Origin of the sequence: Anabaena sp. UHCC 0253 (assembly GCF_009712085.1) — a bacterium.
GTDB lineage: Bacteria > Cyanobacteriota > Cyanobacteriia > Cyanobacteriales > Nostocaceae > Dolichospermum.
Genome location: NZ_VILD01000004.1, coordinates 147,165 through 204,835 on the forward strand (window position 1 = coordinate 147,165; position 57,671 = coordinate 204,835).

Genomic DNA, 57,671 nt, shown 5'->3' on the forward strand with positions numbered 1-57,671 from the left:
GCCGAAAGATTTACCGCAACCACAAGTTTGGGCAGCGTTGGGGTTAGTAAATTGGAAACCACCACCAATCATGGCATCACTATAATCCAGCATTAAACCGTAAAGGTAAAGTAGACTTTTGCGATCGCTAATAATTTTGAAGCCATCATAATCAAAAACCTCATCATCAGGGGTGATTTTGCTGATATCCTCAAAATCCATCATGTAAGACATTCCCGAACAACCACCTTGTCTGACTCCTACTCGCAAACATAAATCTTGTCCTTGTTTATCTTGAAGAGACTTAACTTGACGCAATGCACTGTGTGATAACTGAATGCCGCGTTGTTGAGTTTGCATAGCTTGTGTCATGAATTTTTAACTCCTGAACTGATTTTATCAATACCCCATTAGGCATTTGATTACCTCTGGGCTGCTATGAATGTTTTTGTCTTCATTTTAGCGACATTAGGACGGCAAAAATGAATGAGTTGATGGGAAGATGGAAAATAAAGGAGCAGAATAGGAATTTTTCTCTAACATCTGCAAGCAGAGCATCGCATAAGCCATACTCCTATTTCTTGCCACCTATGAATTCTTTGTCAGCAAGCAAGGATTTTTATTCTAGAATTGAGAGACTCGGTGTGTTTAAAGATTAGCCATATTGGGAATTTCAGCCCATGAGTAGTCTAAATCAACAACCACTCTTGATCTGAAACCAGGAAAACCTACTTCTCGTTAGCCTTTCTCAAACGTCTAATTCTCAATTTTGTTTTGATTCACTTACTCTATGACAAGTTTTAATCGCTCTACCAGTCGTCGGTTGCAGAAATTAACCCGGATTCCTTCTGTATGGGAGGGCGATCGCCGTCCATTGTCATCACCACACGCCCAATTCACAGATTCGGAAACCAAGGGAGAATGTATTCTCTGGGTGGATGCCTCCGAAGGTATTGTTAGAGCTATGGATATGGTAGATCCCAGCACCGGACCTGAAGCAATTGTTCGCACCTTAATGCAAGCAATAGAACATCCACAAACTCCCGCCAAACCCGGTAAACCCCAAAGAATTGTCGTCAGAGACCGAGAAATTCAGTTTTATCTGCGCGGTGTATTACAAGACTTAGATATCGCCATTGACTACTTCCCCGAATTACCCCTAATTGACGAACTGTTTCGCTCTTTTGCAGAAGTCATAGACAACCAAATTCCCGACTTACCACCAAAGTACGCCAAACTTCTCCATGATAAAGCCTTTGAAGTCTGGCAAGCTGCTCCTTGGGAATTTTTGGAAGAACAGCAAATTTTGTCAATAGAGATCAATAAATGGGATGTAGAAAAACTCTATGCCTCAGTCATGGGAATGTTAGGAATTGAATATGGAATTTTATTTTATCGTTCCGAAGATTCTCTTAAACGCTTTCGTGCTGCTGTTCTCTCCGATGAAGAGAATCTAAATCAAGACTTGGAAGAAGCTTTCCTCAAACAAGATTGTTTATTTCTCACTTTTGATTCCTCGAACGATAGTGAAGATGATGATCTGGGAAATTTGGCAGATATGCCACTTTCAGAAATTCAACCTACTTTCGGTAATATTCACCCTCTAGAAGGGTTACGTTCTGTTTTATACGAAGAAGAAGCACTTCTCACTTTTGCAGCATTAGAAAGTTTACTGCGGTTTCTCCGTGACCATCATCGGCAATTATATGATGAAGATTTCCCCCCCCTGAGCCGACGCTATCGGATTTCTTTACCAGAACTCGATCAAAATCGTCAATCTGTATCTGTCACTGTTTCTACCATGACAGAATTGACAGCAGAATTAGAAGAACTGGCTGGTTTGGATGATGATGATGATGATGATGATGATTCCATATTCCAAGCCATCAGAGACGACTTAATCCCAGAGGACGCGTTTATGAGTTTGGGTGTGTTGTCTTGGGAAACATTAAATTACCTCCGTCAAGGCGATAATTATCAAGCCGCAGGTGAATTTGCACAAATAGGTGACGGGTTACCAATAATTATCATTCAAACCTCTCGCCCTAAAGCTAAGGCTATTATTGAAAATATTCAAGAGAACGGAGGATTAAACGCAATTTGTTTTCATAATATAGCTGATCCCTTCGATGACGATGATTATGACTTGGGTTTATTACAAACACACAATCATGAATTATTTTTGTTTGGGCAATTTTTAGATGATGACCCAGTGCATATAGAAGCAAGGAAAAAGTGGCATCAGCGATGTCAAAATACCAATGGCTATTGCGGTTTAATTATTGCTAAAGGACTGACAGGGGCTTCTCGTGGCAATCCCCAATTAAAAGATATGATGGCTTTATTGGAAGCCCATTCACTGTCACCAGAAGAATTGAGCTTAAAATAGTTGACTAAATAAATAGGTATGCCTAAAATTTATAAATTAAATTAGTAGGATATCTATAATCTACACATTGATAGGTCGAATCAATGCCCCTGAGCTTCAAAACACAATTAATCCCCAAGAAAAAGGAATTTACAGCATCTAAGCAAAGTTTTTAAGATTGTCAATGATTGACAAATTGAAGATTTTTAATAAAATTAGTGTTTTTGTTACTTTCTTTAAAGTTTCATTCTCGCCTTGTGTCATCAAAATTTCTGAATAAAGTTAATATACAGCTAAGTGCATGATAATGACAAATAAAAAATGGGCCGTTAAACGGATAACAGTTAATCTAGCAACACAAGAAGCGGAAAAACTAGAAAAATATTGCCAGCAAACAGGTAGACCGGCAACAGATGTAATTCGGGAACTAATTAGAAGTTTACCCCAAGGGGAAGAGGTGACAGGCAATTGATAATTGACAATTGACAATTGACAATTAAGAGCAAATTCCCGCATCAATTCAGTTACAATTTGTAAAGAAACTGAAGAAGGAACGAGGGAATGCGCGTTGCAATTGTGGGTGCGGGACTAGCTGGTTTAGCAACTGCTGTAGATTTAGTAGATGCGGGCTGTGAGGTAGAAATTTTCGAGTCTCGTCCGTTTGTGGGTGGTAAAGTCGGCAGTTGGGTAGATGGTGATGGCAATCATATTGAAATGGGGCTGCACGTCTTTTTTGGCTGCTACTACAATCTCTTTGAATTAATGGAGAAAGTGGGAGCGGGAGAAAATTTACGTTTGAAGGAACATAGCCATACTTTTATTAATAAAGGTGGGCGCACTGGGGCGTTAGATTTTCGCTTTTTCACAGGTGCGCCCTTTAATGGTTTAAAGGCGTTTTTCACCACTTCCCAACTTTCTTTACAAGATAAATTCCAAAATGCGATCGCTCTCGGTACTAGCCCCATAGTTCAAGGTTTAATAGACTTTGACGGGGCTATGAAAACTATCCGCAAATTAGATAAAATCAGCTTTTCCGACTGGTTTTATAGTCACGGAGGCAGCAAAGGTAGTATTAAACGTCTATGGAATCCTATAGCTTACGCCCTGGGATTTATAGATTGCGATCATATTTCTGCCCGTTGTATGTTGACAATTTTCCAGTTTTTTGCAGTTAGAACTGAAGCTTCAATTCTGCGAATGCTGGAAGGTTCACCCCATGAATATTTACACAAACCGATTGTCAAATACTTAGAAGAAAGAGGCACTAAAATATATACCCGTCGTCAAGTCCGGGAAATACAGTTTACTGAATCTGGTGAAGAAACCCAAGTTACAGGTATATTAGTTTCCCAAGGTGATACAGAAGAAGTGATCACTGCTGATGCTTATCTTTGTGCTTGTGATGTTCCCGGAATTCAGCGTGTTTTACCCCCAGATTGGCGCAAATGGCCTGAATTTGATAATATTTATAAACTTGATGCTGTCCCAGTCGCTACAGTACAGCTACGATTTGATGGTTGGGTGACAGAATTGGAAGATGACCAAAAACGTAAACAGTTAAATCATGCAGTGGGAATAGATAATTTGTTATATACCGCTGATGCTGATTTTTCCTGTTTCGCTGATTTGGCTTTGACTAGTCCAGCAGATTATTATCGTCCGGGAGAGGGTTCATTATTACAATTGGTATTGACACCGGGAGATCCTTTTATTAAACAGAGTAATGAAGCGATCGCCCAGCACGTCCTTAAACAAGTCCATGAACTATTTCCTTCATCCAGAGATTTAAACATGACTTGGTACAATGTCGTCAAACTGGCTCAGTCCTTGTACAGAGAAGCCCCAGGAATGGATGCGTACCGTCCTGACCAAAAAACACCTATACCTAACTTTTTCCTAGCCGGAAGTTATACTCAACAAGATTATATTGACAGTATGGAAGGTGCAACAATCTCTGGACGACGTGCAGCTAAAGTGATTCTGGAAAATGTCAAGAAATAGGTGACAGTTAATAGGTGACAGGGAACAGGTGACAGGTGACAGTTAAGAGTTAATAGGGAATAGGTGATAGGGAATAATGATTTAATTACATTTAATTACCAATCATCTATTACCAATCTAAAATCTAAAATCTAAAATCTAATGAGTGATTGGTTAGAACATAGTGTACAAGTTGAAGTTGAAGTTCCCATAGATTTAGTCTGGGGACTTTGGTCAGATTTAGAGCAAATGCCTAAGTGGATGAAATGGATTGATTCGGTAAAAATCTTGCCAGATGATCCTGAGATATCTCTATGGAAATTAAGTACAGGTGGTTGGGATTTTAGTTGGAAATCGCGCATTCTCAAAATTGTTCCTAACCAAATTATCCAATGGGAATCAGTTGATGGTTTACCAAATCAAGGTGCAATTCGCTTTTATGATCGTAATACTAGCAGCGTTGTTAAAATGACCGTTTCCTATGCTATTCCCGGCTTTATTGGTAAACTCATGGATAATTTGTTTCTAGGAAAGGTAGTAGAGTCCACAATTCAAGCAGACTTGGAACGGTTTAAGGAATACGCTTTGAATGTGAAACCTGATTGATATATGATACAGCAGATTTCAGGTAAATGAGGTACAACTTTGAGGAACAAAGCCTTATGCTAAGAGACTTTTAAGCCTGTACCCTGCTGTAAAACAAGCAGTAAGAAGTTTGAATCTAAAACTTTGGCTGATTACTGCTTTTCAAAATTTATTATTCTGACTCAGTCATTATTTCCATAAATAAAATTGTATGCTCCAATTAAATTTATTTAACTCACCTACAAGTTTAATAGAAACACAAAAATTACCTGCTAATAAAAAATTATCTACTAATATATTTACTAATAATTACCCAATTCATAGATGGTACAATTTCATAGCTGGATTTTCTCCTGAATTTGTGAAGTTTTGCATACAAGAGGCTAAACTGAATAGTGATGATGATATTGTAATTGATCCTTTTTCTGGACTAGGTACTACACTGGTTGAGGCGAATTTTCAGAATTTTCAGTCAATAGGATTTGAAGCCCATCCTTTTTTTTATGATATATCACAAGCAAAACTATTTCCTCTATCAGATATACAACAGGTAAAATATTTAGAAAATCTATTATTATCAATTCAATCTTATACTGGCAGTTTTGCAGAAATATGGAGTAAAGACGCTTTAAAGTTTTTAACTAAACTGGTATCAGAAGAGAATTTGGGTTTGTTAGCAAGTTGTCTAGAAATAGAAAACGTAATTCCTCAGGAACATAAATCATTATTTCGTTTAATATTATCTAAAGTGCTGGAAAAGACTTCCTTAGCTCAAACTGATGGTATTTATAAAGCTCCCACAACTTTAAAAAAATCTATATCTTTTAATGACTCCGTTTCTATTGTCTGCCAACAAATATGTGAAGATATTGAAGATTTACAAGATAATTTTACTCCCAAAGCAAAATTAAATTTTGGCAGTTCAGAAAATATGAAATCTGTAGAAAATGAAAGTTGTTCAATTTGTATAACTTCTCCACCTTATTTAAACAACTTTGATTTTGCAGAAATGACACGGATGGAATTATACTTCTGGCGTTATGCTGGTTCATGGAGGGAAATCACAGAAAAAGTTCGTCGGCGTTTAATTGTTAATACTACAACAGCACCTACAGACTTAAAACGAAATCAAGAACTATTCTCTTCGGAATTATCAACAAATTTAAAGTTAAAATATTTAGATTGTATAATAGAAAATTTAATCAATGAGAGAAAAATTAGACCTGGCAAAAAAGATTATTATTTATTAATATATCCCTACTTTGCCCAAATGCAAAACGTTATTAGAGAATTATATAGAATACTTCGATCTGGTAGTAATCTTCATTTAATTGTTTCCGATGCAGCATTATATGGAGTTTACATTCCTACTCATGAAATATTGAGTCAATTAATGATAGAAAACGGATTTAATATTATCAATATAGAGAATATGAGAACACGGGGTGAAAGGTGGATTCTGAAAAAAAGAACAGGTTCAAATAAATTAGGGGAGTATCATATTCATGCAAAACGAATTTAACTCAGATTTAGAGATTGATAATACTAACGATATTGATGAAAGTAGCGGTACGCTATACGCTATTGCTATGGATTTCATGAAAGGTTATATAGATGTTTATTTAAGTTTAGTAAATGAAACAAAGGGATTCGCTTTAGTTGAAGCTAAAGATGCTCAAGATTATGAACAAAAACTAATAATCTTAACCGGAATTAATAGCAATCTTGATCCGAAAAATGCAACCGCAATTGATGTAGTGCAAGAATGGCAAAGACGACAAGCAATAATCTTTGATGTGGAAGCATCAATAACTAAAGGTGTTTATATCAAAATGCGAGAAGTAGGACAAAGTCTTATTAATGAACTTCGTATAGCCTCAAATAATTTTCAAGTATTTGAGGCTGATTATATACATAATAATCCGAGAATGCTACCAATTTTTCAGAGACTAATTAATGTTAGAAGTAAATCTGAATTAAAGAAAAGAATTGGTAGTGTTTCCGATAATGCTATATCAAAGCCAGCAGCAAAAAGATTATCAGATATTCTTAGCAGTAAAACAACTAATCAAAATATAGAAGATCAGGAAATTTTGCAAGGTTTAGAAACAACATTAGAAGGTATTGTGCGTGATTTAGTAGGTAGAGTATTACTCGAAAGTATTGTAGCTACAGCATTGGATGAAGCTAATGTTCCTTACAAACGAGAGAAAGAATACAAGTATTTAGAAGGAGTTATCTATAATTTTAGATCAGATTTTGTTGTACCTGATGAAAATGAACCTAAAGCATTTATAGAAGTGAGAAAGTCATCATCTAGACACGCATCTTTATATGCTAAAGATAAAATGTTCTCAGCTATTAATTGGAAAGGTAAAAATAAAGAGATTTTGGCTATATTGATTGTAGATGGAGAATGGACGGCTGAAACATTGCGAATTATGGCAAATGTTTTTGATTATGTTGTCCCTATCAAAGCCGTTGCTTCGGTGGCTAATTCTATAGCTGAGTATTTGCAAGGAGATCAATCAAAATTGAAATGGGTGATTGATTTTTCCATTAAACCAGCACAGGAAAAAGTTAAGGTTGAGGAAGAATAAATGCTTTTGCTTCCAGCTTTGCTATCACTTCATTTAAATTATCGGCGTTGCTGATTAAGAGTATGATTTTGTTATGCCTACGGCACGCTGCGCGAACACGCAGAGGCGCAGAGTCTACAGAGAGTAAGAGTTTGAAATCATTGATTTTTGAATTTCATACCCTAATTCAGCAACGCCAAATTATCTTCAGTTAGTCTGCGGAGGTAAGTAGGTGAACAGAAAAATTTAAAGGTATGTGAAGAAAAGTAAAATCGTCCAAAACTCTCTTCCTGTTCCCTCTCCCAAATATACAATTTATTTTGTACGACTACTTAAATATGATTTCACCTGAATAAATCAAGTCAAAATTGCACCACCCATTAACCGCTCATACCGATACTTTAACTCATCCTGCATTAATGGCCAACGCGCCAAACTTGCATCCATATCAATCACTTTTTCCGCTGCTTGTCGCGCTAACAGCAAAATATCCTCATCTTCCACCAAACTAGCTAAAGTAAAATCCGCTACACCAGATTGGCGAGTTCCCAACACTTCACCAGGACCGCGAAACCGCATATCCATTTCTGAGATAAAAAACCCATCTTGGGACTGTTCCAATACCTTCAACCGTTGTTGAGCATCAGGACTTCTTGTACTACTCATTAATAAACAATAAGATTGCGCTGCACCCCGCCCCACACGTCCCCGTAATTGGTGCAGTTGTGATAAACCAAATCTTTCCGCGTGTTCAATTAACATTACCGTGGCATTAGGCACGTCTACCCCCACCTCAATCACAGTCGTAGAAACGATAATTTGGGTTTCATTATCACGGAATTTATTAATTGCTTCCTCTTTTTCTGCTGAAGTCATGCGTCCATGCAATAACCCAACTTGAAAATCTGGAAACACACTTTCTTGTAACTTTTGATGTTCATCTACAGCCGAACGCAAATCTAATTTTTCCGACTCTTCTACCAAAGGCAAAACAACATAAACTTGCCTACCTTGAGCAACTTCTCGACGGATTAAATCATAAGCTTTAGGTCGTTCTTGTCCGCTTAACATTGTGGTTTGAATTTGTTGCCTTCCTGGTGGTAATTCATCAATTTGACTAACATCTAAATCCCCATGTACAGTTAATGCTAAAGTCCGAGGAATAGGTGTAGCTGTCATAGTTAAAACATGAGGTTGTTCGCCTTTTTGCTGTAGCTTTGCTCTTTGTTCTACCCCAAAACGATGCTGTTCATCTATGACAACTAAACCCAAACGTTGAAAGTTGACTTTATCTTGAATTAAAGCATGAGTTCCCACTAATAAAGGTAATTCACCTGTTTCTAATTGAGAATGAATTTCTCTCCTTTTGGCTATTTTTGTTGAACCTGTTAATAATTCAACAGGCAAATGGAGTAAATTAAACCAACTAACTAATTTACGATAATGCTGTTCTGCTAATACTTCAGTAGGTGCCATTAATGCCGCTTGATAACCTGATTGAATTGCCGCCAAAATAGCAACAACAGCAACAACAGTTTTCCCCGAACCAACATCACCCTGAACTAAGCGATTCATAGCTACTGGTTTTTGTAAATCGGTAAGAATTTCATTAATAACTCGTTGCTGTGCGCCAGTGAGTTTGAAAGGAAGAATTTCATGGAAATTTTCTAATAGCTGTCCTTGAGGTGCAAGTATGGCGCTAGTTTGGATTTCTCTGGCTTTTTTCTGGCGTTGCAATAAACCAAGTTGCAGGTAAAAAAATTCATCAAATACTAAACGACGACGGGCAATTTTTAAAGAGTCACTATCTTTGGGAAAATGAATATTCGGAATGGCATCTTTCAATTCCATCAAAGCATATTTTTCCCGCAAACCTTTAGGTAAAGGATCTTTTAAATTCACCGCTGCTGTTAAAGCCGTTATCATTGCCTGTCTGACTGTATTGGCCATTACACCCTCAGTCAGCGGATAAATAGGAACAACTCGCCCAATAGTTAAAGAATCAATGGTATCTCCTGGATCTGCCAAAACTTCTAATTCTGGGTTATCCAAAGTTAAACCATATTTACTTCCTTTTACCAACCCACAAGCCGCTAACATACTACCCACAGGATAGCGGCGTTTTAAACTTTCCTGCCAACCACGACTACTAAACCGCGCACCTGCGTAAAAACGGCTAACTTTAATTTGTCCTGTATTATCTTTAAGGATTAATTCTAATATTGATAACTTCTTATTTTTAGGACTGGTGAAAAAATTAAATCTTTTGACTGCTGCTATGATTGTTACTGTTTCCCCTCCTTCCAACTCACTAATATTCACCTGACGGGCATAATCAATATGATCACGGGGATAGTAAAATAGTAAATCACGCACGGTATATAAAGCCAACCGTGCTAAATTCTCCGCTTTTCTAATGCCAATTTCTGGTAAATCACTAAGTTTTTGATCAATTTTAGGAGCTAATCTTTTACTAATTTCGGCAACAATGGGAGTTGTGGGATGTTGATTTTTAGATTCATAATTTATTTTGGGTGTTTCTTCCTCTAATTCTTGTTGAAGTTGATTTAGATATCTTCTAACTTCTGCTACTAAATGTTGCCTTTCTTCTAATATTAAATTTGGATAACTAGCAAATTGCATTGCTATTTCTTGCCAACGATAACGTTCTTTTGGCGGTAAAGCAGTGGGAAATTTACCAAAAATCAAACACAGAAATTCACTAAAGCGATATTGCTTTCCTACTAAATCTACAAAGCCATGTTCAGACTCAAATGCTAAGGCTTTATGTAATCTTATCCAATCAGGTGTTTCATTAGTCATTATCATCTATCTCCAATACAAGTAAATTTACGTAAAAACTTAAAATAAGTATTTTAAAGCACAAAAATAGTTAACATAGTTGCTAGAAAAAGGATAAACAAATATTATCCTGTCATGCGGCTTGACAACAAATAGAAAGTATAGTAATTTCATGATAATTGTCGGTTTTAATGGGGAGCAGCCATTAAACGTAAGGGGGAAAGTCCAGTGTAAATCTGGCGCTGTCCCGCAACTGTAATGAGATGAATGTCTCTAAGTCAGAATGCCCGCCGCAGGTAAAAAGAAAACTCTCATCCATCTGCGTGGTACAGATGAATAACATCATGAATATCTCCATCAAAATTAATCAGTTTGGCTTTAAAGCAATTCTACATATTGTCTATTGTAAAACTTTACTGATTTTATAGGTATATATAGACAAAAATAGTCGAAACTCCACAAGAGAGTCTCTAAAAACTTTTGACTCTTGATAAAACGAAATGAAGAATGCGGTTAATAATTCTTTATTGACACAAATCTAGCTATTAGACATTTGGCGTTGCTGATAGCCATATTGAAGTATGAAATTGGAAAATCAAAAATTGCAAATTCTTACTCTCTGAGACTGGAGCGCCTCTGCGTGAGGTAAAATCATATTATTTAGGACTTACGCAATAACTCTCTGAAACTCTTATTTTTCCGTGTCCTCTGCGTCCTCTGCGGTTTGTTTCTTCATGATTTTGCATAAGTCCTGTTCTTAATCAGCAACGCCAGACATTAGTAACCATACCGCAGAAAAGTATCATATCTGCGTTTCTGACTAATTCCTAAACATTTATAAATCAATGCTGAATCAAAAACATACTCTATTTGTCTGCACAACTTGTGGTGGAAAATGGCAAGACGGTAAGCAAGTTGGTGAAAGTAGTGGACAAAAACTGCTACAACAGCTTCAAGAACTGGCACAAGATAGCGAACTCCACAATAAATTCTGCATTCAGGGGGTTGAATGTATGAGTGCTTGTAGTCATTCTTGCGTCATTGCTTTGACAGCGGAAGGAAAATCAACCTATCTCTTTGGTGATTTACCAGTAGATGGAAGTACATCTGCAATAATAGAATGTGCAAATAAATACTATGCTAAAACGGATGGTTTGTTACCCTGGTCAGAACGACCAGAACCTTTAAAAAAAGGCATTTTAGCAAAAATTCCGGCACTAAATTAGTGGGCGCAATTGAACATCACTTGTAGTTAATTTCTTGGTTAATATCGGTCTAAAAAGAATATTCAGTTTTGTATAATCTTTGTCACCAGATGTCTGTTGCTATTTTTGATTTTCTGTGTGAGAATGATTATTATTCTTTAAATATGCCGCGGCTTCTTTCTTGATAGATTGTCGCAGTTTTTTTCTGATGTGTAATTTAGTTAATTACCATTTTGTTTATGAAAAAGACTGCAACTTTGTCTTGTTTAAATTTTTAGTTATACAGGGGTTTAGATCAAAAATGTCTACCAATTTAGTTGCGAAACTAGGAATTCAAATTATTGCGTCTAGTGTGACTATAATTTTGGGTATGTTATGTGAAAATCACAAAGTTATAGCAATAGAAATTCCCCAACACGAAGGTTCTGCAAAAGATTTACAACCAGTCGCAGCAGAAATTACTCAAAATACACCAACAATGACGGAAGAAGAAGCTGATATTGAAATAAATGTTATTGAGAAGCTATTAAATGAACCTGTTTTTTCACCCTTTCGTCAGGAAGGAACAGTGAAAGATTCTACCCGGCCAATTTATGTAATTACGGGTGAAGAAATGGAAGCACAAGGTGCGAGAACCGTCAGAGAAGCACTTAAATTTCTGCCTGGTATATTAGGTGATGGTACTGTAGGAACAGAAGTTAATGCTTTAAGTGGTCAATTTATTCGTGGTTCTAATACTGGTCAAGTATTAATATTACTTGATGGTAGACCAATTAATAATGCAGGAAGTGGTGGTTTTGATCTTTCTGAATTTACAACTAATAATATTCAAAGAGTTGAAGTATTACCAGGAGGAGGTTCAACTCTTTATGGTTCTGATGCAATTGGGGGAGTAATTAATATTATTACCCGTCGTCCTACAGAGAAAATTACCACAGAGGCAAAAGTCAATATTGGTGCTTATGGACTCAATCAACAGAGTATTCAAAATAGCGGTAAAAAGGGTGATATTTCTTGGGTTGTAGGTTATAACCGTACCCAAGCTGAAAATAATTATCCTTTTTCTATTCCTGAAGCTAATTTTTCAGGAACTCGAAAAAATAATGATGCGCTTTATAACAATTTTAATGTCAAATTAGAAGCAGATTTAGGAAAACGAAATACTCTCAGTTTCTCGACTTTATACTTAAATAAAGAACAAGGAACACCAGGAGGATTTCCAATTCCTTTTCCAGTCAATGGACAAGGTTTTTTTAATTCGCTGACAGATAAAAATCGCAAATACACAGATCAAGTTTTAACTGATTTAACCTGGAATTCAAAATTAGGAGGTGGGGATGATTCTTTATTAACAGCTAGAGTTTATGGTGATTTTTTGAACACTCGTTTTGATCCTAGTGGTTCAAGTCGCTTTGAGACTAACCAAACTGCCTACGGAATTCAAACTACACATAGTTGGAACTTTGCTAAAAATCAAAGTGTAGTTTATGGCTTTGATTATCGGACTGTTAATGTCCGGAATACTTCTTTTAGTTATGCTACTAACATAGAAAGATTGAACTATGATAATGATATTAATCAAGGAGCATTGTTTGGCAAATATGAAGTAGCATTAATCCCTAATTTGACTGTTAATTTAGGTTTACGCCAAGACTTTAGTAGCTTGGTAAATGGTTCAGTTACGTCTCCTTCTGTGGGGACAAAATATGCTGTTTCTGATTCAACTACTTTAAGGGCAAATTATATCAAAAATTTCCGAGTTCCTACTATTGCTAATTTATTTAATGTCAACCCTAGCAATATAGGCAACCCTGAACTTAAACCAGAAAGAGGTGATAGTTTTGATATTGGTATTGACCAAAAACTTGGTAATATTGGTTTAGTAAGATTAACCTTTTTCAAAAATAGTGTATCAGATACAATTGCCTTTAAGAGACTGACACCACCAGTAAATGGTAATACAGGAACTTGGGAAAATATCGGACTGGTGGAAACTACGGGAATTGAGGCTACTTTGAATTTGCAACTTGCCAAAAACATTTATACTTTCGTTAATTACACGGCAAATGATCCACGTATTTTGAAAAGTTCTAATGCGGCGGAAATTGACAAAGAATTGCGCTTTGCTGGTGCAGATAAATTAAATTTGGGAGTTTCTTATGAAAATCCTCAAGGTTTGTATTTGGGTTTATTAATGAATTCCTTAAATGGATATCCTACTAATAATACAAATACAGAATTTTTATCTGGTTATACGACTTTTGATTTTAAACTGCGTGTACCTTTAAGTGATAAACTGGTAGTTACAGGTAGTTTAGAAAATCTCTTTAATCAGCGTTATCAGTTGTTTCCTGGTTTTCCTGACGGAGGTAGAGGTTTTCAAGTTGGTTTGAGTTCTACGTTTTAGTATTTTTAGAACTTATTAACCATAAGTAATGAATAAATGAACCACGAAGACACAAAGAACACGAAGAAAAGATAGTTTTGAAGGAGGGTTTTTTATGGCTGATTTTAATTGTTGGGTAACACCAGTAAATGAAAAAACAATTGAAGCTACGGGGAATAATTGGCAAATTGAATATGAGTTTTTTGATTGTCAAGGTGATGTTCTGGCTTGTTTAGTTTATACTTTATTTCAGGAAAATTGGCATCAAGTTGGTTTGGGACATTTGGAACAAGGTAGTGTTTTAGAGTTGGAGTTTCATGAAGCACCTAAAAAATGTGTTCTCTATGATGGATATTTAACTGTTATTACTAGAGATTGGCATTTTCATTTATGTATTGAGGAAACTTTAGGTGGTCCTAATGCTGAAACTTCTATTGAAGTAAGACAGCAACGGTTGATTAGTAAGGGTGCATTTTATAGAAGAATAAATCCCGAAGGTGAACCGAGAAGTTGGGGTATTCAATTTTGGAATGGTGCTGGTGAAAAAGCCATGACGATATTTTTACCTAATCCTTATGTGGAAGATGAAAATTTGCTTCCTGAAGGGAAGGGAGATTTTAGAAAGTTGGATTTTTATCAGGAACTTAGAGATATTTATGTATTAGGTAAAAAGCCAATTCCTTTTACTAAAAATCCTCTCAAATGTGCCTATATTGCAGTTTGTACTTCTGGACGTTGTTATCCTTCTCGAAAATGGCAACCTACTTTTGAGGCTTTAAAGGCTGCTGTTGAAAAAGCGGAATTAGATTTGGAAGTGAGAACAAGTGGTTGTTTACAAGTTTGTAAGTTAGGACCTGTTGTTTATCATTCTACTGATAGAACTTGGTATAGTCGTGTTAAACCGGAAGTTGCAGAAAGAATTGTACAGGAACATTTGGTTGAGGGGAATAAGGTTGTTGAATATATATATCCTTAGTTTGTATTTGGGTAGGGTTATTTTTTCACGCAGAGGCGCAGAGGCGCAAAGAGAAATATGGAAGATGGTTTTTGGGAAGTATAAGGTTATTATTTTTTTATGTCAGTTGGTTTTAGTTGCTGTTTTGGTTGTTTCTTGTCAGGGTTCTCAGAATAGTCTGGTTGTTAGTTCTCCTAATAATGGTTGTGTTCAAAGTTATGATTCTAATGTTGATTATTTTCCCAATAAGGTTAAGGTTACTCATGCTATCGGCTTTGTAGTTGAATATTATCAAAACTATAAGGTTGTGACGATTAAAAATCCTTGGAAAGATGCTAAAACAGGTTTTAAATATGTTTTGGTTCAATGCGGTACACCGATACCACCAGGGTTTGAGAAGTCCCAAGTATTTACTACACCTGTAAGTTCTGTGATTTCTCTTTCTACAACTCATTTACCACATTTTTCTAGGTTAAATGTTGTTGATAAGTTAATCGGTGTTAGTGATATTAAGCAAGTAACTACACCAGAATTTATTGACAGAATCAAGGCTGGTAAGGTTGTATCTGTGGGGAATAATTCTACTGTGAATGTGGAGAAAGTTTTAGAACTTAATCCTGATTTAGTTACCACTTTTGGTACTGGAAATCAACAAACTGATAGTTTTCCTAAGTTGTTGGAAGCTGGGTTAAAGGTGGCGATAAATGCTGAATATATGGAAGATACTCCACTGGGGAGAAGTGAATGGTTAAAATTTACTGCTTTATTTTTTAATAAGGAGGAAGAGGCGGAAAAGATATTTGCTGAAATTGCTAAGAAATACGAAGATATTGCTAGTAAAGTGAAAGCTGTTAAAAATCGGCCAACTGTGTTTGTAGGATTCAATTTTAAAGGGACTTGGTATACACCAGGTGGTAATAGTTATGTGGCTAAATATCTAGCCGACGCAGGCGCAAATTATCTCTGGGGTGAGGATAAATCTTCTGGTAGTTTACCTATATCTTTTGAGGCTGTTTTTGAAAGGGCTGCTAATGCTGATTATTGGTTGAATCTTAGACAATCTTGGCTGAGTTTAAAAGATGTTGTGACTGAAGATAATCGTTATGGTGATTTTCATGCTTTCAAAAAAGGAAATCTCTATAATAATAATGCTCGCCTTAGTCCCAATGGTGGTAATGACTACTGGCAAAGTGGCATTAGTAACCCTGATGTGGTTTTATCTGATTTAATTAAAATATTTCATCCAGAAATATTACCTAATTATACCCTATTTTACTATCAAAAAGTGAATAAATAATGTTAATTAAAAAGCATGAGGTTATTAATAGATTTTTACTTAGGAAATTTATTAGTAAGAAATATTTGATTTTTTCAATTTTACTAATATGTTTAATTTTGGCATTCTTGCTAGATTTAGGTTTTGGGGCTGTGAATATTCCCATTCATGAAGTTATGAATATCTTGCTGGGACAAGAAGCAGAAAAAACAACATGGACAAATATTATTCTCAAATTTCGTTTACCTAAAGCCTTAACTGCAACGTTAGCTGGTGCAGCTTTAGGGGTAAGTGGCTTGCAAATGCAAACTCTATTTAAAAATCCTTTAGCAGGTCCTTTTGTATTAGGAATTAGTTCTGGTGCAAGTTTAGGAGTAGCGTTGGTTTTACTGACAGCAAGTGTGACTGTACCGACGTTATTAACTGATTTAGGAATAATTGGTGATTTTAGTTTAGTTATAGCGGCAAGTTTTGGTGGAGCATCAGTATTAGGGTTGATGTTAGTTGTTTCTCGTCGTGTGCAAGACACAATGACGCTGTTAATTTTAGGTTTATTATTTGGATATGCGACAAGCGCAATAGTCAGTATTTTGTTGCAATTTAGTTCAAAAGAACGGATTCAAAGTTATATAATGTGGACTTTTGGCAGTTTCTCTGGGGTAACTTGGCAACAATTAGCTATTTTAGCTCCAGTTATTTGTGTAGGTTTATTAATTGCTGTGCTGCAATCAAAATCTTTAAATGCACTTTTATTAGGTGAATCTTATGCACGCAGTTTAGGGCTAACAGTACAAAAAACCAGATTTTCTGTGATTAGCAGTGCGTCAATATTAGCAGGCGCGATTACTGCTTTTTGTGGTCCGATAGCATTTTTAGGTGTGGCAATTCCTCATCTTTGCCGTAGTTTTTTTAATACTTCAGATCATCGGATATTAATCCCTAGTGTCATAATTATGGGGGCAATTTTAGCTTTATTTGCTGATTTGTTTTCCCAAATTCTGATAAATCAAATGGTTTTACCTTTAAATGCTATTACGGCTTTAATTGGAACTCCTGTTGTTACTTGGGTAATTCTCAAACGTAATTCAAAAAAATCTTTCCCTTCATGAGTAATTCAATTCTGACAACTCATAATTTGACTATTGGTTATCAGACTTCCCAGAAAACTATTCGGAATGTTGCATCTCATATTTCTACAACTTTGCAAACAGGAGAATTAGTTTGTCTACTTGGTCCTAATGGTGCTGGTAAGTCTACTTTATTGCGAACTCTGGCGGGAATGCAGCCACCAATTGCTGGAGAAGTTAAACTTTTAGAAGATGATATTTATAAGTTACCACCACAGGAACTAGCAAGACGTTTAAGTTTGGTATTGACTGAAAAAATTGATGTGGGAATGTTATCAGCTTATGCTTTGGTAACTATGGGCAGATATCCTTATACTGACTGGTGGGGAAAGTTATCATCTGAAGATGAAAATATTATTAATTGGGCGATAAAATCTGTGGGGGCGGTAAATTTAGCCCAAAGGAATGTGAGTGAATTAAGTGATGGTGAACGACAAAAAATCATGATTGCTCGGGCTTTGGCGCAGTCACCTATCGTGATGTTATTGGATGAACCAACAGCTTTTTTAGATTTACCACGACGGGTGGAAATTATGCAATTGTTACGTCAATTAGCAAGGGATACAAATCAAGCGATTCTGCTTTCTACCCATGATTTAGATTTAGCTTTGCGCCTTGCTGATAAAATTTGGCTGTTAGGGATTAATGGTATTCTCCATGTTGGCGCACCAGAAGATTTGATATTAAGTGGTGCATTTGCTGATACTTTCCGCAGTGAGGGGGTGGAATTTAATATTTTTTCTGGGGAATTTAATCTGCATATACCATACAAAGGGGAAGTTAATTTAATAGGTGAAGGTGTTACTGCTATTTGGACAATTCGTGCTTTAGAAAGAGTAGGATTTACAGTTTTACAAGGTGGTAAATCTGCACAAATTACAGTAGAAGTTATTTCTAGTCCTCAAGAGGTTTTTTGGAAAGTCAGGAAATACAAAACTGTGTCTACACATTATTCTTTATATGAACTCATGAAATTTCTGAATTTTTGATTTGGTATTTTTAATTTCCTAAAGGTTACTAATCCTCGAACCAACTGGCACGCCAAGCAGCTTCAGCTTCCGCAATTTTAAGTTCTCGCTGCTTTTTTTGATAGTCTCGTCCTAGTTTATTAAGTTGCATTAAGAGATGACGAATTCCTTTTCGCTCTGACAATAGTTTTGCGTCAGCAAATTCTATTTCTCCTAGTCGTAAGTGAATAGCCATAATTTGAGTGAGGCTAGAATCTTCGGAGTCTTCTTCATCACTAATTTCTATAACTAAGTTTAATAGATTCGGAGGGCTAGGTATCATATTACTAGAAGATTCTGCGGATTCTATGGCGGCGGCAGCAGCGGCTATGATCGGTTCTGGTAGTTTTTTGGGTAAAACTCCTGTTTTTTGGATTAGAATATTAGCCATCTGGGAGACTTTTTTGAGAGTTTCTTGAATCTCTGCTTCTAAATCTTGTTGCCATTCTGCTACTTCTATGGGGTTAGAAGGATTTATTGTTTGAGGCTGTTCTTCGTTTTCTTCTTCTTCCTCTTCTGCAATTTCTATAACTGTTTCTATTTGGGTAACTTCTAAGGGTTGAATATAACTAATCAATTGTTTAGCGGCTTGTTGACTGATTTTCCGAAGGCCTTGTTGTAATTTTTGCCGCTGATTTAGTGATAAGTTGAGAAATTCATCAGGATATCCTTGGGTACACAGGTAATAACTGGCTAAAATTAATTGTTTTTGTAAGCATGATCCTAAGATATTTATATATTTAGCATAAGCTAAGTGGAGTTCTTGAGCGATCGCTCTAATCCCCTCTTCTAATGCAGTAATATCTTGTTCTATTCTTTCAATTGCTCTGGCCATAACTTTCAGCTTGTCTGTTGTCTTAATACAAATATAGGGAATTTTGCCAAAATAATCATCATTTCAATAAAATACAGGCCAGCGTGTTACGCATGACCTGTAATAAAAATAGTTATGAGTCAAAAATCCATACTCTGTAGCCAACTATCAAATATATATTCTTAACAACTGACTACCGACTACTGACAATTAACTAATAACAAAATTACTTAGCACCAATTTGTGCCGCCACTTCATCAGCAAAGCTCATTTCTTTCTTTTCAATGCCTTCACCGAGTATATAGCGTACAAAGCGACTAATTTGGATCTCTTCACCCACTTTGGATTTTACTTGTTTTACCAAGTCTTCCACAGAAATACTTTGGTCGCGGATGTAAGGTTGATCAAGTAAAGTCATTTCTTTAAGACGCTTGTCAATTCTGCCTTGAACAATCTTTTCTTTGATGTTTTCAGGTTTATTTCCCAAGTCTTCCTTGCCCATTTCAATGTCTTTTTCTTTTTGGACAGTTTCGGCAGGAATTTGCGATATACTGACATACCCGACATTAGGACAAGCGGCTACTTGCATTGCTGCATTTTTAGCCAAGCTTTGGAATTCTTCATTAGTAGCGGCTGAAGCACTTTGAGCAGTCAATTCTACTAATACGCCCACTCTGCCACCAGTGTGAATGTAGCTGTCTACTACTCCTGATGTGTTAGCAAGAGAGAAATTGACAAAGCGCCGCACTTGAATATTTTCACCAAGGGTAGCAATGGTTTCTTTGATGAATTGATCAACGGTGACGCTGGACTTTTCAATATAGGGTTGAGTCAATAAAGACTCTACACTATCAGCAGTTGCTGCTTGTTGTGCCAGATTTTTAACTAAGGCTTTAAAAGCTTCATTGCGGGCAACAAAGTCTGTTTGGCAGTTGACTTCTATAAGTACACCTACCTGACCATCAGGCTGAACGTAGGTGTCTACTAGACCTTCTGCGGCGATGCGATCGCTCCCCTTATCTGCCTTGGCAATCCCTTTTTGCCGTAGCCAGGTCATGGATGCTTCGATATCGCCATCATTTTCTTTCAGCGCCTTTTTGCAGTCCATCATGCCAGCACCGGTTTTTTGGCGTAGCTCTTGGACGAGTTTTGCAGATATTTCCGCCATGTTGCCTCAATTCCTAACTTGACAGATACAACTATATATTCAAGAGTTTTAGATTAACAAGAATACAGAAGTATGGCTAACGCCATACTCATGTTTAAATCCTGATCATCTTCTCATCTTTCTATCCTTCCTGAGCGCAGATGCTTATTCTTCGCCTTGTGCGTCAGTGCTATCACTTTCATCGTATTCGTAATCTTCGTCAGCGTAATCTTCGTAATCTTCTTCCGCTTCTAGCTGACCATGACGACCTTCGTAAATCGCATCTGCTAATTTGCCGACAATCAATTTAATGGATCTGATTGCGTCGTCGTTAGCGGGGATGGGGATATCTACAACATCTGGGTCACAGTTTGTATCTAACATAGACACAATGGGAATACCCAATTTCTCGCATTCTTGAACTGCGTTATATTCCCGCTTCTGGTCAACAATAACCACAATGTCGGGGACTTTCCTCATGTTTTTAATACCGCCCAAGTATTTTTGCAGCTTCGCCATTTCCCGACGCAGCATGGAGGCTTCTTTTTTTGGTAATAAATCCAGTGCGCCGGTTTCTTCTCTCCGTTCTAAATCTTTGAGACGATCTGCTCTGGTTTTAATTGTTGCCCAGTTGGTGAGCATTCCACCCAACCAACGTTGGTTAATGTAGTGAGAACCACAACGAAGGGCTTCTTGAGCGATAATTCCGGCTGCTTGGCGCTTAGTCCCCACAAACAAGAATTTTTTACCTTGCTCGGATTGAGTTCGCATATAATTATATGCGTTATCCATCAATTGGGCTGTTTGCACCAAGTCAATAATATGTACACCATTTCGTGAGGTGTAGATATATGGAGACATTTTTGGGTTCCAGCGTCGGGTCTGATGACCGAAGTGAACTCCTGACTCCATCATTTGAGCCAATGAAACTACTGGCATATTTTGTTACTCCTATTCGGGTTAAACCTCCACCCAGGTGCATTTCTGAAATTCAAGAAACACCCGAATTCCTGGATGTGCGGAATTTTTGACAACTATACTAGGGTAACACAAATATATTCACTTTCCCGGTGAAAATTGATAATTAATCCTCGGTATAGTTCGCTCATATTGGCCAATCAGCGATCGCAGCATCTGTAAGTTCTTGAAGTTCTTCATCTTGTGTATATAATTCGGCGTATAGTTGTGCGGATTGTTCTAATTGTTGCCGTTCTATTTCTTGGTGCAACTTATCTAGAGCTAAACGTACAATCGAGCTTTTATCTTTGAAGCCCATTGCCTTGAACTGTTCTAAAAAATCAATATGGGACTGTTCTAAGGTAAATTTTGCTGAAATCATAACGATTGAGATTAAGACCCTATATTAAGAACTATTTTACGCCCCTGATATCAGAACTTGCAATTTAGATGTTGATAGCTATTGACGCATCATGATCACAATTCTCCCTCCACCCGGTTCTCTGTTCCCCTTCTTTGGTAATAATGGAAATTGCGAATCTGTGGAGATAGAGAAGAAAATGACTAAGTTAAGGGTGGGTTTGCTGTTTGGTGGGCGTTCTGGAGAACATGAGGTTTCTATAATTTCTGCACGGGCGATCGCTCAAGCCCTAAGTTTAAAAGAAAATGCTGATAAATACGAAATTTTGCCCTTCTACATCCAAAAAGATGGTGTTTGGCAATCAGGACTTGTAGCACAGCAGGTTTTAGAATCTGGTGTTCCCCAACAACAGTCAACTGTAACTCCCAATTTATGGCAATTTCCACCGCAAGCTGCACAAGTTGAGCTTTGGTTTCCCATTCTTCATGGACCAAATGGAGAAGACGGAACAATTCAAGGCTTATTAACTTTAATGCAAGTTCCTTTTGTTGGTTCTGGGGTATTAGGTTCAGCAACAGGAATGGATAAAATTGCCATGAAAACGGCCTTTGCCCAAGTAGGACTACCTCAAGTAAAATATAAAGCTGTCACCAGGGCGCAAGTTTGGTCAAACGCTTGTGTATTTCCGAAACTTTGTGATGAAATCGAAGCAACATTAGACTATCCCTGTTTTGTCAAACCTGCTAATCTAGGTTCATCAGTGGGAATTGCTAAAGTGCGATCGCGTCAAGAATTAGAAACAGCTTTAGATAATGCAGCTACCTATGACAGAAGGATTATTGTGGAAGCCGGAGTTGTCGCTAGAGAAGTTGAATGCGCCGTTTTAGGTAACGACAACCCTCAAGCCTCTGTCATTGGTGAAATTACCTTTGATAGTGATTTTTACGATTACGAAACTAAATACACCCAAGGAAAAGCCGATTTATTCATTCCGGCAAATTTACCAGCAGTCGTAGCACAGCAAATTCAAGACATGGCTTTACAAGCTTTTGCTGCTGTTGATGCTGCTGGTTTAGCCAGAGTAGACTTTTTCTATGTCGAAGCTACCGGAGAAATTTTCATCAATGAAATTAACACCTTACCAGGCTTTACTTCCACAAGTATGTATCCCCAACTTTGGGCTAATACTGGTATAGCTTTTGCCCAACTAGTAGATCAATTGATTCAACTAGCCATTGAAAGACATTCTCCTATAGATTAACGAATTTGGGATTAGAAAAATGGGGAGAATTTTTGTTTCTCCTCTTATCAAAATGATGATTTGTGATTGGTGTGATTGATGTAATGGATAATGAACAAGAGTTACAAAAAAAGATCGATGCTAGAAAAACTTCAGGAAATATTTTCAAAAGATATCCTGGAATTTGGTTTTTGAGTTTATTCCTAATTCCGATAGGAGTTACTATCTTCGCCTACTATCAACTGATTTATATTGGCTACGTACCACAGAAACAACAGGAAGAAACCCCATTTATACCTGTTCAATCAACCATATCCACATTTTCCGATAGTAGTAATCCCATACCTATATGGTTGGTAATTTCAGTCATTTTCTGCTGTGCTACAGGTTCTTTTGTCATTTTCTACCTGCTACAAAATTCTAGAAATGTCCAAAAATCTCATCAACGCATTCGCCACAGTCAAAAATTGAACTTCCAAAACCGCAATAAACCCCCTAATTGCCCCTCTCCACCCACTGACAAAGAAAACTTGCTCATAATTTTGCCACCGGAAAAAATCTATCCTCTCAATACCAACACAGCATCTTTCCGAAACTTACTGAACATATACACCGGTTTCTAGTCTGCTATTGCCTATTCCCTCAAAAATTCTGTACTTCATCAGCATAAGAACTGCCATATAGCAAATCACTACATTGATTGTTGCTATATCAACATAGTTCTACACCACAAGATTCACAATTTTTCTAAAAACTGGGAAAATAAAACTTTCAATAAAATGCCAATATGGCAACCAAGTTTTAATTACCTAAGTTACATTAGTCCAAGATAAACGACTTCAAGGGTGTGGTGATCAGGGACTACTACATATTAATTTTCTTTGGAGATATCTGGATTTATGCTCACACTTATTAAGCATAAGAAAAACAATTTAGCAATAATTAATTGACTCAATTAAGAGTCAATAAAAATAACAAAAATCAGGTTTAACATTTGCTGCAATTGGAATATGATCTGTGTATAGATACTGTCGTTAATTCTACGTCAACCCCCCTAAATAAATGGCAGTATTCAGATATATTCCTAACCGCTACAGCAGCAAATGTAGAGTGGGAGATTTAAGGCGCTTGGTATGCCTCCTCCCACTCTCTTTATTATTTTATAACTCTAATATGTAGATACCCTGTTCTTTGACGAATACTTTAATAAACAAAATGTATTATATTTCGCTTTAATGAAATTAAACAAAAATATTAATTTTTGCTGAGAATTGTTTAAACTAGATATATTTATGCAACTTTGGTCAATTATTGGGGAATAATAAATAACAAAGTTTATTAGATTTACGGATTATAAAATCACCATGAAACTGCAATCATTGACAAAGACGTTAACAACTGGTGTGATGTCTGGAGTGAGTTTCGCTATAGCATTAGGTACTAATGCTTCTTTGCATCAACCCAGCTATGCCCAAACACGGGGCTTTTATTGCGATCGCTCAACTGGTGTACCTGTGACAGTGTACCAAAATTCTCAAGGCACTACTGAGCCTTGGATTAGGTGGATTTCCAATCATTTTCGATACTCTGGTTACGATCCTCTAACTCGCTGTCAAGAAGTCAGTGGCAGATTAGAAACCTATCGTCGTAATAAACAACTCAAGTTTATCACCGTCGGGAGAATGAACAGACAAAATGTGGTTTGCACCGCTAGTCAAGTTAACGGACGTTGTGAAGGATTAATATTTACCCTCAAACGCGGTCAGGATGCAGTAAAAACACTTACTAATCTCCTGGCATGGCGTGAAGGGCAAGCGGGTACGCCATCCCTCAGTGAAAGTGGTGCAGCACCTTATATAGATGTGAGTGGAAGGTTAGGAGAAGAAGCAGACAGCACTATACAACCTACCACACCCACCAATGTTCAGCCGACACCATCCCAACCCAGTTCAGGACGTAGTGGAGAATTTAATTAAATGACCCCCTGTGGGTGGAAAAAAGTCACTAATTGGCTACAAGTGGGACTGATAAGTAGTTTAGCCATTGATCCATTCTATGTTTTTGATGGGTACAATGCTATTGCCCAAACAGTCCCTACCTACTCAATAGCTCAAACCCAAAAAGGAAATATTCAAAGATTGGCACAACAAACCACTGTGCGAATCCTCACTCCTAATGCTTCTGGTTCTGGTGTAATTATTCAGCGTCAAGGACAAATTTATACAGTTCTGACTAACTGGCACGTTGTCGCTTTCAGTGATCAGCATACAATTATGACACCAGATGGTCAGCCTTATATTCCCGTATCGCGCCAACTTAAACAACTGGGTAATACTGATTTAGCTATTACTAAATTTCGCAGTAATTCCTCATATCAAGTGGCAAGTATCATTAATCAACCTGTATTAATGGGAGAACCTGTATTTGCGGCTGGTTTTCCCATGTATCAGGAACAGAGTTTAGCCACGACTTTTGACCAAGGCATTAGGGGATTTAGATTTACCAGTGGTCAGGTCTCAGTGCTACCACCGAAATCTCTCGCTCAAGGTTATCGCTTAGGCTACACCAATAATATTGCTGTAGGCATGAGTGGCGGTCCGATTTTTAATGCCAGTGGTTTGCTAATTGGCATTAATGGACGGGTGAAAAATCGTGATCCAGATTTTGGTGTTTATGCCTTTGAAGATGGTACAGAACCATCACCGGAATTGTTAGGACAAATAGTTAATTCTAGTTGGGGAATTCCCATTAGTAGCTATTTGGAATTTCAGACCTTCCCCCGATCACAGCAACCTGTTTTATTACCGGAAACAACAGAAAATAATGTGCAGTTAAATCCTCCCATTCCTCTGTTGCGGAAACAGGAAAGTACAGTTTATCCAGTTATATTACCGGAAAAATCATTAGGGGAAGTTAGATCTACTTTATCGGAATAGGGCGAAGCATTCGTACAAAAAATCAATGATTTTAGTCACAGGTTATCGCTTTATCGGAATAGGGCGAAGCATTCGTACAGAAAATCAATGGTTTTAGTGACAGTTTATCGCTTTATCGGAATAGGGCGAAGCATTCGTACAGAAAATCAATGGTTTTAGTGACAGTTTATCGCTTTATCGGAATAGGGCGAAGCATTCGTACAGAAAATCAATGGTTTTAGTGACAGTTTATCGCTTTATCGGAATAGGGCGAAGCATTCGTACAGAAAATCAATGGTTTTAGTGACAGTTTATCGCTTTATCGGAATAGGGCGAAGCATTCGTACAGAAAATCAATGGTTTTAGTGACAGTTTATCGCCCGAATGCTTCGCCCCTACGGTGGTTTGTATAAAATAAAATTTTCACTTGAAAGGAGTTGTTTATGAGTTTTGGTTTTTCTCGATTTAATTCTCTTCCTGGTTTTATTACAGGAACAGCAGTAGTAGCAGCAATCGTAATTAGTCAACCAGCATCTGCTAAAACTGCAAAAGAAGTGGCTCAAATTGCTGTACCAACAACAGTAAGAATTGACAGTTCCGCAGGTGCAAATGCGGGTGGTTCTGGGGTCATAATTGCCAAAAATGGTAATACTTATACGGTGTTAACTGCTAATCATGTAGTTGCATCTCAAGCCCAAGAATACAACATTTATACCAGCAAAAAGAAAACTCATGCTGTTACCTCAGTGCAGAGTTTGCAGAAAACTGAAAATAGTCCAGATTTAGCAATTGTTAAATTTGAAAGTTCAGAGGAATATCCTGTTGCACCAATTAGCAATTCTGATGAAGCAGGAATTGGTACAGGTGTTTATATTTCTGGTTATCCGATGTCAATTGAAGACAGTAATGAACGAGAATATGAGTTTACAAATGGACAAATTACCAGTCGTCCTGATAGCAGACCTCAAGGTTATACCATGCGTTATGGTGCTTTGACTCGGAGAGGGATGAGTGGTGGTCCAGTGTTTGATGTGAGTGGTCGTGTGATAGGAATTCACGGACAAGGCGATCGCGACGGTGTGGTAAAAAATGAGTCTGCTTCCGGTGGACAAACAGAAGTTAAAACTGGTTTTAATGCAGCAGTTCCTATTAATACTTTCAAAGAACTAATTTCTCAAGCTGGAGTTAAGGTTGCTTTCAAGGAAGATAATTCTCAAGCTGAAAATGTGGAAGCCATTAGACCTTCAAAGGCTGAAGTAAAAAGCTGGGAACAGGAATTTGCGGCGGGGATACTTAAGAATTTGATTGAACAGAATATTCCCCGAATTCTTCCTCGTTTTCGATTTTAATTTGTAGGGCAATTACATTTGTTATTTGGGTGTAATTGCCTTTCTTAATTTCTTTATTTGTCCGAATAACTTTTAAAGATTGAGAGGTTTATCATGCGTCAGATTCGTCTTTTTGCTGTGGGAATTGCAAGTTTTGCTGTTGCTTTAATTGCTGCTTTTTTGTCTCCAGGTACATGGTTGAATAGAGCGATCGCATCTGCTATGTGTACGGTTTTCAGTTTCAATTCGGCTATGTGTACAGTAGATTTAGCGCGATCGTCTGAGCGAGTAGTGGCAGCAACTCCCCCAGCTATGGAAAGGACGATATTTGAAGGTTTGGGGGATGTGTTAGCACAGCGAGATCCAAATGAATTTGGTGATGATCAGCCGACAACTTCGCCACCTGTAAGTAATCCACAAGCGCCATCGTTTCCGCAAGATCCTGGTCCTAATCAACCTCTACGTCGTCCTGATTTTGATGATTTTAACTCTAACTACTCAACTCAGAATAATTCAAGCAATTACCCCTTTGTTGGTACATGGCTGTATACTGCGTATGCCTCTACATCTAGAGTTGAACCCTTTTATGTAGATTTTGTACAAATTAAACACTCAGGTGAGGAATATACAACCTTTCTATGTAAGGGTAAATGCAATATTCAAAACTTGATGATTGATAATCAGAACCACATTTTAAAAGAATATGGATTAGCCGCAGATTATCAAAACTTCAGTATTGAAATTGCAGAAACTACAAACCACAAGATAATAGTAGGAGAAATTGTAGAAAAAGCCACAGCAAAAAAAATGTATTTTATTTTAAGAAAATTGTTGCAGAAAGGGATTAAATCTCAACAAAAATCTTATAAAAAAGATTTGTTTTTTAATCCAAGATTATCTAAAATAACACCCATGAAAATATTGCCGCACAATGAATATAAAATGGCTTCTCTAGTAAGATGGGTTCAAAAAAGTATAGGTTCTTCTTTTACGGATATTATGAAAAATAATTTTACGACTTGATTCTACTGATATATATGATGTACAAAATGATGCACAAAAATTATTCGACACAGATAATTTTCGATCATCAAATCAATCAGGAGTTTCTGCTAGTAGTGGAGCAAATAATAATTTTGGAGGACAAGGAAGAAATCGCCAAGGTAATAATCAGAACCCAAAGAAGAACGAAAATTCCGCCTTGGAAAGAATAGGGTCAGACATTAGTAATGCCGAGCAGTCTCCACAACAAGGACGAGAAATAGGGATGCGAAGTATAAATTTTTTAGCTGCTGCTGTATTTGCTCTAGGTACTGCCCTGAGTTTTCTTTTTCAAACACCTGCTAATGCTAGTAATGTTAGCACTGAAACTAGAACAATAAATAACAGAAACCAGAGCAAACCTCAACCTAAACCTTCAACAAGTTCTGGTCCGCCTCCAGGAATCAGAACTGGAGATAAATGCCCTGCGGAATATTTACCACCCCCAGGGGAGTGTGGTGGTTGTTTATATGGTCAGTGGGTTCCTATATGTGGCTACCCTTACTAATTATTTCAAATAAATATTTGGTCAGGAGTTTTCTTCAGTCAATTAAAACTTATAGCGATCGCCATTTGTCCGATTTTCAATCAAGCGATCGCACCACATTATCCTGTAGGGGTGAAGCATTCGCATGAGAAAAATATCGAACAAACAGATAACCAATATTGGCGAATGCTTCACCCTTCCCCATAACCCTGACCCTATGAAAAGGAATTTAATTTATGTCCTATAATCCCAACATTCACCACCGCCGTTCCATCCGATTAAAAGGATACGACTATTCTCAACAGGGAGCATATTTTGTCACCATTTGCACCTATCAACGTAATTGTTTATTTGGTGAAATTGTAGATGATGAAATGAAATTAAATACAAATGGCGAGATAACAAGGGGTTCTTGGTTATCTATTCCTCGGCATTTTCAAAATGTAGGGTTAGATGAATTTGTAATAATGCCCAATCATTTACATGGGATTATTATTATAGCGGAGGAGGGCGAAGCATTGGCAATTTCAAATGATCAAAATCAGCAAAAATTGTCTAGCCAATGCTTCGCCCCTACAACCCCTACAACTCCTACAGGTGAAAAAATTAAAATTAATGGGACGAAACCACAATCTTTGGCGGCAATAATTCAAAATTATAAATCTGTTTCTACACGCCAAATTAATCGCATTAATAAAGATAAAGGAAATGTGATTTGGCAACGTAATTATCATGAACATATTATTCGTAGCGAGGAAGCATTAAATAATATCCGTCAGTACATTGTCAATAATCCTATAAATTGGCTAGATGATGAGGAAAATCCTGCGAATTTTCAGATAATGCAAGTATTATCTCATAAAAAATAAATCAGATTTATTTAACAAAAATTGGTATCTTGTAAGAATTCCAAAATTGCTGCATTCACCACATCAGCAGAACCTGTGGAAGCATCATGATAGCAATTCTGTAAAATTTGTAAGCGAGAATTGGGAAGATGATGATGTAATTTTTCTCCATGACTAAGAGGAAACCAACTATCTTGATCACCCCATAATACCAAAGTTGGACATTCAATATTTTTGAGATTTTTTTGAATATTACTGAGCATATTGGGCTGATTTATTCGTAAATTTTCTATTTCTCTAGCCGCGATTTGTAAATCTTCCGCAACTTTTACTAAAGTTCCAGGAATTTCAATAAATGGATAAGTAATCCAATAAATATCTTCTTCTGTTAACAACGAGGGATCATATAACACCTTACGTCTTTCTGTTCCCATAACTTCTTTAACTAAAGGTGAAAACCAATATGCTAGACGTAAGTAATCAATTAGGTGTATTATTTCTATTGGTGTTTGAGCAAGTAAACCCATAGCCCAGTGAGGTAAAGTTTCTGCAAAAATAGGTGCGTTAATTACCACTAAACGGCTGATTAAGTGAGGATTTTTACCTGCCAATCCTAGAGAAATCAATGCACCTATAGATTCTGCCACAATTATGGGTGGTTCATCACATAAAGCTTGAATAATGCGTTTTAATTCAATGATTTGATGTCCATTTTCTTCTCGACGGTGAATAGGTTTTTCGGAAAATCCGAAACCTTTAGCATCACAACAAATCACCCGGAAATGTTGAGACAATGGTTCAATACTATGCCGCCAATTATAACTCCAGCTACCTAAACCATGTAATAAAATTAGGGGTTTACCTTTACCTTTTTCACCATAAGCTATTTTTATGGGATAGCCTTGAGAATCATGAATAAGGATATTTTGCCGCCCTTGAGGAAAATTATCTTGCCACCAATCTTGCATGATTTTATCAATAAATTATTTAACTACTAGTGAAGACTTGCCATAATACTCTTATTAATATCACAGGAATGGCGATCAAGACAATAGCAAGAAGAAATAATCCGGCACTAAAAACCAGGATAAAGGACGTATCAGCTTTGTGATTTTGTTGAGGAGATTTTAAGGAATCTTCTAATAAAATAATATTATAATTATTAGCTTTCCATGCAAAATCAAACAAGTCTCCTAGCATGGGTATTGCCCCAACCAAGGAATCAACAATCACATTCATTACCATGCGTCCTAATGTGGCTCTAGATACGCCTAGTTGTGCAGCTTCAATGATAATATAAAAAGAAAGTATTAGCCCTAAAGCATCACCGCCTATGGGTAGTAATCCAATTATTGGATCTAAACCAATTCCTACTTGTGTTCCGGGAATGGTAATTATATTATCTAATAGTTTACTCAGTTGGCGTAGACGTTTTAATCTGGGTGCATAACCATCATTTGTGATGGAAACTTGTTCAGGGGAATTAGGCATTTTTAATTATTTCCGATTGCTGGGTGATCAACTGCCTTATTGTCTCATTTCTCTAACTCAATTTTTTCATCTTTGTCTAGAAAATTTGTATCTATTACCGCAGTGTGGAATTAAAAATATGCTTTTTTAATTCTTAATTTTTAACTGTTTATGTCTTCACCAACAGTGACATTTAATTGATGTCCGACAAGAAGCACAAAAGCACTCATCCATAACCATAACATTAAGACAATGACAGCCCCAATAGCACCATAGGCTTTATTATAATTGCCAAAATTGGTAACATAGAGGCGAAATAGTCCAGAAACAATAGCCCAAAAAATTGCTGCTAAAATTGCTCCGGGGATGATTGGTGTATTTGCTTTCAATTGGCTTGGTCCATAGTGATAGACAAAGGCAAAAGCGGTGGCAACTATACCTAATGCTAAAGGCCAAAGTAAAAATTGCCAAAGATGCAATAGAAAAATTAAATAATTATTCCCAGCTACAACAATTCCCAAGAGTAAATCACTGATAAATACTAAAAAAGAAGCTACCATTAATAGTAGGATAGTCCCGATAGTTAAGCCCAGTGAGATTAGTTTTGCGTGCCAAAAAGGGCGCATTTTTTTGGGATGAGTTTGCTGAATTTGATCTAAGGCTGTCATGGCTGTACTAACTGCACCAGAAGCAGCCCAAAGAGCGATCGCAAAACTTAGAGAAAATAAACTACTATTTTTAGAGTTGGCAATTTCTTCAGTCGCAAAATCACTGATTAATATCCAAGCGTCTTGGGGGACAATTTGGCTCAGTTGCATAGCTAGTTGAATAAATGTATTTCGCAGAGATTCTGCAAATAGACCAATTGCTGTTAACAATGCCAAAATAGCTGGAAATAGCGATAACATGGCATTAAAGGCTATTTCGGCCGCCAGTCCTAAAAGTCTTCGTTCCATAGTCCTGGCAAAGGTTTTCTTCACTATGCGCCCATTGAGGTGACGAAAGAACCTAATCAAATGGAAATTGAACATATTGCGACTCTGGCAGAGTTTTTGTATTAGTTGATTTAGTAAGTATATGGTAGGGTAAGTTTGAGTTTCCCATTCGCTTGAGATTCCGCTCCTGTTTGCATATTGATCCGAGCATCACTTATTTGCCATTTTGATTGTAGGTATGTTGTCATAGCTTGCGATCGCTCTTGTATTATATCTTGTGTTTCTGTTATTTCCTGGTTAACTGTCACTTCTAAATTTAAATTAGGATGTTGCTGTAAAATTTGAGCAGCACTGTCTAAAATCTTGGCACTAGCTGGTGTTATTACTGATTTATTTTTTTCAAAAGAGATCATCCCCAAAGAAGTTGGTTTTCTCTCCATTTTTACTTTCGCCGACTGATAATTAAGCTGATTTCTAATATTATCGGCTATCAGCATTTGAGCATCTTTATCAATTTCTCTTTCACTCAAATAAAATAACCGAATCTTTAATGGTTCAACGGAATTAGTAATTAATTCATAATCAATCAATTTTGCTGGCGGGGGAAGTTGAATATCGGCTAAGGAAGATTGGACTTCTTGCAGAAAATTGGCTTGTAAATCAGCAATATTTAGAACTACTTCAACTGGTTTATTACTCTTTTCTTCCGCAAATTGGCGGATAACGTCATTTGATGTTGTTGGCACTTCAATCAATTTTAACCCCAATAATTCTGGTGATTTCTGTAACCGATCAGCTAACATTTGAATATAACTCTTTTGTTCTTCATTCGTGTATTGTTTACTTGTGAATATCTGAAGTTGAATGATTAATTTGTTACTTTGCTGGATAGTAGAAATATTACTGAGATAAGACCTGGTTTCACCATTTGAAAAAGTCGCAAATGTCTTTTGCCATACTTCGGCTGCTTCTCTACGAATTTGATTTTCCTTTTGCTGCAAAACAATTTCTCGCCTCAGTTGGATAAAAGATTGATTGAGTGGAAAAATAATTACAGCAATGGTACTAAAAATTAATACAAATCTTCCTGGCAAACTACCAATTTTTTTCAGCTTATTGTATGCAGTTAATTTCTCTAAAATCCTTTGCATTCGCATACTTTCTTGATCTGTTGTTCGCCATTCTCTAACTTTTGATTTCACATCATGACTATCAATATGTAGACAAAGAAAAACCAGCATGGCTGAAAAAGTAATCGCCACTAAGTTGGTAAAAAATAGCAATCCACCACCACTAGCTACCTGTAAACCTTTAGCATAATCTAGACTAATTGCTACACCAATACCATAGCCAACAACACATAAAGGTGGCATCAAAGCTACTGCAATAGCCACACCAGGAATAGAAGTAGCTATCCCTTTTGGTTCTTGACAAATTGCTACTGAACCTACTGCACCGGAAAATAAAGCCACTACCAAATCTAAGATATTAGGACGAATCCTACCTGCAATCTCCGCAGTTATTTCCTTAAATGGTAGTAATGAGACAAGTAATACTGCAAAAGTAATGGCGACTAAACAGCTGATAACCAGATTTAACAGCGCCCGCATAGCTAAGATTACATCACCCGCAGCTAAGGCTAGTCCATTAGCCAAAATACCCCCCCATTAATGGAGAAATCAGCATTGCACCAATAATTACCGCTGGACTGTTCAGCGCTAATCCCAGAGTAGCTATACCGGCTGCAAACAAAACCTGAATCCAATAACTAATATCTCCTAGTGTTACTGATCTGCATATATCCAGGTATACTTGTTCCTTACGGGCTTGACTAACTCCCAAGTTGTTCGCAAACTTATCTCTAAACATATTTTAAGTGGTGATTAGATCCAATGATTAGTGAAAATAAACAGCACTAATTTTTTCTAGTTTACTATTCTATTGGTTGTATTAAACCCATCTCCTAAAAAACCTGATATGACTCAAGATTTAACACAAAAGTGGTTAGCTGAAATTCAGTCTCTGACACAACAGATGACACAATTTCAGCGTGAGCGAGATGAAGCTTGGGAAAGTTCGCAAAAATGGCGACAGCTTTATAATACAGAAGCGGAACAACGACGGATAGATACGAAGAAGCACGAAGAAGCTATAGTAGCAATAAAATCTGAAGTACAAAAATTTTCAGGTATCAATACTGAACCAGGTAGTGACAACACGACAGCGATTCAGCAACAAATTGCTCAATTTAGTTCTATCGAAGAGTTACAAATCCAATTATTAGAAGTTATTCAAGAACGTGATTGTCTATTACAAGCTTTAAAACTTGAGCAAGAAAACCACGCTCAAACCCGGAAAAGTCTAACTACGGCTTTAGGGGATGCTATTGACAGTTTAGCACGTTCAAGAACAGAGAAGAAGGATACAGAGGGTTAATTAACCGTAGTTAATAGGCAAGATGCGATAGAAAAGTTGTCTATAATAAGAACAAAAGAGGTGAAATTATGCAATTTGTTTCAGACACGGAAGCCAACCAAGCTTTTGCAGTTATTATGTCTATTGAAGATTATCAACGAATAACTCGGATTAATATTCAAGAATTTCAACAATTTAGAGAAAGTATTGGACGTAAAGCTCAAGAACGTGGTTTAACTGAAGACAAGTTGAATGAGCTTTTAAGTAACGATCAATAATATCTTAAATTTGGTAGTAATATGTACTAAGCGAATGGAATTATATTTATGGTTCAAACTACTAAAGCACCAGTCAATTATTTTTCCTTTGAAGATTACTATACCTATGATGATGGCACTGGAAATCGCTATGAATTAGTGGATGGAGAATTAGTTTTAATGCCACCAGAATCAATTTTTAACTCTGATATATCAATGCGATTATTGTTGGAATTGGGTAAAATAGTCCCTCTTCATTTATTACGATATAAAGAAATTATGATTGAGGTAAGTGGGCGTAGAGCTAAGGTAAGAATCCCTGATTTATTAATCTTGGGTGAAGAATGTCGCACTGCTTTAGAAACTACGAAAGGAGGAACAATTACCCATGATATGCCACCACCATTAATAGCAATAGAGGTGGTATCACCTGGTACTGAAAATGAAGTCCGAGACTATCGTTTCAAGCGTTCTGAGTATGCAGCTAGGGGAATTGCTGAATATTGGATTGTCGATCCTGTACGGAACAAAATTACGGTTTTATCTTTAGTAGAAGGCTTTTATGAAGAATTTATCTATACAGGTGATGATTTGATTAAAAGTGAAGTATTTCCAGAAATTGAGATGAAGGTAAGTGATATTCTCGTTCAATAGATAGCAATTAAGTAGGTTGGCGTTAAAAATTGTCGTTGGGGCAAGGGAACACTTCGGCTTCGCTCAGTGCATCGCAGGGAACAGGGAACAGGAAGAGAGTTTTGGGCGATTTTACTTTTCTTCACATACCTTTAAATTTTTCTGCTCACCTACTTAAAAATATGGTGTTGCTGAATTGAGGTATGAAATTCCTAAATTGAACCTTTAAAACTCTTACCTTTGCGTCTTTGCGCCTTTGCGTGAGACTAAAATTCATACCCTTAATCAGCAACGCCAAAAATATTAGATATCTGGTGAAAATTAAATATGCGTAACCTGAAACCCTTGTTAGGGACAATTCATGAATTGTCCCTACACCTTGTTCACCAGATGTCTATTCAAACCCCATTGCTTCAGCAACAGCTTTGATATCTGCGGGAATACCCTGTTTAAAATGACTGTGACTGTGTTTAATGGCTGTATCTGGGTCTTTCAAACCATTACCAGTGAGGACACAAACTACAGTTGCACCTGTGGGAACTTCGTCTTTTACCTGTAACAAGCCGGCTACAGAAGCAGCACTAGCAGGTTCACAGAAAATTCCTTCTGATGAGGCTAAAAGTCGGTAAGCGTCGAGAATTTCCTCATCAGTGACAGCCCGGAAACTGCCTTGACTGGCTGTTTGGGCAGCGATCGCTTTATCCCAACTAGCAGGATTACCAATCCGAATTGCTGTGGCTAAAGTCTCAGGATGTGCCACCGGTTGACCATATACCAAAGGTGCAGCACCAGCGGCTTGAAAACCCATCATTTTTGGGAGGCGATCGCATTTACCGTCTTGATGGTATTGACAAAAACCCATCCAATATGCTGTGATATTTCCCGCATTTCCCACCGGAATACATAACCAGTCGGGCGCATTCCCTAAAACATCAACGACTTCAAAAGCGCCAGTTTTTTGCCCTTCTAAGCGGTAGGGGTTGACAGAATTCACCAACGTGATGGGATAGTTATCTGCCATTTCCCGGACAATTTCTAGGGCGCGGTCAAAATTTCCTTGAATAGCCAGGACTTCAGCCCCATACAGTAATGCTTGCGCTAATTTACCTAAAGCTACGTAACCGTCGGGAATCAACACAAAGGGGCGCATCCCCCCGCGTTTGGCATAGGCAGCGGCGGCGGCGGAAGTATTACCAGTGCTGGCACATATTACAGCCTTAGCACCTGCTTCTGCTGCTTTAGAAATTGCCATTGTCATCCCCCGGTCTTTGAAGCTACCAGTGGGGTTTAGACCATCATATTTAACATACACCTTGACCTGTCTGCCAATACGTTCGGCGATCGCTGGCACGGGAATCAAAGGTGTGTTACCTTCCAACAAAGTCACCACAGGGGTTTTTTCGCTGACAGGCAAGTATTCACGATAGGCTTCTATCAGCCCTGGCCACGGTTGGCAATGAGATTTAGCAGCAGACAGGCTCAAAGTCACGGGATTCAAAACTTCTTAATTAAGGATTTGGGATTGGGAATGCTTTGGGTATAAGTATCCCACTTTTTCAGTCTCTTGTTAGTTCTGGAACACCGTCATCATGATCGGAGTCCCTTATGACTACATTTGTAACCTATTAGAGTATATGATGAAAACTATACAATATCTTAACAAAGATTAAGATAAGTATATTATACTATCTCTAACGGTGTGAGTTAAGTTTGTAATGCAAACAACTATGTCTACTATGTCATCCAGTGTTTCCGAATGCGAATCCCACGCTAACTTAGTCAAGAAGTTAACGAAGGCTTACTATCGAGACGATCAGCAAGTTAAATTTATGGACTTGCAAGCAGAGGTAGATTCCCTTTTAGAGCAATTGCAAAATCTCAGAAGTGAAAAAGATCAAGAAAAGTTAATAACATTTCAATAGACCTACCTCAAAATCATGTAGAGACGTTGCATGGAACGTCTCTGCCAGGTTATGGAAAATGCACATTTAACTCGATTTGTCAATTACCTACACTATTCGGATAGTGTAGGCTTTTGTGTTTGACACTTTTTGATACTATGACCATATTTTGATGTATTGGTAATATAATCCAACACTTTGAACTTAGCATTACCGCTAATACGCATCACTACTTTGTCAAGTTATGCTGCTTTTATAGTCATAGCCGCTGACATACCAAAACCTATTATTCCTCAATTAAATTTTAGATAATTATGAATAATATTTTACCAATAGGAACTTTGCTAAGAGATCGTTACAAAATTATCGATCTTTTATCTAATCATACAGGTTTTGGCATTACTTATAAAATCAAAGATGCTAATCACCCAAATCAACCAATTCGGATTTTAAAACAACTCAAAAAACCTACAGCATCTAAATTAGATATTGAAAATTTGCCAATTCAGCAACAAGAAGAGATATTAAATCAATATTGGCAAGAATATCTAAGGCTTTTCAGAATCGAAACCCAAGCATTAGGTAAACTGGGAGAAGAACATAAACAAATTCCCACAATTTATGAACGATTTGAAGAAGGAGGAGAGGAATTTTATGTACAAGAATATATTGAAGGACATTCTTTAAATCAAGAAGTTAGACAAAACAAAAAATTATCAGAACAAAAAACTATAAATTTGTTAATTGAGATTTTGGAAGTTTTTGAATATATTCAAAATAATCCTGATTATTCAATTATTCATCGAGATATAAAACCAGATAATATTATTCGCAGAAGTAGCGATACTAAATTAGTAGTTATTGATTTTGGTTTAGCAAAAGAAGTCACTGTTCCTGGCACAAAATTAGGTTCAATTTTGGGAGGAACAAAAGGATATATTGCACCAGAAATATTATTAGGGACAGTATCTTTTGCAAGTGATATTTATTCTATTGGTATGATTGGAGTGTTTGCTATCACTGGAGAAGATCCTTCTTATACACCTTTATTAGCTGAAAATTGGCAAACAAAAGCAAATGTAAATCCAGAATTTGCTGATATTTTAAATAAAATGATTTGTGAGGATTATCAAAAACGCTTCCAAAATGCCAAAGCAGCCTTACAAGCATTCACAGGAAATCAACCAAGTCCACCAACTCCACCACCTCCTTTTCCCTGGAAATTAATTCTTGGCACAATTTCAGGAATTATCCTCATTATCGGTGTAGTTATGGCTGTAATTTCCATATTACCCAAATCTAATAATCAACTAATAGCTGATGGTAAAGCCAAATCAGGACAACTAACATCATCAGATCAAAAAGAATTATCCAGTGATAAAACTTATGATGTTTATACGTTTAAAAGTGATAAAAGACAATATTTAACAGTGCAAATAATCAGCAATGATTTTCAACCACAACTCACTATTCTCAAACCAGATGATAAATACTTTAATCCTGTACCCAATGTAGGAATAAAAGATAATGATTTCACTGCTTCTATTATATTAGAACCGGGTACTTATCAATTTAAAATTACATCAACAGAAGCAGCAAGTGGTAATTATGTAATTAAAGCTTGGGTGACAGATAAGTAATTAGTGATAAAATCCCCATATTCATCCTATTTTCATCCTGTACATCCTTTAATCCTGGACATTATCTCGACTTCGCGGTAGTTGAGCGGAGTCGAAACTCGATAACCACCTGATTCAGACAATAATCCAGTATCAACACAATCCCAATTATGAAAAGTTATCAGTGGCTATTATTTCCGACTCTGCTCATTTTAAACCTCACATTAACAGGGTGTCCAGAACCTGAAAAGGTTGTTTTCTCCTGTGAAACAAACAGTAATGAAGAATCTGTTACTAAGGTTAAATACCAAGACAAAACGCGAGATTTAATAGTGTGGAAACGCACCGAATTTGTAAAAGCTGGTTTCCCTCCACAACGGAGATGTCAAGAAGTCACACCAAAATTACAAACTGCTTATAATAATGGAACTTTGAAAAGTTTAACTTGGGGTTATACGGAAGCGGAAAATAATCCTAATAAAAGATTTAAATCTTTATGTACCCCCACAGGAAAAGATTGTCATACTTTGATTTTAACATTATTAGAATCAGATGATCCTGATGTGGAATTAAAAGCTTTTACTGCGGTGTTGAATGGTGACGCTTCCCAAGCATATCAAAATTCTTCTTGTGCGGTGAAAAATGGTAGTAATTTAACTTGTACTGTTGATATTTTCAAGGTGTTTAATAAATAAGGAGAAATAAAACCTATGTTAGCAGCAATGAGTGAAGAAGCCAGAACAATGGCAGAATGGAAAGATGAAGGTTTAAAACAGGGAACTCATCTAGGAATGAGATTAGCAGAGAGAATAGGAATTAAACAAGAAACAGAACTAGGAATTAATCTAGGTGTTAAATTAGGAATGGAAATAGGAATAGAGATAGGAGTGAAATTTTTACTAATACGACAGTTAAATAAACGCTTAGGTACAATTCCCCGACTGTTATCAATTCGACTTCAGGAATTATCAACAGATAATGTACAAGAATTGGGAGAAGAATTTTTAGATTTTTCAACTTTGGAAGATTTGGAAAAATGGGTAGATAAAAAAGACAATAAATCTAGAAATTACCAAGAGATGATAAAATCTCAAGAGAATGAAGCGAGAAAACTTATTATGCGACTATTAAACCGTCGCTTTGGTACAGTTCCTCAAGAGTTAGTACCAAAAATTGAACAGTTATCTAGAGAGCAAATAGAAACATTAGCGGAAGATTTGTTAGATTTTTCTGTGTTGCAAGATTTAGAAAACTGGTTGCAACAACATCAATCTAATCAATAAAAAACCTCTCCCTAACCCTCTCCTCTTAGGAGAGGGAACTGGAAAATTTTAAGCTTCTATTACAGGTAATTTTTTAATATGAAGAATATCTTATTTAGGAAAAGTTATCAATGGTTATTGTTGCTTAGTCTATTCATTTTAAATATCACATTAACAGGATGTATCAAAAGCGAAAAAATTATTTTCTCTTGTGAACAAGATACTAATGATAACTATGTAACTAAAGTTAGATACCAAGACAAAATACGAGATTTAATTGTGTGGAAACGCACCGACTTTGTAAAAGCTAGTTTTCCTCCACAAAGGAGATGTGAAGAAGTCACACCAAAATTGCAAACTGCTTATGATAATGGAACTTTGAAACATTTAACTTGGGGTTATGTACAAGATGAAAATGATTATAATAAAAGATTTAAGTCTTTATGTACCACCACAGGAAAAGATTGTCATACTTTGATTTTAACACTCTTAGAATCAGATGATCCTGATATGGAACTAAAAAATTTACGGCTGTCTTTTATGATTATTCTAAACCACACCTTAGTATTTCTCCATGTAAAAGACCAAACGACATGGGTATGAATTTAACTTGTGATGTGAATGTGTTACAATTATTTGATGATAATTAACATCGAACAATAAAATTTAAAGCCTCTCTCCTTGTAGGAGAGAGGTTTGGAGAGAGGTCAAACATTTACCAAATACCAGGATTACCATCTATGAAATTATCTAAAAACCTCTATAAATTATCCCATCTCTGCTTATTCTTCCTCCTCCTATTTCCCGCTTCTCCGATTATTATCACAGGTTGCAGTTCTTCCCTATTCGCACGCAAACCAGGGACATTATCAGAATCAGAATTAAAGAATATCTTAAAAGAAATTACCGTAAAAGTTATAGTTGATGACAGAGAAACCGCATCAGGAACAATTATCAAAAAACAAAACGGTTTTTATACTGTTCTCACTAATGCTCACGTGATAGAAAATGCTAAATCTGTGAAAGTTGTGACTCCAGATAATCAAGTTCATGAAGTGGAATTTTCTAAATTAGATAGACAAGATAATAAAAAAGATGATTTATATGATTTAGCTAAGTTGACTTTTAGCAGTGAAACCACTTATTTATTTGCTGGTTTAGGAGAAGAGGATATTAAACTAGGGGAAAAGGTTTTTGCTGGAGGATATGTTAAAGGGAATTTGCAAACTACCAAAGGTACAGCGAAATTATTTTTAAATCAGCCGTTAATTAAAGGACAGCAAATAGCTTATAATAATGATATTCAACAGGGGATGAGTGGAGGAGCAATTATTAATGAAAAAGGTTATTTGGTGGGGATAAATAGTAAACTTGCCCACCCGGTTTTACAAACAGATTTTCGCTATTTACAAGGTGAACAACCGGATGAGAATACTTTCAATGAATGGGGTAATTATAGTTGGGGTATTGCGGTTAATTTGGTAGATGAAGCTGCACCTGATTTAGCTTTGTTTCCTGAGAGGGTAATTAGGAAAATTGGGGGTATTCCGGCTAAGGTTTTAGATATTGCTAAACAGTCTTCGGTGCAGATTAAAAAAGCTGATGGTGGTATTGGTAGCGGGGTAATTATTGCTAAGGATAATGATATTTATTATGTGTTAACTGCTGCTCATGTGGTGGAAAATAAACAGGAGTATCAAGTTGTTGCACCTGATAAACAAGTATATAAGGTGGATAATCAGACTATTCGCACTAGAAAGGGACTTGATATGGCTGTTATCCAGTTTCGTAGTTCTCAGGTTTATCAAGTTGCTACTTTGGGGGATTATAAGTTAAAAGAGCAGTATGTTTTTCTTTATGGTTGGAAGGGGGAAGAATCAAATCATCCTTCTTTGTTTAGTGTGGGAAAAATGCTAGATGCAGAGAGAAGAGAGATTTGGGCGCAACCTAGAGGATATGAATTAGCATATACTAATGAAGGATATCCTGGAATGAGTGGGGGAGGAATTTGGGATACAGAAGGGCGATTAGTTGGTATTCATAATGCTTCAGTAACAGATGTTTTAGGATATAGTTTAGGTTTGTCTATCCAAAGATTTATTTTTTACCAAAAACAGGTTTTATGGAAATTGCCTGAAAATAAATTAAATCTATCCAAGAAAAATCCTTTATCAAAAGATGTAAATTCAATAAACATTCCTAAACCTTCTACACCTGAACTCACACAGGTAACTGATAAAGAATGGCTAAATTATGGTGTTAAATTATGGAGAATAGGAGAGAAAGAGGAAGCAATGATATCCATGACAAAGGCAATAGAGAAAAATACAGACTTATGGGAAGCATTGTACAATGTTGCCTTCATTGGATTTGAAAAGATAAAATACGATGATATGCTAAATATTATGTATGAAGAAATCAAAAGGAATGTGACTCAGAGAAAGCAGAATGATGATACTCTAAAATATGACGATACTCTAAAAATTATTAATTATTCAATCAGAAAAACTAACAATAAAAGAAAAAATGATTCAATTTTATATATTGATATAATAAATTATGCAATAAAGAAGAAACCTACATTTTATCAATCATACTTGGTTAAAGGTTTAATGCTAGAGAGATTAAAAGAATATCAAAATGCTTTATCCACTTTGTCTGTAGGAATAGAAGAAGCAAAAACAGAGAAAAAGGAAAATTTTTTGCTTTACGCGCTTCGCGGACAGATATTTCTTCAATTACAGCAATATGATAAAGCGATTAATGACTATAATCAATCTATTGACATCTATCCCCAAAATACAAATGCTTACAATAGTCGCGGAATCGCTTATAGTAAGCAAGGAAAGACGGATTTAGCTATTGATGATTATACCCAAGCCATTACTATTGATCCTCAATTTGTAGAAGCTTACACTAATCGTGGAGCCACTTATAATCAGCAAGGAAAGATAGACTTAGCTATTGCCGATTTTACGGACGCAATTGCTATTGAGCCTATATTTGCAAAGGCTTACTATAATCGCGGTGTTGTTTATCTTGAGCAGGAAAAGGTGGATCTAGCTATTGATGATTATACCCAAGCCATTACCATTGATCCTCAATTTATAGAAGCTTACTATAATCGTGGTGTTGCTTATGAGAAACAAGGAAAAACAGATTTAGCTATTGCTGATTATACTCAAGCCATTACCATTAATTCTCAATTTACGCAAGCTTACCATAATCGTGGAGTTAGTTATGGGTTAAAAGGTAATAAACAACAAGCGATTAAAGATTTAGAAACTGCTAAACAACTTTATAAACAACAAGGTAATACCGAAGAATACCAAAAAGTACAGGAAATTAAATTATAACTTATATTCTCATCCCTGAATTGACATTCTATTCTCTACCAATGCGTTAAACTAATCAAAAACAACCAAACTAACACCACAACAACTAGCTGCTTCTGCCAACCGAGAATCAAGAGTTGCTAATGGTAAAATTAACCGCAAAGCCAATAATAGATAAGCAGCATCATCAGCAGCTAAACCTTCCCATCTTGCTAGTTTCTAAGTTATGAAATATTAGATTAGGATTGGTGTGTTTGCATATAATCTCTCAATAAATCATTGATTTGATTTTGATAAGATTCTCCCTGAGATTTAAACCACTCAATCACGTCTTTATCAATATTTAACATTATTGGTTCTTTTTTTGGTATATATTTTGTACGACGATGGACTGTTGCTTTGGCAAATTGAGAGGGGGTAATCTCTGGACAGTCGGAAAAATCAATATCTTCGTCTTCCATTGTCTCTAATCTTTGCCAATCAGTTAGCGATTTGTTCAAAATAGGTTCGTTGTTCATATTTGGTGGCTTTTCTAGCTGATATAATTCTGATGATATCCTCACGTTCAGTATAGACAATAACTATCACCCATCCTTGAAGAAGTCCTAAAGCAATAAATCTTTGTTCATTATAGTTAAAGCGATCATCTTCTATAATAACATTGTCATTTTCAAAAATAATTACGGCATCTACAAAATCAATACCATGTTTACGAATATTATTTAACCGTTTGTTTTCATCCCATTCAAATTGTAACGCCATAATTTATTGATTAATGCCATTATAAATTAGAGTTATAAATAGCCATCATAAACCCAATTGATTATATTAGGAATAATGAAAACTATGGAAATCAATAATATCATGGATGATACAGAAATTAAAATCAAAGGCATCAAAGCACTATATGAATCTCTTGGTTCATCAGCAGCTATGCGTTTCTTAACATTGCTACACAAAACCCCTACTGATTATGTAGAAATCTCAAAAACGATATATCAATATCAAAGTATTGAGGAAATTTTTGCTAGAGCAAAACAAAATTGGCAAGATTAATTATATCAATAGTTTATAGGGGTTTAGCAATCCTAAATCCCTACCTTTTATGTTATAATAGAGTACAAAAAAAGAGTCCTTTATCAGATTATTCAAAAATATGAAAGGATATATCCAAAATCAAACAATTATTCTCCAAGACAGTTTACCCGATACCTTACAAAATGGTGATGAAGTGGAAATTGTCATCATTCCCCACATATAATATTAAACATTTTCTGAATATTGAAGGTTTAAACCCTATGATACCAGATAATATTTTATCAAAAATAAGACTATGAACAAAACACCAATTAATCAGCAAGATGATTTTGATGCTGATGATTTATTACCAGAGTATAATTTCGATTATAGTAAAGCTCGTCCTAATCGTTTTGCTACCACCTCAGAAAATAAAATTACTGTAATTCTTGATCCTGATGTTGCTCAAGTTTTTCAAACTTCAGAAGCAGTGAATCGTGCTTTACGTTGTTTGTTATCTGCTATTCCTGAAAAATAAAGCCATTACAGCATTGAATATGATTGATATTCTGTAAGAGTTTAGCAATCCTAAACCCCTATTATTAATGTTAAAATAAACCTAGATGTAAACCTCAATAACAAGACCTATGAAAACTCACAGTTTTACAGTGATTGTTTACAAAGAAGATGATATGTATATCGCTGAATGTCCAGAAGTTGGTACAGTAGATCAAGGAGAAACAATAGAACAAGCAATAATAGGTTTAAAAGAAGCAACACGACTTTATTTAGAAGAATTTCCTTTACCAGAAACCTCTCCTAGATATGTGACTAGCATAGAGGTTACTTGTGCCTAAATTACCACGAATTTCTAGTAAAGAAGCAATTCGGACTTTAGAACGTCTGGGATTTTATCAAATTAGACAAACAGGTAGTCATGTAATCATGAAAAAACAAACAATTAATGGTGAAGTTGGTTGTGTTGTTCCACTACATCCAGAATTAAAAGTAGGTACATTAAGCGGTATTCTTAAACAAGCACAAGTCACACCTGAAGAATTTATAGAAAATCTCTAAAAAGTATATCTCTAATTTAGACAAAGAAAAGATTGATGAACTATTAGCACCTACAAAAATATAAGATTTCTGTTGAAAAATGCCTAAAAAAATTAGAGAATTAAAAAGTTTACTCAAAAAAGCTGGGTTTATTAATCGTTCAGCAAAAGGAAGTCATACCCGGTGGTATCATCCTTTATTACCTAGTGATCCGATTACCATATCTGGTAAAGATGGAGATGATGCTAAACTATATATAGAAAAAGAAGTTACCGAAAAATTAGCTAAATTAAAATCAATTCAAGAAGAGGATTCAGCAGAATGAATTTACCTTACACCATAATTATTCAATGGAGTAGTGAAGATAAATGTTATTTAGTTCATTTACCAGAATTTCCTACTCAAAAATATCATACTCATGGTGATACTTATGAGGAAGCTGTTAAAAATGCTCAGGAAGTTATAGAAATGCTAATTGCCGAATATCAAGAAGATGGTAAAACTTTACCTCTAGTTAAATCTTTAGAACAATTAACCAATGTGGCTTGATTAATTTATCATCAAAAAAACCATGCGTAAACAAACTATTCAATATACATCACCATTAGATGCTTTATTTGCCGTTACTAAACGACTAAGTATATATGAAAATCAACAAAACATGGATTCTGAAGAATTTTTCCATCAATATGTTCAATAATTTGCCAAACTAAATTAAGATTCACCTTTAAATAATCATGAATTAAAACATCTCGTAAACCCGCCATTTGTTGCCAAGGAACATCAGAATATTTACTTCTCAACTCAGGTGATAATCTTTTTGTTGCTTCCCCAATGATTTCAAAATTGCGAATTACAGCATCTTGAATCATTTTGGTTTGCATAAATTCCTCTTTACCCGCTTTCGTATATTCTTCTATTCGTTCAATACATTCTTGAATATTACTTAAATATAAACGCTCATCTTTCATAACGGTACAGCCTCACTTAATACTTTATCTCTAATTAATTCATGTAAATTGCCAGGTTCAGCAATATCTACTTTTCGTCCTAGCAATGCTGCTAAATCCTGCATTAAGGCAATATAATCAAATAAACTACTTTGCGGTTTTAATTCTACTAAAAAATCTACATCACTATCTGGTGTTGCTTCACCTCTAGCAACTGAACCAAAAACCCTCATATTATAAGCACCATATTTAGTGGCAATTTTTAATATTTCTTCTCGAAATGGTAGTAATAATTCTTCAATTCCCATAAACCATAAGTTATTTTAAAAACATTAACCGTCTCTATTTTATTAGATTGGACAGTATTTTGTCAATTTCAGACAACAATAAATTATACTAACAATATTACCTCAACTCCTTGAAAAATATGAAAAGATACATCCAAAATCAAACTATTATTCTCCAAGACAGTTTACCCGACACTTTAAAAAATGGTGATGAAGTGGAAATTGTCATCATTCCCATCAAAAAACGTAAGTATCATTTTCCTACATTTAAACTGGATATCAAAGAAGAATATTTAGACAGAGAAAAGATTTATGGACTACGAACACCCAGTAAAATATAAGATTGCTGTATCGCTATACCTAAAATATGCTAAAATATCTTTTAGTATGACCTTTAATTAATTATTATGAATGAACTATTAACTCGTATTACACAAATACCTGGTCAATGTGGAGGTCGTCCTTGCATTCGGGGAATGAGAATTAGAGTTAGCGACATTTTAGAAATGTTAGCAGAAAATGTCAGTGTAAATGAAATTTTAGAAGACTTTCCCGATTTAGAACTAGAAGATATTCAAGCTTGTCTGATATTTGCTGCAAGACGTACTGATTTTGTTAGATTAACAGCATGAAAATTTGGATTGATGCACAGTTACCTCCAACATTAGCAGATTGGATTATAAATACTTTTACTATCGAAGCATTTTCATTAAAAGAAATTGGTTTACGTGATGCTAAAGATATTGATATTTTTGAAGCTGCAAAAATAGCTAATGTGATAATTATGACAAAAGACAGTGATTTTGTTGACCTGGTTTGTCGGTTGGGTACACCTCCGCAAATTATTTGGTTAACTTGTGGAAATGTGACTAATCGTAATTTGCGTCAACTTCTGAATTTCACTTTAGATGATGCGTTGGAAAAATTACGCCAAGGAGAAATGATTGTAGAAATCAATAAATCTTGATCCTGATGAAGAATAAAGTGAGCTTTACTGTAAGGGTAAAGCATAACGCTAAACCCCTACAAAATCTAACTACAACTTTGTCCCACACTCACCACAAAAATTATGACTGGGGAGGTTTTGTGTCCCACAATTGCTGCAAGAAATTGATTCAACAGCGGTTCTGGGTATAGGCTTAGGCAAACCAACCATTTGCGAATTATTCTTACCCGGAGCTACCATGGGATAGCAGTTTTCATCTCTGGTAACGTGGACATTCACAATCACTGGTCCATTGTGCGCGAGCATTTCGGCAATTTTATCTGCCAATTCTTCCCGCTTGGTAATTACCATCCCCTTGATGCCATAAGCCTGTGCTAGAAGCTCAATATCAGGCATTCCGACTTCCATGTTAGAAGATGAATAACGCTGTCCGTAGAAGGCTTCTTGCCACTGTCGCACCATGCCTTGCCAACCGTTATTTAAGATTAAAGTCTTGACATTAATGCCATATTGTGCTAATGTTCCCAACTCCTGCAAGCACATTTGGAAACTGGCATCACCACTGATACAGATCACCTCATCATCAGGGAATGCTACCTTTACACCCATAGCCGCAGGGACACCAAAACCCATTGTTCCTAAACCGGCACTAGAAATCCAGCGTCTTGGTCCATTTTTGAGGAATTGGGCTGCCCACATTTGATGTTGACCCACATCTGTGGTGTAAAATGCTTGGGGGGCTTGAGTACCGACTTCCACAATTACCTCTTGGGGGGAAATGCTGTCGGCATGATGGGGGACAATTAAAGGATAATCTTGCCGCCAACTGTTAATTAAGTTTAACCATTCTTGGTTTTGGTTAGGTGTGGCTTTGGTATTTGCGTCTTTACATCGCCGTAATAGGTCTTTTAAGACGTTTTTAACATCACCAACAATGGGAACTTCGGGAACACGGTTTTTACCGACTTCTGCGGGGTCAATATCAATATGAATGACTTTAGCTAAAGAGGCAAATTCATCTAATTTACCTGTAACTCGGTCATCGAATCTAGCACCAACGCAAATTAATAAATCGCAATCTGTAACGGCAAAGTTGGCATAAGCTGTACCGTGCATTCCCAACATTCCCAAGGAAAGGGGATGATGTTCGTCAAATGCACCGATACCCATTAAGGTAGTGGTGACAGGGAGATTAAATAATTCTGCTAGTTGTTTAATTTCTTCGTGGGCATTAGCAGCGATCGCTCCTCCCCCAACATACAACAATGGGCGGCGACTTTCCTGAATTAATTGAATGGCTGCATTAATTTGGCGGGGATTTCCCTTCACCGTGGGACGATATCCCGGTAATTTAATTGAACCTGGTTCTACAGGGACATAATCAAATTCTTCCAAAGCTACATCTTTGGGAACATCAATTAAAACGGGTCCGGGTCTACCAGTGCTGGCAATATGAAAAGCTTCAGCGACAATCCGCGCCATATCTTTAGCATCACGGACTACATAAGAATGCTTGACAATGGGTAAGGTAATCCCGTAAATATCTGTTTCTTGGAAAGCATCTGTCCCAATAGAAGCCCTGGGGACTTGTCCCGTGACTACAATCATGGGAATAGAATCCATGTAGGCTGTAGCAATACCTGTAACTAAGTTAGTTGCCCCAGGACCAGAAGTACCAAAGCATACTCCTACTTTACCAGTCGCACGGGCGTAGCCATCAGCGGCGTGAGATGCACCTTGCTCATGTCTGACTAAGATATGCTGAACCGTACCCGTTGCTTCTATTTTATAGAGGTCATCATAAATCGGGAGAATTGCACCACCGGGATAACCAAAAATATGCTCAACACCATGACGGAGGAGACTATCTATCAAAGCAAAACCGCCAGATGCCCGTTGGGGTGCGGTAACTGACGATTTAGAAACAGGAGACTGCTGATTATTTTCAGATTTTGGGAGACTGATTTGAGAAGAAGATCGCACGGTTAACCTCAAAATATAGCTAAAATTAACGCTTAAATTCTGTCTTTAAGACTTCATTTTAATTTAAAAATTCTCACAATTGTAGGGAAAGCTTCGTTTATTAGCATTGAGAATAGACTATAGATTGTACAGTTTTTAGATCACATCTTGCAATACTCTGCGAGTATTTTGCCAAGACCAAAAACCGACAGCCCCAACAACTATACTCATTCCCAATAACACTGCCGATAAACCAAAGCCATTAACTAGCTTTGTTGTAATTAATAAAGGTGCAGTGAGAGCGATATTAATAGCATGATTTTGAAAACCAAAAACCTTACCGTGCATTTCTGGTGGTGTTTGTTGCTGAATTAAAGTTTGCATTGGCACGTTGACAAAAGCTGCACCCACACCTAAGAAAATACAGAGTCCTAATGCTACGGGTTGATTATTCACAAAAATGAACAAACCCAAGGAAAATGCCATCATCAAAAACCCAATTAAAGGTAAAGGTTTGTGATGAAATCTATGTCCAGAATGTCCCAAAATAGCCGCACCTATCACCATACCGACTCCAGCCGCAGCCACGAAAGAGCTAAATTCTTCTGGTGCTAAGTTTAATCTTGCTGCCATACCAATTGCTAATTCTATCAATGCAGCAAACACGCAATATAATGTCACAATTTGCAACATCGCATTCCACACTAGGCGATTTCTTTTGAGGTAGCGCAGTCCTTGTAAAAATTCAGCCCAGGGATTAATTGCTGGTGTAGTTTTATCAGTATCTCTGTGTTCTTGAAAATGAATCGGCATCATAATCAAGGCAGAAAGTATATATAAACAGCCAACTACCAATTCTTTACCAAAGCCTTTGTTAAAGCTTTCCACCCAGTTTAACATGGGATTAGCCACGGCATTACCTATAATTAATGCTGCCATCATTGTGCTGCTAAATAAGGCATTGGCAGCCATTAAACTCTCTCTTTTTACCAACAGCGGAATTGAAGCTTGTTCTGCTGGGGCAAAAAACTGGGTGATGGTGGATATGCTAAAGGTGAAGAGTAACAGAATGGCAAATTCTCGTGGTAAGAAGGGAATTAACAGCATTAATACCCCACGCACTGCGTCTGAACCTACCATAACCAGTTTTTTTGGTACACGGTCAACGATAACACCACCAGCCGAGCCAAACAACATGGCTGGAACGGTAAATGCCATATACAAATAAAAGCGTCCGTCTCCTGCTACATTATCAGTAGGTAAGTAGAGTTGGAGTAAGGCAATCATTAAGACAAAGAATACCTTATCTGCCAGTTGGGAAACAAGTTGACCAATCCATAGGAGCATAAAACCCCGGTTTTTGAGCAGTGCTGTAAAACCGTTATTAACAGTGGTAGGTTCAGTGGGAAACATCAGATACTTGGGAATGGGGAATAAATAATCACTATTTCTCTTTATAACGTTCTAATAGACGATTGAGAAATTCAGATGCACTCAGGTAGTTTTTGGGTGGAGAGAAGCCAACAGAAGGGTTTACCCATTGGCCTTGGACAGATTGGGGGGAGTGCCACATTGATAAATGGTCAACTGCTGGCTCGGCGTAAAAGTTATTTTCTCCTAAACCAAGATAAGCTGAAGTCCAGTGAGTAAAATAATCATGACTTAAACGATGAATAGGGAAGTTACCCGCAAGAGGGACTCCCCAACCATCAATAGCAATAAAGGCTTGAACATGACCTCCCAAAAGTTGCCACCCTGTAGCCGCACCTATACCTCCAACTACACCAGCACTAAAGCAAATGAATATAACAGGCGATTCTAACTTATTACCGAGGCGATAGCTAGGCGCTCCGAAGGAATCGCACAAAAAATGTAAAATATGAAATGTTGATAAAGTTAAATAACCTTGTCCTGGATAAATCAGTATATCTACTGCCTTTGTATGGTCTTTATTTAAGCATCTTTGAATAAAGCGGACCGTTAATTCTGGTTCATGAATTCCCGGACAAATAATTATAGGCATTTACTTTTGACGAAGTTATGATCTTTTGTCAGTTGTCAGTTGTCAGTTGTCAGTTGTCAGTTGTCAGTTGTCAGTTGTCAGTTGTCAGTTGTCAGTTGTCAGTTGTTAAGAAGTTTTTCCTGCTCCCCCGCTCCCCTACTCCCCTGCTCCCTTGCTCCCTTGCTCCCCTGCTCCCCTGCTCCCCTGCTCCCCCGCTCCCCTGCTCCCTACGTTGCTTCAACGACTATTTTAAACACCTACTTACCACCGTAGAAGAAGGCAATTTCTTTTTCTTTCAAAGGGGCAAAACCAGCATCAACCAGTTTTTGATCAAGTTCAGTTTGGGGAATATGTTTAGCACCAATGCGGACAATACGAGAACGCATAGTATTAGATACACCGCTACGTTGTCTATTGCCTTCTAATCCCATAACTTCTTCATACAAGTCTAACTTAGCTATGGGAATAGGAGAACCATCAAAATCAATACCGCGATCAATTGCTCTATCGATCGCACCAGCACCTGTGGTAGTTTCAGTAGTCATGGCAACTTATTTTCAAAGATATGGAAATATTTTACCAGGGAAGAGGCAGGGAGAGGAATTTTACCAATGGCTAGATTTACGAGTGATTAACCCACCGACAAATGCCCCTAAAATTGTCCCTGTCCATAGTCCCGTTGTGCTACCTTGCCAACTTGCTCCCGGAGTTACTAAAAAACTGCACATTTCTTTTAATCCCCAAGCCTGGTTTTGACATTTTTGGCTATGGAGAATAACGGTAATTTGTCCAGCTATTAAACTACCAAAAAAACCGGAAGAAAGTGCTAAAAAGGTACAAATAAGAATGCGTTTTTTGATCATATTAATTAGGAAACAGGGAACAGGAGGAAACAGGGAACAGGGATCAGGAAACAGAGAGATATTTATTAAACTTCTTGTCTTCTTTTTACTGTCACCTGTCACCTGTAACCTGTCACCTTCCATCAACCTGTATTTCTCATGCCGGCGGCAATTCCGTTAATGGTTAATAATGCTCCTCTGAGTAATTCTCCTTTGCTGTAACGAGAGTGAATTACGCCTGTTGTGGGGGCATTTTTGGATTGACGTAGACGTTTGAGCAGGGAAACTTGGATAAATCCTAAAGGCACAATTGTTCCGTTTCGTAGTTGTACAGAACGCTGTAATACTGGATCACCATCTAAGAGTTTTTCATGTCCAGTGATTTTTAGAACTAAATCTCTAGTTAGAAAGAATTCGCTGGAAATTTGTCCAAACACATTCTCAAATCTAGGTTTGTCTTCAGGGTTAGACAATTCATCAACATAATGACGTGCCATTTCCATGTCTACTTTTGCTAAAGTCATTTCGGCTTTAGAAATTACCATTTTGAAGAATGGCCATTTGAGGTAGAAATAGCGGAGTAATTTCAAATGTTGTTCTGGTTCTTCATCCAGAAATTTTTGTAAAGCTGTACCAATTCCATACCAAGAAGGTAGTAAAAAGCGGGTTTGTGTCCAACTAAATACCCAAGGAATTGCTCGCAGACCACTTAAATCTTTTTTACCAGATGGACGACGGGCTGGACGTGAACTAATTTGCAATTGGCTGATTTCTTCTATGGGGGTGACTTGATGAAAGAAGTCAATGAAATCAGGTTGCTCATAAATTAGGTTACGATAGTGCTGACGCGACGCATGAGCTAACTCTTCCATAATCTCGTTCCAAGGTTCAATATCATCAAACCCTGTTCCTAGTAAACTGGCTTGAATTACTGCTGTAGTGATGGTTTCCAGGTGATACAAAGCCAAGTCTAACAAGGAATATTTAGAAGCTAAAACTTCCCCTTGTTCGGTAATTTTAATCCGGCCACTAATACTATGACCTGGTTGCGCTAAAATCGCTTCATAAGCAGGACCGCCACCACGTCCCACAGAACCGCCTCGTCCGTGGAAAATCCGCAGATTTACACCGTAACCTTCGGCAATTTTTTGGAGTGATTTTTGGGCTTTATGAATTTCCCAGTTACTACTTAAAAAACCAGAGTCTTTATTACTATCAGAATATCCCAGCATGACTTCTTGTAAGTTGGGATTGAGGATAGAAATGGATGGTGGTGCTTGTTCATCACTGAGCGAAGCCGAAGTGTCCATGGCTGCATAACCACCTGCTAACATTGCCCGATATAAAGGCAGTTCAAACAGTTGACGCATCACGCCTCTAGAGCGTTGTAAATCTTCTACTGTTTCAAACAAAGGAACGACGCGAATTGTTCCTACTGCAATCACAGGATCAAATAAACTCGATTCTTTGGCTAGGAGTAAAACTTCTAGTACGTCGCTGACTTCACGGCACATACTAATAATATAAGTTTGACAGATGTTGATGCCAAATTCTTGTTGGAGCGATCGCAAAATTCGGAAAGTTTCAATTACATCATTGGTTTTTTCCGAAAATGGTAATTCAGCGGGAATCAATGGCCTGCGAGTTTGCAATTCTCCTGTTAACCAAGCTATTCTTTGTTCTTCTGATAGTTCGTTGTAGGGTTGGGGTAAAATCTGCAAATATTCGAGAATTTCATTCAACGCATCAGCATGACGGGATGATTCTTGACGAATATCTAATTGGGTAAGATTAAAGTCAAATATTTCGACTTGACAAATCAGATTTTCCAATTCTCGACAACTTAAACCTGTTTCTGTTAAGTTGCGTTGAATTAACAATAATTCTGTTAAGAATTCCGAACCCGAACGGTACATGGGTGCATCTTCATTCTGTGGCGTTTCCCGATTATACAAAGACAAATTGCGATCGCGGGTATTTTCTAGCCGTCTGAGAATATAAGATAATTTGAGACGATAGGGTTCTTGGCGAAAACGCAACGCCAAAGCATCATAAACATCACTTAATTGAGATTGATCTAACTCTAAAGATTCTAGTAAATCTGGGAGAACATCACTCCAGTGCATAGATACACTCAATAATGTCACTAGCTCTTTGATTGACTTAATATACCGCTCTAACACCATTTTCCGCTGATAACAAGCGGTTTTCCAAGTTACTTCCGGTGTCACTGATGGATTACCATCTCGATCTGAACCTACCCAAGAACCAAAGGAGCAAAAATTTGTACTTGGTGGTTGTAACCAGGGAAAGGTTTCCCCCAGAGAATATTTGAAGCGTTTATATAGTTGCGTAATTCCATCAAATAATACTTCTTGGAAGTAGTGAAGAGCATAATCTACTTCATCTAAAACTGTCGGTTTAAATTGATGAAGTTCATCAGTGCGCCACCAGAGGCGAATTTCTTCCAGTAATCTTTCCTTAATTTCTAATGTTTCCCAAGGATAGCTACCAGCGCGGGTTTGTGCTTCATCCATTTTTTGTAAAAGATGTACCACCTGACGCTGTTTATCTCGGATAGTATGACGGACAATTTCTGTAGGGTGAGCCGTGAAAACTAACCGGATATCTAGTTGAGAAATGAGGCGTTGAATTTGTTGAGGCGGAACATTCAACTGAAATAATAGGGGAAATAAAGCTGCAAAAGTCCCTTTCTGTGCAGTTTCTGCTGTCAGTAAGTCGCTACCTATTTCTTTCGTAATCGGTAGATCTTCTTCTCGTTGGTTAGTGGCATAAATGATACTAGGGAAAACCCCCCTGATCAGGTTGATCAGCGTAGCGGTTTAATTGCTGCTTTTGTTCATATTCCTGCTCAACAATGTTAATCAACTGAAAATATAGAGCAAAAGCACGTGCAGCGCGAATTGCTTCATTGATATTCAATTGTTCGATTAGTTCAACTGCTGATGCGGCCTGGTCATTTGTAGCTTGTCCTTCTGGCGAACATAGATCCCTAAGTTGGCGTAAAAGCTCCACCATGTTTTGCCCGCATTCTTGCCGGAGGACGGTTTCCCACAAATCTTCTACTACCTGTAGACGATGACGTAAGAATAATTCCGAGTGCAGCACCGGAAAATCAATATTTTCAGCTTTCATACTTTTCATAATACTCATAAAGATACTCAAAACGCCTCATTCACTTTATTTGAGCATCTAATATCAAGCTGTTAGCTTTTTTAGACGATACTCACAAGTTACTCATTTTAACTTTTAACTGCTTTTGATTCATTTTGAGTAGGAAGACCCAATTAAATACAAGATACGAAATAAATTAAAAAATCTTTTTCGTTCTTGCGTTCTACCTGAATCATCATGAATTATTTTGATGCACTTAGGTATTCTTTCCAATAGTATTACTATTTCCGAAATGCCTACTAGCTATTTTAGAATAAAGCTCACCTATTCCCGCAAGGAGGCTCACACTGTATGCAAAGCATCAGTGTAGGTAGTTTACTCAATGCTAGACCGGAGAAAACACAAAAGAAGACAATGTTAATTGTTATGTAGGAAGTATGGCTGATACTACACTGCGCGATTAGAAGTTAAGTATGGATGCAGGAATTGTGGAGTAGGGCTTGTGTCACCTAGCACCCATGTAATTAGTAATTACTCCCGATTACCTATTTCCTCATATAGTGGGACGACTATCTTGTTCCCCGTCCCGGATCAGAGTTAAACTTCCTGATTAGAGTGATATAAGCTTCTAGGGGATCTGAGAAGCTAGATATTGGTGTGATAGGAGTGAAAAGCAATGTTAAGTGGTAAGCAAACCCCCATTTTTGCTGATTCTCAGGAGAGTGATACTTATGCCTGGTTTTCTCAGCGGGCTTGGGTAGAAATTGATTTAGGGGCGTTGTCTAATAATGTCAGGCAGTTGGTAAAATTTTTATCACCAAGTACCCAATTAATGGCTGTTGTCAAAGCAGATGCCTATGGACATGGGGCGCTAACAGTTGCAAAAACTGTTTTAGCCGCGGGTGCTAGTTGGTTGGGTGTAGCGACAGTTCCTGAAGGTATACAGTTACGGGAAGGTGGCATTAAATCCCCAATTTTAATTTTAGGGGCAACTCATACAATAGAACAAATTCAGGCGATCGCCCATTGGCAACTTCAGCCTACATTATGTAGTCCTAAGCAAGCTTTAGAATTTTCTAATACATTAGAAACTATTAACTATAATTCTCCCCTACCTGTACACATTAAATTAGATACAGGAATGTCTAGATTGGGTACAAATTGGCAACAAGCAGCAGAGTTTGTCCAGTTGATACAGGGATTACCCCATTTGGATATTGCTAGTATTTATTCCCATTTTGCCACCGCAGATAGTCCAGATCCGACAATCATGCAAGAACAGCATAGACGATTTGAGGAAGCGATCGCTCAAATCAAAGCTAGAGGCATCAAAATTCCCAGTTTACATTTAGCTAACTCAGCCGCTACCCTCGCAAATCCAAAATTACACTATGACATGGTACGAGCAGGTTTAGCTATTTACGGACTCTATCCTGCACCCCATTTAAAAAATAAAATTCAACTGCAACCTGTTTTACAACTCAAAGCGCGAGTTACCCAAGTTAAAACAGTGGAAGCAGGAACTGGAATTAGCTACGGACATCATTTTATAACTTCTCAAGAAATGCGTGTTGCTGTCGTAGGTATTGGTTATGCAGACGGAGTTCCCCGGAATCTTTCTGACAAAATGCAAGTATTAATCCGTGGTAAGCGTGTTCCGCAAATTGGCGCAATTACCATGGATCAAATCATGTTAGATGTCAGTTCTATCCCCGATTTGCAAGAAGGAGAAATAGTCACCTTACTGGGAGAACAAGGAAAAGAACAAATATCCGCAGATGATTGGGCAAAGCAGTTAAACACCATTTCTTGGGAAATTCTCTGCGGCTTCAAGCACCGTCTACCGCGTGTAGCTATCATGTAGAAGATGGGGAATATGGGGAAAAATCAACAATACCCCATCCCTATAATTTGAAAATTTGAAAATTTGACTTTTTTACCTATTGCCATAACTAATTTATTATGCTAACATAAGTAATTAATGCGGATATGGCGAAATTGGCAGACGCGCTAGATTTAGGTTCTAGTTCCGAAAGGAGTGAAGGTTCAAGTCCTTTTATCCGCACTTTTAATGAATAGTTTAGTTGAAAAAGCACTGAGCAAGATCGGATTTTGCCAGTGCTTTGGCGTAATTTTAAGAACTTTTACTAATTGGTTAAGGGGCTGCTCGGAGATTAATATGTAACGAAAAGTAAAATCTCCCTGTTGCCTTGTCATGCCAACCTACTTAGATATTATATTCATTTTTACATAAATACAT

At 37.0% G+C, this 57,671-nt stretch carries 60 protein-coding genes, 1 tRNA gene, 2 pseudogenes and 1 riboswitch (1 of these 64 only partly in view); of the genes and pseudogenes, 40 read left to right on the forward strand and 23 right to left on the reverse strand.

The window, feature by feature from the left end:
* On the reverse strand, positions 1–351 hold the 5' portion of the coding sequence (locus FJR38_RS12530; protein ID WP_168494475.1) for an iron-sulfur cluster assembly accessory protein. It extends 6 nt beyond the left edge of the window; 351 of the gene's 357 nt are visible here — the first part of the coding sequence; it begins with the start codon at positions 349–351; its stop codon lies off the left edge, out of view.
* Positions 352–769: 418 nt separating this feature from the next.
* Here FJR38_RS12530 and FJR38_RS12535 point away from each other — a divergent pair, with 418 nt between their 5' ends.
* From FJR38_RS12535 to FJR38_RS27770, 6 genes are all read left to right on the forward strand, one after another.
* A complete protein-coding gene (locus FJR38_RS12535; RefSeq protein WP_168537360.1) occupies positions 770–2,368 on the forward strand; it encodes a hypothetical protein in 1,599 nt (532 codons plus the stop codon).
* Positions 2,369–2,648: 280 nt separating this feature from the next.
* Positions 2,649–2,819, forward strand: coding sequence for a CopG family transcriptional regulator (locus FJR38_RS12540; RefSeq protein ID WP_168494479.1), 171 nt, complete (start codon positions 2,649–2,651; stop codon positions 2,817–2,819).
* A gap of 89 nt (positions 2,820–2,908) precedes the next feature.
* The gene (gene zds / locus FJR38_RS12545) at positions 2,909–4,348 is read left to right on the forward strand and encodes a 9,9'-di-cis-zeta-carotene desaturase (protein WP_168537362.1); all 1,440 of its coding nucleotides are present in this window, start codon (positions 2,909–2,911) and stop codon (positions 4,346–4,348) included.
* A 141-nt stretch (positions 4,349–4,489) separates the two neighbouring features.
* Entirely contained in the window at positions 4,490–4,933 is a 444-nt protein-coding gene (locus tag FJR38_RS12550) for an SRPBCC family protein (RefSeq protein ID WP_168494483.1), read from the forward strand.
* Positions 4,934–5,123: 190 nt separating this feature from the next.
* A complete protein-coding gene (locus FJR38_RS27765; protein WP_217360018.1) occupies positions 5,124–6,434 on the forward strand; it encodes a DNA methyltransferase in 1,311 nt (436 codons plus the stop codon).
* Positions 6,418–7,512, forward strand: coding sequence for a hypothetical protein (locus FJR38_RS27770; protein WP_217360019.1), 1,095 nt, complete (start codon positions 6,418–6,420; stop codon positions 7,510–7,512). The genes FJR38_RS27765 and FJR38_RS27770 overlap by 17 nt, the downstream gene beginning before the upstream one ends.
* A 336-nt stretch (positions 7,513–7,848) precedes the next feature.
* On the opposite strand, the gene recG is transcribed toward FJR38_RS27770, so the two are convergent.
* Positions 7,849–10,314 carry an ATP-dependent DNA helicase RecG gene (gene recG / locus FJR38_RS12560; RefSeq protein WP_168494485.1) on the reverse strand — a complete coding sequence of 822 codons (2,466 nt, stop codon included), beginning with the start codon at positions 10,312–10,314 and terminating at the stop codon, positions 7,849–7,851.
* 145 nt (positions 10,315–10,459) lie between these two features.
* Positions 10,460–10,603: riboswitch (cobalamin riboswitch) on the forward strand.
* Positions 10,604–11,138: 535 nt separating this feature from the next.
* Here recG and FJR38_RS12565 point away from each other — a divergent pair.
* From FJR38_RS12565 to FJR38_RS12590, 6 genes are all read left to right on the forward strand, one after another.
* Complete coding sequence (locus tag FJR38_RS12565) at positions 11,139–11,519, forward strand: DUF1636 family protein (RefSeq protein WP_168494487.1); 381 nt, start codon at positions 11,139–11,141, stop codon at positions 11,517–11,519.
* A 280-nt stretch (positions 11,520–11,799) separates the two neighbouring features.
* Positions 11,800–13,905, forward strand: a complete 2,106-nt coding sequence (locus FJR38_RS12570) for a TonB-dependent receptor (protein ID WP_168537364.1) — start codon at positions 11,800–11,802, stop codon at positions 13,903–13,905.
* 94 nt (positions 13,906–13,999) lie between these two features.
* Positions 14,000–14,860, forward strand: a complete 861-nt coding sequence (locus FJR38_RS12575; protein WP_168537366.1) for a ferredoxin — start codon at positions 14,000–14,002, stop codon at positions 14,858–14,860.
* 64 nt (positions 14,861–14,924) lie between these two features.
* Positions 14,925–16,136, forward strand: a complete 1,212-nt coding sequence (locus FJR38_RS12580; protein ID WP_174763989.1) for an ABC transporter substrate-binding protein — start codon at positions 14,925–14,927, stop codon at positions 16,134–16,136.
* Positions 16,136–17,224, forward strand: a complete 1,089-nt coding sequence (locus tag FJR38_RS12585) for an iron ABC transporter permease (protein ID WP_168537368.1) — start codon at positions 16,136–16,138, stop codon at positions 17,222–17,224. The genes FJR38_RS12580 and FJR38_RS12585 overlap by 1 nt, the downstream gene beginning before the upstream one ends.
* Entirely contained in the window at positions 17,221–18,231 is a 1,011-nt protein-coding gene (locus FJR38_RS12590; RefSeq protein ID WP_168537370.1) for an ABC transporter ATP-binding protein, read from the forward strand. Before FJR38_RS12585 ends, FJR38_RS12590 begins: the two co-directional genes overlap by 4 nt.
* Before the next feature lie 28 nt (positions 18,232–18,259).
* Here the strand turns inward: FJR38_RS12590 and FJR38_RS12595 are convergent, their stop codons facing one another.
* The 4 genes from FJR38_RS12595 to FJR38_RS12610 form a co-directional block, all read right to left on the reverse strand.
* On the reverse strand, positions 18,260–19,084 hold the full coding sequence (locus tag FJR38_RS12595; protein WP_168537372.1) for a hypothetical protein: 825 nt from the start codon (positions 19,082–19,084) through the stop codon (positions 18,260–18,262).
* 205 nt (positions 19,085–19,289) lie between these two features.
* The gene (tsf, locus tag FJR38_RS12600) at positions 19,290–20,231 is read right to left on the reverse strand and encodes a translation elongation factor Ts (protein ID WP_168537374.1); all 942 of its coding nucleotides are present in this window, start codon (positions 20,229–20,231) and stop codon (positions 19,290–19,292) included.
* 144 nt (positions 20,232–20,375) lie between these two features.
* On the reverse strand, positions 20,376–21,149 hold the full coding sequence (gene rpsB, locus FJR38_RS12605; protein ID WP_168494504.1) for a 30S ribosomal protein S2: 774 nt from the start codon (positions 21,147–21,149) through the stop codon (positions 20,376–20,378).
* 166 nt (positions 21,150–21,315) lie between these two features.
* Entirely contained in the window at positions 21,316–21,549 is a 234-nt protein-coding gene (locus FJR38_RS12610; RefSeq protein ID WP_168537252.1) for a hypothetical protein, read from the reverse strand.
* Between the two features lie 178 nt (positions 21,550–21,727).
* Here FJR38_RS12610 and FJR38_RS12615 point away from each other — a divergent pair, with 178 nt between their 5' ends.
* The 8 genes from FJR38_RS12615 (at position 21,728) to FJR38_RS12650 (ending at position 29,408) form a co-directional block, all read left to right on the forward strand.
* Positions 21,728–22,789, forward strand: coding sequence for a D-alanine--D-alanine ligase family protein (locus tag FJR38_RS12615; protein WP_168494657.1), 1,062 nt, complete (start codon positions 21,728–21,730; stop codon positions 22,787–22,789).
* An 83-nt stretch (positions 22,790–22,872) separates the two neighbouring features.
* Positions 22,873–23,391, forward strand: a complete 519-nt coding sequence (locus tag FJR38_RS12620) for a hypothetical protein (protein ID WP_168494506.1) — start codon at positions 22,873–22,875, stop codon at positions 23,389–23,391.
* Positions 23,392–24,132: 741 nt separating this feature from the next.
* Positions 24,133–24,744 (forward strand): COP23 domain-containing protein, encoded by a 612-nt coding sequence (locus FJR38_RS12625; protein WP_168537376.1) that lies wholly within the window; start codon positions 24,133–24,135, stop codon positions 24,742–24,744.
* Positions 24,745–25,704, forward strand: a complete 960-nt coding sequence (locus tag FJR38_RS12630; RefSeq protein ID WP_168537378.1) for a serine protease — start codon at positions 24,745–24,747, stop codon at positions 25,702–25,704. It begins immediately after the preceding gene.
* A 422-nt stretch (positions 25,705–26,126) separates the two neighbouring features.
* Positions 26,127–27,032 (forward strand): serine protease, encoded by a 906-nt coding sequence (locus FJR38_RS12635; RefSeq protein WP_168494512.1) that lies wholly within the window; start codon positions 26,127–26,129, stop codon positions 27,030–27,032.
* A 93-nt stretch (positions 27,033–27,125) separates the two neighbouring features.
* Entirely contained in the window at positions 27,126–28,034 is a 909-nt protein-coding gene (locus FJR38_RS12640) for a hypothetical protein (RefSeq protein ID WP_168537380.1), read from the forward strand.
* A 178-nt stretch (positions 28,035–28,212) separates the two neighbouring features.
* Positions 28,213–28,560, forward strand: a complete 348-nt coding sequence (locus FJR38_RS12645; RefSeq protein ID WP_168537382.1) for a hypothetical protein — start codon at positions 28,213–28,215, stop codon at positions 28,558–28,560.
* 215 nt (positions 28,561–28,775) lie between these two features.
* A complete protein-coding gene (locus FJR38_RS12650) occupies positions 28,776–29,408 on the forward strand; it encodes a transposase (RefSeq protein ID WP_168537384.1) in 633 nt (210 codons plus the stop codon).
* 11 nt (positions 29,409–29,419) lie between these two features.
* On the opposite strand, the gene FJR38_RS12655 is transcribed toward FJR38_RS12650, so the two are convergent.
* The 5 genes from FJR38_RS12655 to FJR38_RS28495 all read right to left on the reverse strand — a co-directional run bounded on the left by FJR38_RS12655 (position 29,420) and on the right by FJR38_RS28495 (position 33,661).
* Positions 29,420–30,355 (reverse strand): alpha/beta fold hydrolase, encoded by a 936-nt coding sequence (locus tag FJR38_RS12655; protein WP_168494518.1) that lies wholly within the window; start codon positions 30,353–30,355, stop codon positions 29,420–29,422.
* Positions 30,356–30,374: 19 nt separating this feature from the next.
* On the reverse strand, positions 30,375–30,878 hold the full coding sequence (locus FJR38_RS12660) for a DUF4112 domain-containing protein (RefSeq protein ID WP_168537386.1): 504 nt from the start codon (positions 30,876–30,878) through the stop codon (positions 30,375–30,377).
* A gap of 140 nt (positions 30,879–31,018) precedes the next feature.
* Entirely contained in the window at positions 31,019–31,888 is an 870-nt protein-coding gene (locus FJR38_RS12665; RefSeq protein WP_168494522.1) for a YihY/virulence factor BrkB family protein, read from the reverse strand.
* 35 nt (positions 31,889–31,923) lie between these two features.
* The gene (locus FJR38_RS12670) at positions 31,924–33,447 is read right to left on the reverse strand and encodes a DUF389 domain-containing protein (RefSeq protein ID WP_254449446.1); all 1,524 of its coding nucleotides are present in this window, start codon (positions 33,445–33,447) and stop codon (positions 31,924–31,926) included.
* Positions 33,440–33,661: a hypothetical protein gene (locus tag FJR38_RS28495; RefSeq protein WP_254449447.1), complete on the reverse strand. Its 222-nt coding sequence runs from the start codon at positions 33,659–33,661 to the stop codon at positions 33,440–33,442. Before FJR38_RS28495 ends, FJR38_RS12670 begins: the two co-directional genes overlap by 8 nt.
* Before the next feature lie 108 nt (positions 33,662–33,769).
* Between FJR38_RS28495 and FJR38_RS12675 the strand changes: the two genes are divergently transcribed.
* The 3 genes from FJR38_RS12675 (at position 33,770) to FJR38_RS12685 (ending at position 35,118) form a co-directional block, all read left to right on the forward strand.
* On the forward strand, positions 33,770–34,228 hold the full coding sequence (locus FJR38_RS12675) for a hypothetical protein (protein WP_168494526.1): 459 nt from the start codon (positions 33,770–33,772) through the stop codon (positions 34,226–34,228).
* Positions 34,229–34,296: 68 nt separating this feature from the next.
* Positions 34,297–34,485: a prevent-host-death family protein gene (locus tag FJR38_RS12680; RefSeq protein WP_168494528.1), complete on the forward strand. Its 189-nt coding sequence runs from the start codon at positions 34,297–34,299 to the stop codon at positions 34,483–34,485.
* 48 nt (positions 34,486–34,533) lie between these two features.
* Positions 34,534–35,118: a Uma2 family endonuclease gene (locus tag FJR38_RS12685; RefSeq protein WP_168494530.1), complete on the forward strand. Its 585-nt coding sequence runs from the start codon at positions 34,534–34,536 to the stop codon at positions 35,116–35,118.
* Between the two features lie 373 nt (positions 35,119–35,491).
* Here FJR38_RS12685 and thrC read toward each other — a convergent pair whose 3' ends face one another.
* On the reverse strand, positions 35,492–36,586 hold the full coding sequence (gene thrC / locus FJR38_RS12690) for a threonine synthase (protein ID WP_168494532.1): 1,095 nt from the start codon (positions 36,584–36,586) through the stop codon (positions 35,492–35,494).
* Positions 36,587–36,824: 238 nt separating this feature from the next.
* Between thrC and FJR38_RS12695 the strand changes: the two genes are divergently transcribed.
* From FJR38_RS12695 to FJR38_RS12720, 6 genes are all read left to right on the forward strand, one after another.
* The gene (locus FJR38_RS12695) at positions 36,825–37,019 is read left to right on the forward strand and encodes a hypothetical protein (RefSeq protein WP_168494661.1); all 195 of its coding nucleotides are present in this window, start codon (positions 36,825–36,827) and stop codon (positions 37,017–37,019) included.
* Positions 37,020–37,312: 293 nt separating this feature from the next.
* Positions 37,313–38,638: a serine/threonine-protein kinase gene (locus tag FJR38_RS12700; RefSeq protein WP_168537388.1), complete on the forward strand. Its 1,326-nt coding sequence runs from the start codon at positions 37,313–37,315 to the stop codon at positions 38,636–38,638.
* Between the two features lie 149 nt (positions 38,639–38,787).
* On the forward strand, positions 38,788–39,312 hold the full coding sequence (locus FJR38_RS12705; protein WP_168537390.1) for a COP23 domain-containing protein: 525 nt from the start codon (positions 38,788–38,790) through the stop codon (positions 39,310–39,312).
* A 15-nt stretch (positions 39,313–39,327) separates the two neighbouring features.
* Positions 39,328–39,900, forward strand: a complete 573-nt coding sequence (locus FJR38_RS12710; protein ID WP_168494538.1) for a DUF4351 domain-containing protein — start codon at positions 39,328–39,330, stop codon at positions 39,898–39,900.
* Between the two features lie 78 nt (positions 39,901–39,978).
* Complete coding sequence (locus FJR38_RS12715; protein WP_254449448.1) at positions 39,979–40,482, forward strand: COP23 domain-containing protein; 504 nt, start codon at positions 39,979–39,981, stop codon at positions 40,480–40,482.
* Positions 40,483–40,619: 137 nt separating this feature from the next.
* Complete coding sequence (locus tag FJR38_RS12720; protein ID WP_168537392.1) at positions 40,620–43,235, forward strand: tetratricopeptide repeat-containing serine protease family protein; 2,616 nt, start codon at positions 40,620–40,622, stop codon at positions 43,233–43,235.
* A 218-nt stretch (positions 43,236–43,453) separates the two neighbouring features.
* On the opposite strand, the gene FJR38_RS12725 is transcribed toward FJR38_RS12720, so the two are convergent.
* Both FJR38_RS12725 and FJR38_RS12730 read right to left on the reverse strand, forming a co-directional pair.
* The gene (locus FJR38_RS12725; RefSeq protein WP_254449449.1) at positions 43,454–43,714 is read right to left on the reverse strand and encodes a BrnA antitoxin family protein; all 261 of its coding nucleotides are present in this window, start codon (positions 43,712–43,714) and stop codon (positions 43,454–43,456) included.
* Positions 43,695–43,976, reverse strand: a complete 282-nt coding sequence (locus FJR38_RS12730) for a BrnT family toxin (RefSeq protein ID WP_168494550.1) — start codon at positions 43,974–43,976, stop codon at positions 43,695–43,697. The genes FJR38_RS12725 and FJR38_RS12730 overlap by 20 nt, the downstream gene beginning before the upstream one ends.
* 84 nt (positions 43,977–44,060) lie before the next feature.
* On the opposite strand from FJR38_RS12730, the gene FJR38_RS12735 reads away from it, so the two are divergent.
* From FJR38_RS12735 to FJR38_RS12760, 6 genes are all read left to right on the forward strand, one after another.
* Positions 44,061–44,270, forward strand: coding sequence for a hypothetical protein (locus tag FJR38_RS12735; protein WP_168537396.1), 210 nt, complete (start codon positions 44,061–44,063; stop codon positions 44,268–44,270).
* Positions 44,271–44,547: 277 nt separating this feature from the next.
* Positions 44,548–44,769, forward strand: a complete 222-nt coding sequence (locus tag FJR38_RS12740) for a hypothetical protein (protein WP_168537398.1) — start codon at positions 44,548–44,550, stop codon at positions 44,767–44,769.
* Positions 44,770–44,878: 109 nt separating this feature from the next.
* Entirely contained in the window at positions 44,879–45,088 is a 210-nt protein-coding gene (locus FJR38_RS12745) for a type II toxin-antitoxin system HicB family antitoxin (protein ID WP_168494554.1), read from the forward strand.
* The gene (locus tag FJR38_RS12750) at positions 45,081–45,308 is read left to right on the forward strand and encodes a type II toxin-antitoxin system HicA family toxin (RefSeq protein WP_168494556.1); all 228 of its coding nucleotides are present in this window, start codon (positions 45,081–45,083) and stop codon (positions 45,306–45,308) included. The genes FJR38_RS12745 and FJR38_RS12750 overlap by 8 nt, the downstream gene beginning before the upstream one ends.
* Before the next feature lie 79 nt (positions 45,309–45,387).
* Positions 45,388–45,612 carry a type II toxin-antitoxin system HicA family toxin gene (locus FJR38_RS12755; RefSeq protein WP_168494558.1) on the forward strand — a complete coding sequence of 75 codons (225 nt, stop codon included), beginning with the start codon at positions 45,388–45,390 and terminating at the stop codon, positions 45,610–45,612.
* Positions 45,609–45,836, forward strand: a complete 228-nt coding sequence (locus FJR38_RS12760; protein WP_168494560.1) for a type II toxin-antitoxin system HicB family antitoxin — start codon at positions 45,609–45,611, stop codon at positions 45,834–45,836. The genes FJR38_RS12755 and FJR38_RS12760 overlap by 4 nt, the downstream gene beginning before the upstream one ends.
* 200 nt (positions 45,837–46,036) lie before the next feature.
* Here FJR38_RS12760 and FJR38_RS29325 read toward each other — a convergent pair.
* Positions 46,037–46,258, reverse strand: a pseudogene (locus FJR38_RS29325) (DUF86 domain-containing protein); the annotation flags it as partial.
* Positions 46,255–46,545, reverse strand: coding sequence for a nucleotidyltransferase family protein (locus tag FJR38_RS12770; RefSeq protein WP_168494562.1), 291 nt, complete (start codon positions 46,543–46,545; stop codon positions 46,255–46,257). The gene FJR38_RS12770 and the pseudogene FJR38_RS29325, both read right to left, overlap by 4 nt.
* Before the next feature lie 119 nt (positions 46,546–46,664).
* Here FJR38_RS12770 and FJR38_RS12775 point away from each other — a divergent pair, with 119 nt between their 5' ends.
* The 3 genes from FJR38_RS12775 (at position 46,665) to FJR38_RS12785 (ending at position 47,491) form a co-directional block, all read left to right on the forward strand.
* Positions 46,665–46,865, forward strand: a complete 201-nt coding sequence (locus FJR38_RS12775) for a hypothetical protein (RefSeq protein ID WP_168494564.1) — start codon at positions 46,665–46,667, stop codon at positions 46,863–46,865.
* Positions 46,866–46,931: 66 nt separating this feature from the next.
* Positions 46,932–47,156, forward strand: a complete 225-nt coding sequence (locus FJR38_RS12780; RefSeq protein ID WP_027403705.1) for a DUF433 domain-containing protein — start codon at positions 46,932–46,934, stop codon at positions 47,154–47,156.
* Positions 47,153–47,491 (forward strand): DUF5615 family PIN-like protein, encoded by a 339-nt coding sequence (locus tag FJR38_RS12785; RefSeq protein WP_168494566.1) that lies wholly within the window; start codon positions 47,153–47,155, stop codon positions 47,489–47,491. Before FJR38_RS12780 ends, FJR38_RS12785 begins: the two co-directional genes overlap by 4 nt.
* Positions 47,492–47,560: 69 nt before the next feature.
* Here FJR38_RS12785 and ilvB read toward each other — a convergent pair whose 3' ends face one another.
* The 7 genes and pseudogenes from ilvB to FJR38_RS29330 form a co-directional block, all read right to left on the reverse strand.
* On the reverse strand, positions 47,561–49,453 hold the full coding sequence (gene ilvB / locus FJR38_RS12790) for a biosynthetic-type acetolactate synthase large subunit (protein WP_168494567.1): 1,893 nt from the start codon (positions 49,451–49,453) through the stop codon (positions 47,561–47,563).
* A 135-nt stretch (positions 49,454–49,588) separates the two neighbouring features.
* Positions 49,589–50,845 (reverse strand): MFS transporter, encoded by a 1,257-nt coding sequence (locus tag FJR38_RS12795; protein WP_168537400.1) that lies wholly within the window; start codon positions 50,843–50,845, stop codon positions 49,589–49,591.
* A gap of 31 nt (positions 50,846–50,876) precedes the next feature.
* Positions 50,877–51,455, reverse strand: a complete 579-nt coding sequence (locus FJR38_RS12800) for a hypothetical protein (RefSeq protein WP_168537406.1) — start codon at positions 51,453–51,455, stop codon at positions 50,877–50,879.
* A gap of 236 nt (positions 51,456–51,691) precedes the next feature.
* Positions 51,692–51,979 (reverse strand): DUF4090 family protein, encoded by a 288-nt coding sequence (locus tag FJR38_RS12805; protein ID WP_168494574.1) that lies wholly within the window; start codon positions 51,977–51,979, stop codon positions 51,692–51,694.
* A gap of 60 nt (positions 51,980–52,039) precedes the next feature.
* Positions 52,040–52,297 (reverse strand): hypothetical protein, encoded by a 258-nt coding sequence (locus FJR38_RS12810; protein WP_168494576.1) that lies wholly within the window; start codon positions 52,295–52,297, stop codon positions 52,040–52,042.
* Between the two features lie 122 nt (positions 52,298–52,419).
* Positions 52,420–55,038 carry a phosphoenolpyruvate carboxylase gene (ppc, locus tag FJR38_RS12815; protein WP_371418211.1) on the reverse strand — a complete coding sequence of 873 codons (2,619 nt, stop codon included), beginning with the start codon at positions 55,036–55,038 and terminating at the stop codon, positions 52,420–52,422.
* Between the two features lie 67 nt (positions 55,039–55,105).
* A pseudogene (locus tag FJR38_RS29330) lies at positions 55,106–55,441 on the reverse strand (phosphoenolpyruvate carboxylase); the annotation flags it as partial.
* 646 nt (positions 55,442–56,087) lie between these two features.
* Here FJR38_RS29330 and alr point away from each other — a divergent pair.
* Positions 56,088–57,275, forward strand: a complete 1,188-nt coding sequence (alr, locus tag FJR38_RS12820) for an alanine racemase (RefSeq protein WP_168537410.1) — start codon at positions 56,088–56,090, stop codon at positions 57,273–57,275.
* 119 nt (positions 57,276–57,394) lie between these two features.
* A tRNA-Leu gene (locus tag FJR38_RS12825) sits at positions 57,395–57,476 on the forward strand.
* The last annotated feature ends 195 nt before the right edge of the window (positions 57,477–57,671 follow it).

Bases quoted from the DNA above. Each gene is read 5' to 3' on its own strand.
- FJR38_RS12535 (WP_168537360.1), top strand. From the start codon at position 770: ATGACAAGTTTTAATCGCTCTACCAGTCGTCGGTTGCAGAAATTAACC.
- FJR38_RS12540 (WP_168494479.1), top strand. From the start codon at position 2,649: ATGATAATGACAAATAAAAAATGGGCCGTTAAACGGATAACAGTTAAT.
- zds (WP_168537362.1), top strand. From the start codon at position 2,909: ATGCGCGTTGCAATTGTGGGTGCGGGACTAGCTGGTTTAGCAACTGCT.
- FJR38_RS12550 (WP_168494483.1), top strand. From the start codon at position 4,490: ATGAGTGATTGGTTAGAACATAGTGTACAAGTTGAAGTTGAAGTTCCC.
- FJR38_RS27765 (WP_217360018.1), top strand. From the start codon at position 5,124: ATGCTCCAATTAAATTTATTTAACTCACCTACAAGTTTAATAGAAACA.
- FJR38_RS27770 (WP_217360019.1), top strand. From the start codon at position 6,418: ATGCAAAACGAATTTAACTCAGATTTAGAGATTGATAATACTAACGAT.
- recG (WP_168494485.1), bottom strand. From the start codon at position 10,314: ATGACTAATGAAACACCTGATTGGATAAGATTACATAAAGCCTTAGCA.
- FJR38_RS12565 (WP_168494487.1), top strand. From the start codon at position 11,139: ATGCTGAATCAAAAACATACTCTATTTGTCTGCACAACTTGTGGTGGA.
- FJR38_RS12570 (WP_168537364.1), top strand. From the start codon at position 11,800: ATGTCTACCAATTTAGTTGCGAAACTAGGAATTCAAATTATTGCGTCT.
- FJR38_RS12575 (WP_168537366.1), top strand. From the start codon at position 14,000: ATGGCTGATTTTAATTGTTGGGTAACACCAGTAAATGAAAAAACAATT.
- FJR38_RS12580 (WP_174763989.1), top strand. From the start codon at position 14,925: ATGGTTTTTGGGAAGTATAAGGTTATTATTTTTTTATGTCAGTTGGTT.
- FJR38_RS12585 (WP_168537368.1), top strand. From the start codon at position 16,136: ATGTTAATTAAAAAGCATGAGGTTATTAATAGATTTTTACTTAGGAAA.
- FJR38_RS12590 (WP_168537370.1), top strand. From the start codon at position 17,221: ATGAGTAATTCAATTCTGACAACTCATAATTTGACTATTGGTTATCAG.
- FJR38_RS12595 (WP_168537372.1), bottom strand. From the start codon at position 19,084: ATGGCCAGAGCAATTGAAAGAATAGAACAAGATATTACTGCATTAGAA.
- tsf (WP_168537374.1), bottom strand. From the start codon at position 20,231: ATGGCGGAAATATCTGCAAAACTCGTCCAAGAGCTACGCCAAAAAACC.
- rpsB (WP_168494504.1), bottom strand. From the start codon at position 21,149: ATGCCAGTAGTTTCATTGGCTCAAATGATGGAGTCAGGAGTTCACTTC.
- FJR38_RS12610 (WP_168537252.1), bottom strand. From the start codon at position 21,549: ATGATTTCAGCAAAATTTACCTTAGAACAGTCCCATATTGATTTTTTA.
- FJR38_RS12615 (WP_168494657.1), top strand. From the start codon at position 21,728: ATGACTAAGTTAAGGGTGGGTTTGCTGTTTGGTGGGCGTTCTGGAGAA.
- FJR38_RS12620 (WP_168494506.1), top strand. From the start codon at position 22,873: ATGGATAATGAACAAGAGTTACAAAAAAAGATCGATGCTAGAAAAACT.
- FJR38_RS12625 (WP_168537376.1), top strand. From the start codon at position 24,133: ATGAAACTGCAATCATTGACAAAGACGTTAACAACTGGTGTGATGTCT.
- FJR38_RS12630 (WP_168537378.1), top strand. From the start codon at position 24,745: ATGACCCCCTGTGGGTGGAAAAAAGTCACTAATTGGCTACAAGTGGGA.
- FJR38_RS12635 (WP_168494512.1), top strand. From the start codon at position 26,127: ATGAGTTTTGGTTTTTCTCGATTTAATTCTCTTCCTGGTTTTATTACA.
- FJR38_RS12640 (WP_168537380.1), top strand. From the start codon at position 27,126: ATGCGTCAGATTCGTCTTTTTGCTGTGGGAATTGCAAGTTTTGCTGTT.
- FJR38_RS12650 (WP_168537384.1), top strand. From the start codon at position 28,776: ATGTCCTATAATCCCAACATTCACCACCGCCGTTCCATCCGATTAAAA.
- FJR38_RS12655 (WP_168494518.1), bottom strand. From the start codon at position 30,355: ATGCAAGATTGGTGGCAAGATAATTTTCCTCAAGGGCGGCAAAATATC.
- FJR38_RS12660 (WP_168537386.1), bottom strand. From the start codon at position 30,878: ATGCCTAATTCCCCTGAACAAGTTTCCATCACAAATGATGGTTATGCA.
- FJR38_RS12665 (WP_168494522.1), bottom strand. From the start codon at position 31,888: ATGTTCAATTTCCATTTGATTAGGTTCTTTCGTCACCTCAATGGGCGC.
- FJR38_RS28495 (WP_254449447.1), bottom strand. From the start codon at position 33,661: ATGTTTAGAGATAAGTTTGCGAACAACTTGGGAGTTAGTCAAGCCCGT.
- FJR38_RS12675 (WP_168494526.1), top strand. From the start codon at position 33,770: ATGACTCAAGATTTAACACAAAAGTGGTTAGCTGAAATTCAGTCTCTG.
- FJR38_RS12680 (WP_168494528.1), top strand. From the start codon at position 34,297: ATGCAATTTGTTTCAGACACGGAAGCCAACCAAGCTTTTGCAGTTATT.
- FJR38_RS12685 (WP_168494530.1), top strand. From the start codon at position 34,534: ATGGTTCAAACTACTAAAGCACCAGTCAATTATTTTTCCTTTGAAGAT.
- FJR38_RS12695 (WP_168494661.1), top strand. From the start codon at position 36,825: ATGTCTACTATGTCATCCAGTGTTTCCGAATGCGAATCCCACGCTAAC.
- FJR38_RS12700 (WP_168537388.1), top strand. From the start codon at position 37,313: ATGAATAATATTTTACCAATAGGAACTTTGCTAAGAGATCGTTACAAA.
- FJR38_RS12705 (WP_168537390.1), top strand. From the start codon at position 38,788: ATGAAAAGTTATCAGTGGCTATTATTTCCGACTCTGCTCATTTTAAAC.
- FJR38_RS12710 (WP_168494538.1), top strand. From the start codon at position 39,328: ATGTTAGCAGCAATGAGTGAAGAAGCCAGAACAATGGCAGAATGGAAA.
- FJR38_RS12715 (WP_254449448.1), top strand. From the start codon at position 39,979: ATGAAGAATATCTTATTTAGGAAAAGTTATCAATGGTTATTGTTGCTT.
- FJR38_RS12720 (WP_168537392.1), top strand. From the start codon at position 40,620: ATGAAATTATCTAAAAACCTCTATAAATTATCCCATCTCTGCTTATTC.
- FJR38_RS12730 (WP_168494550.1), bottom strand. From the start codon at position 43,976: ATGGCGTTACAATTTGAATGGGATGAAAACAAACGGTTAAATAATATT.
- FJR38_RS12735 (WP_168537396.1), top strand. From the start codon at position 44,061: ATGGAAATCAATAATATCATGGATGATACAGAAATTAAAATCAAAGGC.
- FJR38_RS12740 (WP_168537398.1), top strand. From the start codon at position 44,548: ATGAACAAAACACCAATTAATCAGCAAGATGATTTTGATGCTGATGAT.
- FJR38_RS12745 (WP_168494554.1), top strand. From the start codon at position 44,879: ATGAAAACTCACAGTTTTACAGTGATTGTTTACAAAGAAGATGATATG.
- FJR38_RS12755 (WP_168494558.1), top strand. From the start codon at position 45,388: ATGCCTAAAAAAATTAGAGAATTAAAAAGTTTACTCAAAAAAGCTGGG.
- FJR38_RS12760 (WP_168494560.1), top strand. From the start codon at position 45,609: ATGAATTTACCTTACACCATAATTATTCAATGGAGTAGTGAAGATAAA.
- FJR38_RS12770 (WP_168494562.1), bottom strand. From the start codon at position 46,545: ATGGGAATTGAAGAATTATTACTACCATTTCGAGAAGAAATATTAAAA.
- FJR38_RS12775 (WP_168494564.1), top strand. From the start codon at position 46,665: ATGAAAAGATACATCCAAAATCAAACTATTATTCTCCAAGACAGTTTA.
- FJR38_RS12780 (WP_027403705.1), top strand. From the start codon at position 46,932: ATGAATGAACTATTAACTCGTATTACACAAATACCTGGTCAATGTGGA.
- FJR38_RS12785 (WP_168494566.1), top strand. From the start codon at position 47,153: ATGAAAATTTGGATTGATGCACAGTTACCTCCAACATTAGCAGATTGG.
- FJR38_RS12795 (WP_168537400.1), bottom strand. From the start codon at position 50,845: ATGTTTCCCACTGAACCTACCACTGTTAATAACGGTTTTACAGCACTG.
- FJR38_RS12800 (WP_168537406.1), bottom strand. From the start codon at position 51,455: ATGCCTATAATTATTTGTCCGGGAATTCATGAACCAGAATTAACGGTC.
- FJR38_RS12805 (WP_168494574.1), bottom strand. From the start codon at position 51,979: ATGACTACTGAAACTACCACAGGTGCTGGTGCGATCGATAGAGCAATT.
- FJR38_RS12810 (WP_168494576.1), bottom strand. From the start codon at position 52,297: ATGATCAAAAAACGCATTCTTATTTGTACCTTTTTAGCACTTTCTTCC.
- alr (WP_168537410.1), top strand. From the start codon at position 56,088: ATGTTAAGTGGTAAGCAAACCCCCATTTTTGCTGATTCTCAGGAGAGT.